Origin of the sequence: Microbacterium sp. NPDC064584, from assembly GCF_040687315.1 — a bacterium.
In the GTDB taxonomy this organism is placed as follows: domain Bacteria; phylum Actinomycetota; class Actinomycetes; order Actinomycetales; family Microbacteriaceae; genus Microbacterium; species Microbacterium lacus.
Genome location: NZ_JBFBMZ010000009.1, coordinates 113,640 through 170,247 on the forward strand (window position 1 = coordinate 113,640; position 56,608 = coordinate 170,247).

Genomic DNA, 56,608 nt, shown 5'->3' on the forward strand with positions numbered 1-56,608 from the left:
AGCCCGGGACGACACCGACACCGAGCGGGCCCGAACGGCCCGCCGCCGGCCAGAGCTCACCCGTCCAGACGGAGGTCGTCGCATGAGTGCGCGCAGTCTTGCGGAATCCGTTCCGCCCATCGCCGATCTCCCCGAGAGCAGGGATCCCGGCCAGGTGAACCGCTTCGCCGGCGTCTGGCAGCGCAGTCAGCCCCTCGTGCCGACACTGGCCGCCCTCGTCCTGCTGTTCGGGATGCTTATCTACGCCGAGGCCGCCTACGGTCGGGTGTTCCACGCCGGAACGATGTCGAGCCTGCTCGTGAGCTTCGCGCCCACGATCATCCTCGCCGTCGGAATGACGATCGTGATCGTTTCGGGCGGTATCGACCTGTCGGTCGGTGCTGTGGTCGCCTTCACCTCCGTCGCCGGGGTCATGCTCATGAACATCGGGGTCAACGGGTGGCTCTCGATGCTTCTCATGATCCTCTTCGGGGCGCTCTTCGGTCTGATCGCCGGGGTCATGATCCAGTACTTCAACGTGCAGCCGTTCATCGCCACCCTCGCGATGATGTTCCTGGCCCGTGGACTCGCGTCGATCCTGTCGACGACGCCCGTCATCGCCGCCGACGACTCGCCGATCCTCCTGCTCGCGACGGACTGGAAGATCATCGACGGTCCCAAGGTCAACGACTTCACGATCACCCCGGGTCTGCTGATCGCGGTGCTCGTGGTTCTCGGCGGAATGTTCTTCATGCACCGCACCCGGATGGGCCGGACCGTCTACGCGATCGGCGGCAACCAGTCCTCCGCGCAGCTGATGGGCTTGCCGGTCAGCCGGACGCGGGTCTGGATCTACATCGTCTCCGGCGCCCTGTCGGGCCTGGCCGCGATCGTGTACACCGCCGAGGTCGGCGGCAAGGCGCAGAACGTGACCGGCATCGGGTGGGAGCTGGACGCGATCGCCGCCGTGGTGATCGGCGGGACGCTCCTCACCGGCGGCTACGGATACATCCTCGGCTCCGTCGTCGGCGTCTTCGTGATCGCGGCGCTGCGCCTGATCATCACGAAGGACGGCACGATCAATCCCGAGTACCTGACGATCATCACCGGCGCCGTGCTGCTGGCCTTCGTCCTGCTGCAGCGTGTGCTCGCGCGAAGGGGGGCGAGCTGATGGTGACGGAGCAGATCGATGCGGCGGTCGCTGCAGTTCGCGCTGATGTGGCGGCGCTGCACGCCGAGCTCGTCCGGTACGGGCTGGTCGTGTGGACCGGCGGGAATGTGTCCGGCCGCGTCCCGGGGGCGGACCTGTTCGTGATCAAGCCGTCGGGGGTGTCCTACGACGACCTGACATCCGAGAACATGATCCTCTGCGACCTCGACGGCAACGTGGTCGAGGGGACTCCGGGCAGCGAGCGGGCGCCGTCCAGCGACACCGCCGCGCACGCGTATGTGTATCGCCACATGCCCGAGGTCGGCGGCGTCGTGCACACGCATTCGACGTTCGCCGTGGCGTGGGCGGCACGCGGCGAGGAGATCCCGTGCGTGATCACGGCGATGGCGGACGAGTTCGGCGGGCCGATCCCGATCGGGCCGTTCGCGATCATCGGCGACGACTCGATCGGCCGGGGCATCGTGCAGACGCTGCGTGGGCATCGCTCGCGCGCCGTGCTGATGCAGAACCACGGCCCGTTCACGATCGGCACGTCGGCGAAGGACGCCGTGAAGGCCGCGGTCATGGTCGAAGACGTCGCCCGCACCGTGCACTACGCGCGGGAGGCGGGTCCGCTGATCCCGATCCCGCAGGAGGCGATCGACCGGCTGTACGACCGCTACCAGAACGTGTACGGCCAGTCCGCGGACGAACGCCGATGAGCGCGGTGGATGCCGCAGCCGCCGTGCGCGCCGGCGAGGTCGTCCTGGGCATCGAGCTCGGGTCGACCCGCATCAAGGCGTGTCTCGTGCGGGCGGACGATCCGAGCGCCGTGATCGCCACGGGGTCGCACGCGTGGGAGAACCGCCTGGCCGGGCGGATCTGGACGTACGCGCTCGAGGACGTGTGGGCCGGCATCCGCGCGGCGTATGCGGATCTGACCGCTGACGTCGCCCGCCGACACGGCGTCCCGGTGCAGAGCCTCGCCGCGCTGGGGGTGTCCGCCATGATGCACGGGTACCTCGCGCTCGATGCCGAAGGCGAGCTGCTGTCGGCGTTCCGGACGTGGCGCAACACGAACACCGATCGTGCGGCGGGAGTCCTGTCCGCATTGTTCGATGTGAACATCCCGCTGCGCTGGTCGGTTGCCCACTTGTATCAGGCCGTGCTCGACGAGGAGCCGCACGTGCCGCACGTGCGCTTCATCACGACGCTCGCCGGCTACGTGCATTGGAAGCTCACCGGTCGCAAAGTCCTCGGCGTGGGTGATGCGTCCGGAATGTTCCCCATCGACCCGGCGACGCGCGATTACGATCGGCGCCTGATGGCGAAGTTCGACCGCCTGGTCGACGAGCGCGCGTACGGACTGTCCCTCGCCGATGTGCTGCCCGAGGTCCTCGTCGCCGGGCGGGAGGCCGGACGGCTCTCGGCCGAGGGGGCTGCTCTGCTGGATCCGTCCGGTGTGCTCGCGCCCGGCATCCCGCTGTGTCCGCCCGAGGGTGACGCCGGTACCGGCATGGTGGCGACGTGCGCCGTCGCCCCGCGGACCGGCAACGTGAGTGCCGGCACGAGCATCTTCGCGATGGCGGTCCTCGAGAAGCCGCTCGCCCGGGCGCACGACGAGATCGACATCGTCACGACGCCTGCCGGTGACCTCGTCGCGATGGTGCACTGCAACAACGGGGCGAGCGAGCTCGCGTCGTGGGTCGGCCTGTTCGAACGGTTCGCGGCCGTGGCGGGAGGCACGCTGAGCGCGGACGACGTCTTCGGCGCGCTGCTGCGGGAATCGTTGGATGCCGACCCCGACGCCGGCGGACTCCTCGCCTACAACCACCTCGCCGGCGAGCCGATCGCCGGACTCGCCGAAGGGCGCCCCCTGGTCGTGCGCACGCCTGACAGCCGCTTCACGCTCGCGAACTTCATGCGGGCGCAGGTGTACGGCGTGTTCGGCACGCTCGCGCTCGGGATGCAGGTGCTCGAGCGGGAGGGCGTCGAGCTGGACACCCTCTTCGCGCACGGCGGGATCTTCCGCACGGCCGGCGTCGCGCAGCGCTTCCTCGCCGGCGCGCTCAACACGCCCGTCGTCGTCGGCGCGACCGCGTCCGAGGGCGGCGCGTGGGGCATCGCGGTGCTCGCCGCCTATCTGTCGGCGGCCGACGACCTCGAGCTCGATCCCTATCTCCGCACCCGCGTCTTCGCCGACGCCGAACTTCACACCACGACCCCCGACCCGGAAGACGTCGCCGGATTCACCGCCTACCTCCATCGCTACCGCGGCGGACTGGCGATCGAATCTGCGGCGGTCGCCGCGCTCTGATCCCCGGCCGACTCGCCACGCGCCGACCACCCCATCACCGAGGAAGTACCCATGTCCCGTTCCCCTCTTTCCACCACGCTCGAGAACTACGAGGTGTGGTTCGTCACCGGCAGTCAGAATCTGTACGGCGAGGAGACGCTGCGCCAGGTCGCGGAGCAGTCGCAGGCTGTGGCGGCGGGTCTGGAGGGTCTGCCGGTGCGGGTGGTGTGGAAGCCGGTTCTGAAGGATTCGGAGGCGATTCGCCGTCTTGCGCTGGAGGTGAACGCGCGCGACGACGTGATCGGCGTGGTCGCGTGGATGCACACGTTCAGTCCGGCGAAGATGTGGATCGCGGGCCTGGACGCGCTGCAGAAGCCGTTGCTGCACCTGCACACGCAGGCGAATGTCGAGCTGCCGTGGGCGGAGATCGACTTCGACTTCATGAACCTGAACCAGGCCGCGCACGGCGATCGGGAGTTCGGGTACATCCAGACCCGGCTGGGGGTTGCGCGCAAGACCGTGGTCGGGCACGTGTCGAACCCTGCCGTGAAGCGGCAGGTCGAGGACTGGCAGCGGGCGGCGGCGGGGTGGGCGGCGTCCCGCACGCTCAAGCTCGCGCGGTTCGGTGACAACATGCGCTATGTCGCGGTCACCGAGGGTGACAAGACCGAGGCGGAGCTGCGCTTCGGGGTGCAGGTGAACACGTGGGGCGTGAACGAGCTCGCGGATGCCGTCGCCGCGGCATCCGCGGCGGACATCGACGCGCTCGTGCAGGTCTACCTCGACGAATACGACGTGGCGTCCGAGCTGGTTCCCGGCGGGGAGCGGCACCAGTCTCTCCGTGACGGGGCCGCGATCGAGATCGGGCTGCGGTCCTTCCTCGAGGAGGGCGGGTTCGGCGCGTTCACGACGAGCTTCGAAGACCTCGGCGCCCTCACGCAGCTGCCGGGGCTCGCCGTGCAGCGCCTCATGGCCGACGGGTACGGGTTCGGCGCGGAGGGGGATTGGAAGACCGCGATCCTCGTCCGGATCGCCAATGTGATGGGTGCGGGGCTCCCGGGCGGCGCGAGCCTGATGGAGGACTACACGTACGACCTCGTGCCCGGACAGGAGCGCATCCTCGGCGCGCACATGCTCGAGGTCTCCCCGTCGCTGACGACCGCCCGGCCGCGCCTGGAGGTCCACCCGCTGGGCATCGGCGGGAAGGATGACCCGGTCCGTCTCGTGTTCACCGCCGATCCGGGCCCGGCGCTGGTGGTCGCGATGAGCGACATGCGCGACCGGTTCCGGCTCGTCGCGAACGTCGTGGAGAACGTCGAGGCCCCGGATCTGCCGCAGCTCCCGGTCGGGCGGGCGATCTGGAAGCCCCAGCCCGACTTCGCCACGTCCGCCGCGTGCTGGCTCACCGCGGGCGCTGCGCACCACACGGTCATGACCACCGCGGCCGGCATCGAGGTCTTCCGCGACTTCGCCGACATCGCCCGCACTGAACTCGTCGTGATCGACGAGAACACCACGGTCCGCGGCTTCCAGAACGAACTGCGCTGGAACCAGGCGTACTACCGCCTCGCCCAGGGCTTCTGACCCCGCACGAAACACCCGATGAGAGGAAGGTCTCGCCGATGAGACAACCCGCCCCCCGCCGATCCGCACTGCGTCGCGGACTCGCCGGCGCCGTAGCCGGAGTGATGGCACTGACCGCGGTCGGGCTCGCCCCGTCCGTCGCGGTCGCCGCCGAACTCCCGGCGCCCACGGCGCATTACGACATGTCCCACGCGGGCACGCAGCTGCTGGACGTCTCCGGCAACGCGCGCCACGCCACCCTCACCGGCCTGACGGACGGCTCGTTCGCGAACGCGGGTGGAGACGACGTCCTCAGGTTCAAGGCCGACGGATACGCCGCGCTCCCGAAGGGGCTGGTCACCGGGACCGACAACAACTTCACCGTCGAGTACACCGTCTCCACCCAGACCGCCGCCGCGACGTTCGGCTGGGTGATCGGCGACGGCGTCGGCGCCTGGAACACCACGCAGCTCGGCAACCACATCTTCCTCGCCCCGCGCTCGTCGCAGAGCGGATACACGAACCAGGTCCTCGCGGCCATCCGCGTGAAGGACTCGGGCAACGGAGAGACCCGGCTGCCGGCCGGAGGCGGCCTGAACCCCGGCTTCACGACGCTCACGATGGTGGGATCGGGCAACACTCTCACGGTTTTCCGTGACGGAACGCAGATCTCCACCGTCACTCACACCCGCTCGCTCAGCTCCATCATCCCGAGCGGCAACGTGCTCGGATACCTCGGCCGCCCGCTCTACCAGGGAGACACGCTGCTGCGCGCCGACGTAGCGGATGTGAAGTTCTGGGATGTCGCGCTGACGCCGCAGGAAGTCGCCGCCAGCATGCCCACCGCTGAGCAGAAGACCGCCGCGACCGCCGCACTGCTGCGCGGCGACGTGCTCGCCACGATGCTGGGTGCCAACCCGTCGCTGGAGAGCGTGACGACGAACCTGAACCTGCTGTCGTCGGTGAACGGCGTCGCGCTCACGTGGTCTTCGTCCGACGCCTCGGTCATCTCGACAACCGGCGTCGTCTCGCGGGCCATCACCGCGAATACGCCCGTGACGCTGACGGCGACGAGCTCACTGGGCTCGACGCTGACATTCGAGGTCACGGTCGTCGCGCCGACGGTCGGCGCCGATCTCGACGCGATCGTGCTCTCCGAGCGCACCACCGAGAACTTGCCGCTCGCGACGAAGGGTGCCGTCAACGGTGCCGACATCGTGTGGCAGTCCTCAGATGCCGCTCTCGTGACTCCGACCGACCCGGCCTACGTCGCGCCGGCCGTCGGCTCCGCCGATCCGTTCCGTGGAGGTGGGCTGGTCGACCGCCCCGCGTATGGTGCAGGCGACCGCGAGGTGACGTTGACGGCCACCGCGACGCTGAACGGCCAGACTGCGCAGCGCACGTTCACCCTGACCGTCGCAGAACTCGGTCGCAGCGCGCCCGACGCCGGCTATGCCGCTGCGTACTTCAAGTCCGACTCGGACGAGAAGATCTACCAGGCGGCGACGAGCGGGAACGACTTCTTCACGTTCTCGCCGGTCAACGGAGGTCAGCCGACCGTGTCCTCCACGGCGGACACCACGGGCCTGCGCGATCCGTACATCCTCCGCTCGGCGAACGGCGACAAGTACTACATGATCGCGACCGACCTGTGCATCGGGTGCGGCACGGGTTGGGGTCCGGCACAGTCGAACGGCAGCCTGAAGATCGAGGTGTGGGAATCACCCGACCTCGTGAACTGGGAGCGTACGAACGGCGAGAACACCGGCATCACGATCAACCAGCCGGCGGCCGGCATGACGTGGGCGCCGGAGGCGTACTGGGACGACGAACTGCAGTCCTACGTCGTCTTCTTCGCGTCGCGCCTGTACTCCGACGCATCGCACTCGAACTCCGACAAGCTCTACGCGCGGATGTTCGCCGTGCTCACCCGCGACTTCCGCACGTTCACGTACCCGCCGGTCACCTGGCAGGACACCGGCTACGCGCGGATCGACTCCACCGTCACGAAGATCGGCGACTACTACTACCGGTTCACCAAGAACGAAGAAGGTGGTGCGGCGGACGGTCTCGAGGCCGGCAAGGACATCTTCCTCGAGCGCTCGACGGTGCTGACCGCGCCGACGACGCGCTCGAGCTGGACGGCCGACCCGACACAGACCTGGCAGCTCACCGACACGCGGATGACGACGCTGGAGACGGGCCAGGCCGGCGAGGGCCCTGAGATCGTCAAGCTCAATGAGGGCGACCCGAGCAACGCCGGCGACGGATACGTCTTCCTCGTCGACAACTACGGTGCCGGCGGCTATCGCGCGTTCGTCACGACCGGCGCGCAGATCGCGTCCAGCTCGCAGGCCGACCGGCTCTCGCAGCGCAGCACGTGGAACGTCCGGCCCGCGGGCGGTCTGCCGGCGAGTCCGCGTCATGGTTCCTTCGTGAGCGTTTCGAAGGCGGTTCTGGACGCCTTGCACGGCTGGACCGATGTCGCGGCGGTCGCTTCGACGACGACCGGCACGGCGGACGGATCACAGGTGACGGCGAAGGTCCAGGCCGCCGACGGCGGCGACGTCGTGGGCACCGTGACCTTCAGCGGCGGCGACTGGAGCCAGACCGTCCCGCTTGCCGACGGGGAGGCTCAGGCAGATGTGCCGGCGGGTGTCACATCGGTGACGGCCCACTACGACGGCTACGCCGACGGACTCGTCAGCCCGTCGACGTCGGCCGCGATCACCGTCGTCGGCGCACTCGACCTCTCCGCGACGGCATCCACGCGTTGCGTGAGCGGCAAGGTCGTCGAGGTCATCACCGTGCGCAACGCCGATGACGTGACGGCCAGCGTGACGGTCGCCGGCGCATACGGCTCGAAGACGGTCTCCATCGCGGCCGGCAAGAGCAGTGCGGTGAGCTTCACGACCCGCGCGGCGACGATCGAGCGTGACGTGATCTCGGCGACGGGCCAGTCGACGGACGGTCAGGCCCACACCTCGACGGTGACTGCGGTCGCCACGCGGTGCGGCTGAGCACGGACGGACTAAGGGGAGCCCACGAGCATCGTGCTCGTGGGCTCCCTCCGCGTGTCCGTACCTGCCGGGGCCGATCGCGATGACGTGCCGAAGTACTGCTGTCTGTGACGGCTGTCGGCGTGTCGCCGCACCTGGCGGCCCACACGCCCCAGGTGGCAGTGTTCTGGCACGCCCGGAGAGGGAACGGAGGTGAACGATCACGCGACGTCGGGCGGTGGTGGCCCGGACGGGTGGCGGAGACTCGGACTCCCGCAGCCCCGCGTCAGCGCGGAGCCGGACCGCTGCTGTCGCGCACGACGAGTTCCGTCGGGATCAGCACGGTGTCCTGCTGCACGGACGGGTCCTCGATCTGGGCGAGGATGCGCTCCATCGCCAGGCGGCCCACTTCGCGGAAGTTCTGGTGGACCGAGGTCAGCGGAGGCCAGAACGAGCGCGCTTCGTCCATGTCGTCGAAGCCGACGACGCTCACCTCGCCCGGGATGTCGCGTCCGAGCTCGTGCAGCGCGCGCATCGCGCCGAGGGCCATCTGATCGTTCGCCGCGAAGATCGCCGTCACTTCGGGACGCGCGCCGAGTTCGAGACCGAGGCGATACCCCGAGTCCGTCGTCCAGTCGCCGTAGCGCGGCTCGGGCGGCTCGATGCCGGCGGCCTCCAGCGTGTTCCGCCACGAATCCGCGCGGTGGGTCGCCGAGAAGGAGGAGCGGGGTCCCGCGATGTGCCAGACGTTGCGGTGGCCGAGGCTCAGCAGGTGCTCGGTCGCCTGGCGCGCCCCGAGCGCCTGATCGACGTCGACGACGGTGTAGTTCGCGCCCGCGTTCGAATCGATCACGACGACGGGCAGACCCGGAGGGAGGGAGATCTCGACCTGGTCGAGGAGCGCCGCCTCGAACACGATGATCACGCCGTCCACCGCCTGCTGGCTGAGCCTGCGGTACGCGCCCGACACCGCACCGAGGGTGGGGTCGGGGACGGGCATGAGGGTGACCGAATAGTCGGCGTTCGCCGCCTCGACGGCGATCGCGTCGAGCGTGCGGACGTTGCCGAGGGTCTCGAGCGTGAACATGATGACACCGACGGTCTGGAACCGTCCGGACTTCAGCGCCCGCGCGGCGCCGTTCGGGCGGTAGCCGAGGGCGCGCATCGAGGCGAGCACCTTCTCCCGCGTCGAGTCGTCGACGTTCTGCAGCCCGTTCGAGACGCGCGAGACCGTCTGTGCCGACACGCCTGCGTGGCGTGCGACGTCGGCCATCGAGGGCGCGCGACGCGCGGCATCCGTTCTGTCGTCGATCGTGCTCACGATCCTCCTGTCCTCGTCGATCATCCCACCCTTGCATGGTTACGCAAACATGTTATGCTCGGCTCGGACATGGTTACGCAAACATGATCCCTCGGTCGAAGAACGGACTGGACACATGACGACGGCGTCGGCACCCCCCGCACTGGCCGCTCGGCCGCGAGCGCCGCGGCGACGCGCGCGCCGCGACTGGCGGGGCTGGGCGTTCGTCGCCCCGTTCATGATCGTCTTCATCGCGGTGCTCGTCGCGCCCGTGGTGTACGCGCTCATCCTCACCCTCTTCCGGCAGCAGCTCGTCGGCGGCAACGCGTTCGTCGGACTGGCCAACTACGCCGAGCTCTTCCAGGACGAGAAGTTCTGGGAGTCGCTCGGCCGGGTCGTGCTGTTCCTGGTCGTGCAGGTGCCGATCATGCTGTCGCTGTCGCTGTGCGCGGCCCTCGCGATCGACAGCGCGCGACTGCACGGCGCGAGCTTCTTCCGCATCGGCCTCTTCCTGCCGTACGCGGTTCCGGGCGTCGTCGCGGCGCTCATCTGGGGCTTCATCTACGGCGACAAGTTCGGCCTCACCGCCTCGTTCAACGACCTCTTCGGCACCCAGTTCGCCCCGTTCAGTTCGGAGTGGATCCTCGCTTCGATCGGCAACATCGTCACGTGGGAGTTCATGGGCTACAACATGCTCATCTTCTTCGCCGCGCTGGAGGTCATTCCCGGTGAGCTCTACGAGGCCGCCGAGATCGACGGTGCGAGCCAGTTCCGCGTTGTCACGGACATCAAGATCCCGGCTCTGCGCGGCGCGCTCGTGATCGCCACCGTGTTCTCGATCATCGGAAGCTTCCAGCTGTTCAACGAGCCGAACCTGCTCAAGAGCCTCGCCCCGAACGTGATCAGCACGTACTTCACCCCGAACATGTACGCGTACAACCTGTCCTTCGCAGGACAGCAGTTCAACTACTCCGCCACCGTGGCGATCGTGATGGGGATCATCACCGCGACGATCGCCTACATCGTCCAGGTGCGCGGCTCACGACAGGACGCGAGCTGACATGGCCACCGACACCGCGACACTGCCCGCCGCCCGCAGGGCGAACCGCCACCGGCCCGCTCTCGTGCGCCGCGCGCCGAACCGCAAGCGGAAATCGATCGTCCTCACGATCGTCATGGCCGTCTTCCTCATCTACTCGATCGTCCCGCTCGCGTGGCTGCTCATCAACGCGACGAAGGATCAGGGCGATCTGTTCTCGAGCTTCGGGCTGTGGTTCGGCTCGGACTTCAACCTCTGGCAGAACATCGTCGACACGCTGACCTATCGCGACGGCATCTTCGTCCAGTGGTTCGGCAACACCCTGCTCTACGTCGTCGTCGGTGCGGGTGGCGCGACGCTGCTGGCGACGGTCGCCGGCTACGGCATGGCGAAATTCAACTTCCCCGGACGCCGCGCGGTGTTCGCCGTCGTGCTGGGCGCCATCGCGATCCCCGGCACGGCGCTCGCGGTCCCCACGTTCCTGATGTTCAGTCAGCTGGGTCTCACGAACACGCCGTGGGCCGTGATCCTGCCCTCGCTCATCAGCCCGTTCGGGCTGTACCTGATCTGGACGTACGCGGTGGACGCTGTTCCCACCGAGCTCCTCGAGGCGGCGCGCATGGACGGTTCGGGCGAGTTCCGCACGTTCTTCACGATCTCGCTGCGTCTGCTCGCCCCCGGGATCGTCACCGTCCTGCTGTTCGCGATCGTCGCCACCTGGAACAACTACTTCCTGCCGCTCATCATGTTGAGCGAGCCGACGTGGTACCCGCTGACCGTCGGTCTCGGCCAGTGGAGCGCGCAGGCGGTCGGGGTCGGCGCGCAGCCGATCTACAACCTGGTCATCACCGGATCGCTCCTGACGATCATCCCGATCGTCGTCGCATTCCTCTTCCTGCAGCGCTTCTGGCAGTCCGGCCTGAGCGCAGGAAGCGTCAAGGGCTAGTCCCTGTCCTACCCGGGCGTCCTGCCCACCGTTTCAACGAAGAAGTGAAAGGAAACGCATGTCCACCATCACACGCGCTCGCAGCGGCCGACTGGCCGCTGTGGCCACAGCATCCGCGCTCTCGCTCGGCCTGATCCTCTCCGGGTGCGCATCATCCGGCTCCGACGCCGGCGGCGAGGCCAGCGCAGACGCCCTCGATGCCGCACTCGAGGCCGGTGGGGAGATCACGTACTGGACCTGGACCCCGTCCGCTGAAGCGCAGGTCGCCGCGTTCGAGAAGGCGTACCCCAAGGTGAAGGTCAACCTCGTGAACGCCGGCACGAACACCGAGGAGTACACGAAGCTCCAGAACGCGATCACGGCCGGTTCCGGTGCACCCGACGTCGCGCAGGTCGAGTACTACGCCATCCCGCAGTTCGCGCTCGCGGACTCGCTCGTCGACCTCGCACCCTACGGCTTCGGCGACCTCGAAGACCTCTACACCCCCGGCCCGTGGGGCGCGGTGACCTCCGGTGAGAAGGTCTACGGCCTTCCGCAGGACTCCGGCCCGATGGCGATGTTCTACAACAAGACCGTGTTCGACCAGTACGGCATCGCGGTGCCGACGACGTACGACGAGTACGTCGCGGCCGCGGAGCAGCTGCACGCGGCGAACCCGAATGCCTACATCACGGCCGACACGGGCGACTCCGGCTTCGCCACCAGCATGATCTGGCAGGCCGGCGGGAAGCCTTTCCAGGCCGACGGCACCGACATCACGATCGACCTCCAGGACGAGGGCTCGAAGAAGTGGGCCGACAACTGGAACCGCCTCGTCGAGGGTGGACTGCTCTCCACGACCCCCGGCTGGAGCGACGAGTGGTTCAAGGGTCTCGGCGACGGCTCGATCGCGACCCTCCTGATCGGCGCCTGGATGCCCGGCGTCCTGGAGTCCTCCGTGGCGGACGCCGCGGGTGACTGGCGCGTCGCGCCGATGCCCACGTACGACGGCACTCCGGTGACCGCCGAGAACGGCGGCGGTGGACAGGTCGTGCTCAAGCAGAGCAAGAACCCGGCCCTCGCGGCGGCGTTCCTGAAGTGGCTCAACTCGGACCCCGAGTCGATCAAGGTCTTCCTGGAGTCCGGCGGATTCCCCGCCACGACCGCCGAGCTGGAGTCGCCCGAGTTCCTCGGCTACGAGTCGGAGTACTTCGGTGGGCAGAAGATCAACGAAGTGCTCGTGGATGCCGCGAAGAACGTGCCGTCCGGCTGGCAGTACCTGCCCTACCAGGTGTACGCCAACAGCATCTTCGGCGACACCGTCGGCCAGGCCTACAAGAACAACTCGGACCTGAACGAGGGCCTCACCGCGTGGCAGGAGCAGCTGGTCGACTACGGCAACCAGCAGGGCTTCACCGTCAAGTAGACCGATCGGGGCGGTGACGCACCCTGATCTCCGAGGGGCGGCGGCCGGCGGCCGTCGCCCCTCCCCAACCCACCCGAAGGACTCCCCGTGCTCGACGCCCGCATCACCATCGACCCCGCGGACACGATCGCTCCCGTGAACCGCCGCCTGTTCGGCACGTTCGTCGAGCACATGGGCCGGAGCGTCTACCAGGGCATCTACGAGCCCACGCACGCCACCGCTGACGAACGCGGCTTCCGCCGCGACGTGCTGGAGCTCGTCCGCGAGCTCGGCGCGAGCACCGTCCGCTATCCCGGGGGCAACTTCGTCTCGGGTTACCGCTGGGAGGACGGCGTCGGCCCGCAGGACGAACGCCCGGTCCGGCTGGATGCCGCGTGGCACGCCACCGAGACGAACCGGGTCGGACTGCACGAGTTCGCAGCCTGGGCGGCGGATGCGGATCTCGAGCTCATGTACGCCGTCAACCTCGGCACGCGTGGCGTGCAGGATGCCGCCGACGTCCTCGAATACGCCAACCACCCCGGCGGCACCGCGCTGTCGGAGCGGCGCCGAGCCCACGGCGCCGACGAGCCGTTCGGCATCCGTCTGTGGTGCCTCGGCAACGAGATGGACGGTCCGTGGCAGATCGGCCACAAGACCGCGGACGAGTACGGGCGCCTCGCCGCTGAGACCGCGCGACTCATGACCTTCATCGACCCGACGATCGAGCTGGTCGCAGCCGGCAGCTCCAACGCGGAGATGCCCACGTTCGGCGAGTGGGAGCGCACGGTGCTGCGCCACACCGCCGGCCTCGTGCACCACATCTCGCTGCACGCCTATTACGAGGAGCACGACGGCGATGCCGAGAGCTTCCTCGCGTCCGGCAGTGCACTCGATCGCTACATCGACACGGTCGCGACGATCATCGACGAAGCGGGCGCCGGGCCGCACAGTGCGCACCCGGTCGGCATCAGCGTCGACGAGTGGAACGTCTGGTACCAGAGCCGCTGGAATGACGTGGACAAGGACGCCGTGCTGACCGGCGGCTGGCCGGAGCACGCCCGGCTCATCGAGGACACCTACTCGGTGACGGATGCCGTCGTGGTCGGTTCGCTGCTGAACTCGCTCCTGCGCCACAGCGACCGGGTGAGCATGGCCAACCTCGCGCAGCTCGTGAACGTCATCGCGCCGATCCGCTGCGAGCCGGACGGGGCCGCCTGGCGGCAGAGCACCTTCTTCCCCTTCCAGCGCGCCGCAGCTCTCGCCGCGGGACGCGTCGTCGCGTGCGCCGTGGACGCCCCCGACGTCGTGACGTCGCGGTACGGCTCCACGCTGTCGGTGGATGCCGCCGCCACGGTGACCGACGACGGCCGCATCCGCGTCTTCATCACGAACCGCTCGACCTCGGACGCCGCCGACCTCGAGCTCCGCGTCGCCGGGGGAGCGGCATCCGTCGCCCTCACGCGCGCCGAGACCCTTTCGATTCCGGACGGTGGCGACCGCTTGACCGTGAACACCGCACAAGCCGCCCCGATCGGCATGGTGCCGTTGCCGGGCGGGGTCGTGCATCACGGCGGCGACGCGGTGACCCTGACCGTGAATCTGCCGGCCCTGTCGTGGTCGGTCATCGAGCTCTCCCCGGTCGAGGAGGCCGCACATGTCTGACTTCCGCATCGGGTCCGAGCATTTCGAGCTCGACGGCGCACCGTTCCAGATCCTCTCCGGGGCGCTGCACTATTTCCGCGTCCACCCCGACCAGTGGCGGGATCGGATCCGCAAAGCCCGTCAGATGGGCCTGAACACGATCGAGACCTACATCGCGTGGAACGCGCACGCTCCGAGCGAAGACGTCTTCGACCTGAGCGGTGGCCTCGACCTCGGGCGCTTCCTCGACGACGTGGCCGCCGAGGGGATGCACGCGATCGTGCGCCCGGGTCCGTACATCTGCGCGGAGTGGACGAACGGCGGCCTCCCCGGATGGCTCTTCACCTCGGGCACCGTCGGCGTGCGTCGGGACGAGCCGCAGTACCTCGCGGCGATCGAGCGCTACATGCGCCAGCTCGCGCCGGTGCTCGAGCCCCGCCAGATCGACCGCGGTGGCCCGATCATCCTCGTCCAGATCGAGAACGAGTACGGGGCGTACGGCTCCGATCCCGTGTACCTCGAGAAGCTCGTCGCGATCAATCGCGCGATCGGACTCACCGTGCCCTTCACGACGGTCGACCAGCCGCACCCGGACATGCTCGAGAACGGCAGCATCCCGGGACTGCACAAGACGGCGTCGTTCGGCTCACGCTCGACGGAGCGTCTCGCGACCCTCCGCGCGCATCAGCCCACCGGTCCGCTCATGTGCTCGGAGTTCTGGGACGGCTGGTTCGACCACTGGGGCGCGCACCACCACACCACGACCGTCGAGCAGTCCACGCGCGACCTCGAAGACCTGCTCGCGGCCGGCGCGTCCGTCAATCTCTACATGTTCCACGGCGGCACGAACTTCGGCTTCACGAACGGCGCGAACGACAAGGGTGTCTACCAGCCGCTCATCACGAGCTACGACTACGACGCTCCGCTCGACGAGGCGGGCGACCCGACCGCGAAGTACTGGGCGTTCCGTGACGTGCTGAAGCGGTACACGACGGTGACGGATGCCGGCATCCCGGCGCCGGCTGCGGAAGCGCCCACGCCTGTCGGCGCGTTCGACCGCGTCGCCGCTCTCGCGGACATCCTCGACGTGCTCGGATCCTGGCAGGCTCATCGGACCCCGCCGACGATGGACCACCTCGGGATCTTCGAGGGCTTCGTGCTGTACCGCGCCGAGATCGAGGTCTCTGGGCCCGCGGTGCTCGAGATCGGCGAGGTCAGGGACCGCGTCCTGGTGAGCCTGAACGGCGCGCCCGTCGGAGTCCTCGCCCGGGATCACCACGACCGCCGGCTGGCTCTCCCCGCCGACGCGCGGGGGACGCTGGACCTGCTCGTCGAGGACCAGGGGCGCGTGAACTACGGCGAGCGCATCGGCGAGCACAAGGGGCTCATCGGGACCGTCCGGGTGCAGGGCGAGCCGGTGCTCGGGTGGCAGGTGCTGCCGTTGCACCTCGGCGACGTCGCACCGATCCAGCGCGCCCTGGCCGGATCGGCCGCCGTCGCGCCGGATGCCCTGAGCGGTCCCGTCTTCGCGCGGGCGTCCTTCACGCTCGACGAGGCCGCCGATCTGTTCCTCGACACCCGGGAGTGGGGCAAGGGGGCGGCGTGGATCAACGGGCACCCGCTCGGCCGGTACTGGTCCCGCGGTCCGCAGCACACGCTCTACGTGCCCGCGCCCATCCTGCGCGCCGGAGACAACGAACTCGTCGTGTTCGAGCTGCACGCCGCGGCGGCCGAAGTGCGGTTCGCCCCGAGACCGGATCTCGGGCACACCGACTTCTGAGTCGTCAGAGCGATCGGACGCGCAGCCACGCGTAGCCGTGCGGCTGGAGGGCGAGGCCGTGCGTCAGGTCGACCTCGTCTCCCGTGACGACATCGATCGCGTCGGCGAGGAAACCGCTCAGGGTGCGCGGATCGATGAGCGCCAGGTCGTCCCCGACGTTCGCGAGCACGAGGATCAGCGCATCGCGGCCGGGCCGCTGGAATCCGAGCACGGCCGGGTGCTTCGCATCGAAGCCGATGAGCTCGCCGCCGGCGAATTCGGGCGTGCCCTGCCGCGCGCGGATCAGGTCGGTCAGACCCCGGAACACGCGGCCCGCGTCGGTGGCGGCATCCGACCGCTCCGCATAGCGCTGCTGCGGGCGCTTCGGCCGGTGCACCCACCGGCTGTCGCCCGCCGTCGCCTCGTCGTCGACGTAGGAGTAGTCGTTGAGCTGCGCGACCTCGTCGCCGAGGTAGAGCAGCGGAACCCCGCCGGTGGACAGTGCGATCGCGTGCGCGAGGACCACGCGGTCCACACCTCCGGCATCCCGCGCCTCGATCCCCGCGAGCGAGGCCGTCGTCCCCGTGATGCGGGCGTCTCCGGTCTTGGGGTTCTCCTGGAAGGGCACGCCGCGGGCGAAGCTGCCGGGAAAGCGCCCCACGTAGAAGTCGTTGAGGAACCGGCGATGCGAGAACCCGTCGATGCCGAACTCGGCGGCATCCTCGTCAGCGAACGTCCAGCCGATGTCGTCGTGGCTGCGCACGTAGTTGACCCACGCGGTGCCGGCGGGCAGAGCGTGGCGACGCTCGAGCGCCTGCTGCAGCAGGCGCGGGTCGCGGGTCGCGAGCGCCTCCCACGTGAGCGCCATCTGCAGCGGGTTGTACGACAGCTGGCACTCCTGGAGCGACACGTACTCGACGACCTCGTCGGGGTGCACGATCGCCTCGGACTTGAACAGCAGGCTCGGCGCGGCCATCCGCAGCACCGCGTTGAAGGCCCGCAGCAGCAGGTGCGCCTCGGGCAGTGATTCGCACGCCGTGCCGAGCTGCTTCCAGATGAAGGCCACGGCGTCCATCCGGAGGATCTCCACGCCCTGGTTCGCGAGGAACAGCATCTCCCCGGCCATCGCGCGGAAGACCGCGGGGTTGGCGTAGTTGAGGTCCCACTGGAAGTGGTAGAACGTCGCCCAGATCCATCGCCCGTCGGGTAGCTGCACGAAGCTGCCCGGATGATCGTCCGGGAAGATCTCCCGCACCGTCTTCTCGTACTCGTCCGGCATCGTGCGGTCGGGGAAGATCAGGTAGAAGTCCTCGTAGCCGGGTTCTCCCGCGACGGCCTTCTTCGCCCACTCGTGCTCGTTGCTCGTGTGGTTGAAGATGAAGTCGACCACGAGCGAGATGCCGGCCAGGCGCAGGTCCGCCGCGAGCGAGGCCAGGTCGTCCATCGAGCCGAGCGCGGGGTTCACGTGCCGATAGCTGGAGACCGCATAGCCGCCGTCGGAGTTGCCCTCGGGACTCTCGAAGAGCGGCATGAGGTGCAGGTAGGTCAGACCGAGCTCCTGGAAGTACGGGATCTGCTCGCGCACCCCCTGCAGATCGCCGGCGTAGCGATCGACGTAGCAGACGCCGCCGAGCATCTGGTTCGACAGGTACCACTCCGGATTCTGCTCGCGCAGGTCGTCACGCGCCTTGAGCTCGAGCGGGCGGGCGTTCCACGAGGCGGCCGCCTCGGCGACGACCGCCGCGAGCTGCTCCAGTCCGTCCTCGCGGGTGCCGTAGAGCTGGACGAACAGCGGATGCAGCGTCGGGAAGTGCTCGGCGAAGCGACGCGCGAACGCGGCATCGGGTTCTCCGGCGGCTCCCGCGGCCAGGCGGCGGACTTCGTCGATGTCGCTCGTCCACTCGGCGGTGAGTCTCGGCATGGGGCTCCCTTTTCGCGACGCTGTTGCCTGCACTCACTTTAGGGCTGACAGACTGTCGATGACGGATGCCGAGGGGGCGCTCATGCGGTTGGTTCAGGTGGCGCAGCGCGTGGAGGATCTCGACCGCGCAGCGGACTTCTACACGGTGCTGCTGGAGACTGCTCCCACCGCGCGGTTCGATGACGCCGGACTGGTCTTCTTCGATCTCGACGGGGTGCGGCTCCTGCTCGATCGCAATGCGCCGGCCGGTCTGCTGTACCTGCAGGTCGACAACGTGCACGAGTCCCTCGAGCGTCTCGAGGGACTGGCCGAGGTGATCTCACGCCCGCACGTGATCTTCACTCACGACAGCGATCTGCTCGGCCCCGTCGGGCATGAGGAGTGGCAGGCGTTCGTCCGAGACTCCGAGGGCAACGCCGTCGGCCTGGTCGCGTTCCAGCGCGGCTGAGCCGCCGTTCGCCGCCCTGTCGTCCGGCCCTCTTCGCCGTGAGCGAACGGCTGGCACTCTCCTGCCTCGAGTGCTAATCTCAGCGTAGTTGAGTCATACCGACTCAACTCTCAGAACCCTCCGGAGCAGCATCCGGACGACGACAAAGGAGTGAATCATGGCCACCTACGACCCGTTCCGTGAACTGGACCGCTTCGCGTCGACGCTGTTCGACCCGCGCCGCGGTCCGCGACGGATGCCGATGGACCTGTACCGGGACGGCGACCACTACGTCCTGACCGCCGATCTTCCGGGCATCGATCCGGGCTCGGTCGACATCGACGTGGACGGCCAGCTGCTCACGATCCGTGCCGAGCGCACCCTGACCGCGGGCGACGGCGTGAAGTGGATCACCCGCGAGCGCGAGGCCGCGAGCTTCCTGCGGCAGCTGAACCTCGGCCAGGGCATCGACACCGAGCGCATCTCCGCGACGTACAGCAACGGCGTGCTGAGCGTGACGATTCCGGTGAGCGAGAAGGCGAAGCCGCGCAAGATCGAGGTGTCCACGGATGCCGAATCCCCGGTGATCCGCGCCCACGAGAGCGCCGACGCGCCTCAGCCGGTCGAGCAGTAAGCCCGGACCGCATGACGATGCCCCCGGACCTCGCGGTCCGGGGGCATCGTCGTCCACGGCTGACTTGTCGCCGTTGAACGCGTCCTTCACGTTCTCGCCCGCCTGCTTGACGCCTGCCTTGGCCTGCTCGGCCTTGCCCTCCGCGACGAGCTTGTCGTTGTCGGTCGCCTTGCCGATGGCCTCCTTGGCCTTGCCGGTCAGCTCTTCGGCCTTGTTCTTGATGTCGTCTCCGATGCCCATGGCATCTCCTTCGTTGTGGTGATGAGGGCCCGACCGACCCCGCGCGATTCCGCCCGTGACGTGGCGGGCCGCGTCGCCGACCGGTTGCTCGAGAGCACCCGGAAGATGACACCGTCATCCGCATCCAGGTCGCGCGCATCCAGTAGTCGACGAGCCGGCGGCGTAGCCTGGAGCGTGTGAGCGCATACGTCTCGGCGTTCGAGCTGTTCTCCATCGGAGTAGGACCCTCGAGCTCCCACACGGTCGGCCCCATGCGGGCGGCCCACGATTTCGCGACCCGTCTGCGCGAGGCGCGACTGCTCGATCGCGTCACACGGGTGACCTGCACCCTGTACGGGTCGCTCGGCGCGACCGGCATCGGACACGGCACCCCCGACGCGGTCGTCGCAGGCCTGCGCGGGCTCTCGCCCGAGACCGTCGAGCCCGCAGAGGTCCGCGCGGCGTGGACCGACTGGACGGCGGGCGAATCGCTCCTGTTGGCCGGCACGCACGCGGTGCCGTTCGAGAAGGCCGACATCACGTTCGCGCCGCGCACCCGCCTGCCCGGGCATCCCAACGCGATGACGCTCGAGGCCTGGGGGGCGGATGCCGCACCCCTGGCGGCGGACACCTACTACTCCGTCGGGGGCGGGTTCATCCGGCGCGAGGGCGAGCCGCCGCGCGTCGCCGCACACGCGTATCCGCTCGCGTTCGACAGTGCGGAAGCGCTCATCGCGCTGTGCGACGAGCGCGGCATCACGATCGCCGAAGCCGCACGCATGAACGAGGAGGCGCTGCGGTCGGACGAGGAGATCGCCGAGGGGCTGGACCGCATCTGGGACACCATGGCCGCGTGCGTGGAGGCGGGCCTGCACTCGGACGGCGTGCTTCCCGGGATGCTGCGCGTCAAACGCCGCGCGGGCGCGATCCGTGCGCAGCTCGAGGACGCGGAGGCCGGCGGCCACCGCGAGCTCCCGGGCGAGTGGCTGGGCGCGTTCGCGCTCGCCGTGAACGAGGAGAACGCCGCCGGCGGACGGGTCGTCACCGCTCCCACGAACGGAGCGGCCGGCATCCTCCCCGCCGTCGCGATGTACTGGTGGCGTTTCCTCGCCGACTCCGGGCTGGGTGTCGGCAACGCGGTGACGCCGCACGGCGAGCTCGTCGGAAGCGCCCTGCTCGGCTTCGCCGCCCGACAGCAGCTCGGGCCGGTGGTTCCCGACGTCGTGGACGAAGAGCTCGTCGCCGAGGCGAACCGCCGGCGCGGCATCCGTCGGTTCCTCCTCACGGCGACCGCGCTGGGGTCGCTGTTCAAGGCGAACGCGTCGATCTCGGGCGCCGAGGGCGGGTGTCAGGCCGAGGTCGGGTCGGCGTGCGCGATGGCGGCGGGCGGGCTCACCGCGGTGATGGGCGGCACGAACCGGCAGATCGAGAACGCCGCCGAGATCGCGATGGAGCATCACCTGGGGCTCACGTGCGATCCGGTCGGCGGACTCGTGCAGATCCCGTGCATCGAGCGCAACGCGATCGCCGCGTCGACGGCCGTGACCGCCGCCCGCCTCGCGCTGCGCGGCGACGGCAGTCACTACGTCTCGCTCGACGCCGTCGTCGAGACGATGCGTCAGACCGGGATCGACATGTCCACGAAGTACAAGGAGACCAGCGAGGGCGGCCTCGCGGTGAACGTCATCGAGTGCTGAGCGCCGGGCGTTCGGTGGGCCGGATGCGTCGCATCCATCGGGCGGTCGCCTCGGATGGTGTCCACCGAGTTCGCGGTGCAGGGCGCAAGTGGACGCATTGTGCGTTGACGTCGGCGCCGTGTCGACGGATGCCGTCCACCGAGTCAACGCGCGGTGCGCGGCTCCGGTCCGGAGCGCCATCCCGCGCGCACGAGCGCGGCACGGATCCTCGCGACGGCCGGCTCCGGGGTCGGGTAGACATGCCGGCCGGTGAATCGCAGAACGTTCCAGCCGAGCTCGACGCAGCGGGCGTGCTTCTCGATGTCGCGGTCCCACTGGGCACGACTCACACGGTGGTGGTCTCCTTCGAACTCGATCAGGATCATCCATCGGGGATACGCGAGCTCTGTGAAGCCGATCATCGCACCGCTCGGATCGAGGACGTCGAAGTCGAGCGCCGGTTCGGGTAACCCCGCTCGGGTCGCAGCGAGACGGAGCTGCGTCTCCGGCGGTGACATGCTCCCGGCCCGGATGTGGGGAAGCGCCTGGCGGAGCTTCTCCACCCCGGTTCTCCTGCCCGCGGTCGCCGCCGCGGCGAGCTGATCGAGTGTCGCCAGACCCGAACCGGGCGCGCCCTTGATCGCGTTCCTGCCGCGGGGCTGGTGCACGATCGCATCGCCGACGATGATCAGCTCGTCCACGGTCAGCTCCTCCGCGAGCTGGGCCCAGGTGGTGGCCGGACTCGTGACGCGCCGTCCGCCGACCTCGCGCACCGAGAGCAACTCCCCGGCGAGCCGGTGTGTCCGGACGCCGGAGACGCGTGGGCCGCGCCGTGGAAGGCGGACGCCCACATCGATCGGCCGCTCACCCCGCGTGCCGGTCGGACTCGATCGGGATTCCATGCGGAGCACGCGCAACGGCAGCGGCAGGCCCCAGATCGCGGCGGCGGTGACGTGGCAGAAGAACGCCTCTTCGGACATCACCGTGCCGTACGCGTGCGCTGTCGATACCAGCCGGGCAGTCGCGATCCGTGCGTACGCTGCCGTCGGAGAGTCGTCGTGGTCCTGCGGAACCTCGTCCGGCGGTCGCAGACGCCGCACTCCGCTGAAGGGCGACTCCAGGTCTCGCGCGCGGAGGCGCGCGCCGGTCACGCCGGCCTCGCGCGCTGCGCGCACCGAGAATGTGTCGCCGAGCGGTGGGGGAAGCGGTGACGGGCGGCGCGGCATCCCCTCACCCTTCCCCTGGGCCGGCCCCGTCGGGGCGAGCCGGACGAAGCGGTGCAGAAACCGCAGCGGCACGGGAGTTGGGGAGGAACGGCCCGGAGTTCGGTGGACGCCATGCGCTGCGCACTCGCGACCGAAGGGGCGAATTCCGCCCACCGAAGCCCGGGGTGCGGCCGCTCGGTGGACCTGATCTGCGGTCCGTGAAGCGCGGATGCCGCGCATCGTGTCCAGCGAAGGGCCAGCCCCCGGACCTCAGCCCCCGGCGCGCCGCCCCCGTCGTACGCGGGCGACGGTCTCGGCCGCTGCGGTGAGCGCGAGCACCGCGGCGACCGCGAGGGACTCGCCGAGGGCGTCGAGGACGAGGGCGGCCGGGATGAGCAGCAGGATGCCGACCAGGCCCGCGATCTGCGCACGGACCCATCGATGCTCGAGCACCCGGCGGAACAGAAGTGTCCCCACGAGGAACAGGAGAGGTCCGCCGAGGGTGACCACGGTCGCTGGCACATCGTGCTCGTGCGGGTGGCCGAGGGCCTCCTTGTCGCCGACGCTCAGCAGGACGATCCCCGCCACGATCGCGAGGTGGATCCACGTGTAGGCCGTCCGCACGAGACGACCGGGCGCGGGCGACGCGTCGATCGCCTCCGCGCCGATGCGCTCGCCGTGATCGAAATAGATCCACCACGCGGATGCCGCCGCGACGAATGCCGCGATCATCGCGGCGATGCTCTCGGGCGAGGACTCCGTGGCGACGAACGCGAAGCCGGTGACCAGGAGCCCCTCGCCGAGCGCGATCAGCACGAACAGGGCGGTGCGCTCCGCGATGTGCGGACCCGAGACGTCCCACGCGGCCAGATCCACGCGCCCTCGGCCGGGCACCGGGTACCCCAGCATCGTCCCGACCAGCTCGACGCCGAGCGCTGCGGCCCAGAGCGGCAGCTGCAGCGACAGGGGAGCCAGCGCGCCGCCGATCCACAGCACGGCACCCGCCGAGAGCCAGACGAGGATGCGCGTGAAGTCCTGCGAAACCGCCGCGCCGTGTCGCCGCGTCGCCCAGACCATGAACGCGGTCCGGCCGAGCTGGAGCACGACGTAGGCGACCGCGAACGTCCACGCCCGATCGCCGAAGGCCTCCGCGATCGCGACGCTCATCACGAACGAGACGAACGCGAGGGCGACCACCGCGCCGCGCACCGGGAGCTTGACCGGATCGAGCCAGTTCGTCACCCACGTCGTCGAGACCCATGTCCACCACAGCGCGCACACCATGATCACGCCCTCGAGGGCGCCGAGCGGGGTCTGGTTCTCGTAGAGGTAGGCGGAGAGCTGCGTCAGCGCGAAGACGAAGACGAGGTCGAAGAACAGCTCGACGTACGTCACGCGGTCGGCCCGCGACGAGTCGGCCGGCCGCAGCACATCGCGCCGCATCCCGAAGGTCATGCCTCATCCTGGCACCGTCCCGGGCCGTGGACGCGGATGCCGCCGCCGGTCGCTGCGGCACCCGGTCTAGGCTGACCGCATGCCCGAGTTCGTGGTGCCGACCCCCCGGCGTCGCGGTCGCCCGAAGGGCGGCGAGTCGGACGCACAGGACCGCATCGTCTCAGCCGCGGTCGATGAGTTCGGAGAGCTGGGCTACGACGGTGCGACCATGCGCGGCATCGCGGCGCGAGCCGGCGTGGACGCCGCGCTCGTCCATCACTACTTCGGCACGAAGGCGGATCTCTTCACGCAGGTGGTCGGTGCGCCGATGCGTCCCGACCTGGACATCCCGCAGCTTCTGGAGGGACCCGACGACGAACTCGGCGAGCGGATCGTCCGCTACGTCCTCGAGGCGTGGGAGCACCCCGATGTGCGCACGCGCGGCATCACGCTGCTGCGCGCCGGGATCGGCAACCGCCTCACGACCCCGTTGCTCGCCGGGTTTCTGCGACGCGAACTGATCGGGCGCATCGCGCGCCGGCTCCAGGTCCCCGATGCCGCCCTCCGCGCCTCCCTCGTGGCCAGTCAGATCGCCGGACTGCTCATCGCCCGCCACGTGCTGCAGCTGCCGGCCCTCGCCTCCGCCGACGTCGACGAGATCGTCCGGCGTGTCGGCCCCGCAGTCCAGGCTTATCTCACCAGCTGACGCCCCTCACGGCGTGCCGCGCAACCGAACGGAGGAAGTATGTCCTTTCAGGCATACCTCGACAACATCGAAGGCAAGACCGGGCTCACGCCGCGGGAGTTCGTCGCCCTCGCGGACGCCCGAGGCTTCGGACCCGGAACGAAGGCCGGCGAGATCATCGCGTGGCTCGCGGAGGACTACGGTCTCGGTCGCGGCCATGCCATGGCACTCGTGCGCGTGATCACCAAGGGCGATCGGATCGACGCGAAGCACGTGGGCTCCGGCGGCACGCACAGCGACGCGACGGACACACTCTGGCTCGACGGCAAGGCGAGCAACCCCGCCGGCTGACGCGCGCGGGTCTTGACGCGCCGCGCACGCGGCGCGATATTCATCGCATGATGAATATCGAGGATGCCGCGCTGTCGGCGTCGGCTGATGTGGCGGTGAGCGTGCGCGGGCTGCGCGTGACGCGGGGCCGTACGGTCGTGTTCGACGGCCTGGACCTCGCGATTCCCCGAGGCCGCATCACCGGCATCCTCGGTCCGTCGGGATGCGGCAAGACCACGCTGATCCGATCGATCGTCGGGGTGCAGAGGATCGCCGGGGGAGACGTCGAGGTTCTCGCAGAGCCGGCCGGCTCCGCGCTGCAGCGGCACCGTGTGGCTTACGACACCCAGGCGGCGTCGGTGTACGACGACCTCACGGTCCGTCAGAACCTGACATATTTCGCCCGCCTCATCGGAGCGCCCCGCAGCGACATCGCGCGCGTCATCGCCGAGGTGGGCCTCGCGGATCAGGCGGACCAGACGGTCGCCTCCCTCAGCGGTGGGCAGAAGAGCCGGGTGTCCCTCGCGGTGGCGATGCTCGGCTCGCCCGCGCTGATCGTGCTCGATGAGCCGACGGTGGGGCTGGATCCGGTCCTGCGCGCCGAGCTGTGGGCGATCTTCCGCTCGCTCGCCGACCGTGGCGCGACGCTCATCGTGAGCAGTCACGTCATGGACGAAGCCGTCCGCTGCGATCGCCTGATCCTGTTGCGGGCCGGTCGCGTCATCGCCGACACCACGCCGGAGTCCCTGCTGGCCGACACGGGCACCTCCGACCCGAACGCGGCCTTCCTCGCGCTCATCGCCGGCGCGGACGACGGCGATCGGCATCCACCCAGCCGGCGTTCGCGCCGGAGCGGAGGGCGGTTGTGAACGCCGCACGCACGCTCTCCACGGCGGGCCGCGTGCTCCGTCAGCTCAGCCACGACCCGCGGTCGATCGCGCTCATGCTCGTGGCGCCGAGCTTGCTGGTGGGACTCTTCGCGTGGCTCTTCAGCGAGCAGGCCGGAGTGTTCGATCAGTTCGGCGGGGCGATCCTCGCGCTCTTCCCCTTCATCGTGATGTTCCTCATCACCTCGATCACGACCCTGCGCGAACGCCGGTCGGGAACGCTCGAGCGGCTCATGACGACACCGCTCGGAAAGGCCGACTTCATCGTCGGGTATGCGCTGGCGTTCGGTCTGGCAGCGACCGTCCAGGCGGTGATCACCGTCGCCTTCGCCGTCCTCGCGTGCGGTTTGGACGTGCAAGGGCCGGTCTGGCAGCTCGGACTGGTCGCGGTCGTCGACGCGGTGCTCGGGTCCGCCCTCGGCCTTCTCGCGAGCGCTTTCGCGCACACGGAGTTCCAGGCCGTGCAGTTCATGCCTCTGCTCGTGTTCCCGCAGATCCTGCTCGGCGGGCTGTTCATGCCGCGGGACGAGATGCCCGCCGCGCTGTACGCGATCTCGGACTGGCTGCCGCTGAGCTACGCCATCGACGCGGTCAATGCCGTCACGGCGGGCGACGAAGGTGCGGATCTGATCCGACCCATCCTGATCGTGGCGGCGTTCGCGGTCGGGTCGCTCGTCGTGGCGGCGCTCACTCTGCGGCGGCGAACCGACTGACCTCAGCAGCCCGCGGGTCGGGACCGCAGCTTCGCGGTGAGATCGCGCAGCTGCGCGAGCTCTTCGTCGCTCAGCAGCGACATCCGGTCGGCGATCGAGCGACCGTGGGCGGAGGCGACACGGCGGAAGGCGCCTGCGCCTTCCGCGGTGGCGCGGACGAGTGCGCCGCGGCCGTCCTCCGGGTCCGCGCACTTCGTCACGAGTCCGCGCGCGGCCATCCGGTCCACGAGGCGGGAGACGCTCGGCTGGCTGATCAGCATGTTGGCCGTCACGTCGCGCAGGCGCGCGGTCATCCCGTCGCCGCGCGTCACGGTGAGCAGCACGTCGTACTCGGCCTGCGACAGACCCGTGTCGTCGAAGTCGCACGCGATCTCGGTGAACACCTCGTGCTGCGCGCGGAACAGGCTCTCCCAGGCATCGATCGCCAGTCGCCGGTCGCTCATGGCACCACTGTAAGACAAGCGGCCCGTTCTAGGCTGGCCCTCATGGGGCAGAAGATGTGGCGCGCACTGGTCGCGCTGGTCGCGTTGGCGGTCCTCCCGATCGCCGTGCTCACCGCGTGCACGGTCAGTTTCGGCGATGAAGAGAGCACCGCTGTCTCGACGAACGTGAACGACTTCTCCTTCGACAGCCTGGACGTGCAGTACACGCTCGGTCGGACGGACGACGGCACGAGCACACTGCTCGTCGAGGAGACCTTCGTCGCCCGCTTCCCGGACTACGACCAGAACAGGGGCATGCGGCGCAGCATCCCCGATTCGTATCTCGATGCTCCGCTGAACCCGCGCCTCATCTCGATCACCGACGGGGAGGGCAACCCGCGCGCGTCCGAGACCGCGTCGGAGGACGGGATGTTCTCGATGACCTCGCGCGCCGACGACTACGTCCGCGGCGTGCAGACGTACGTCTTCACCTACGAGCTCGAGAACGTCGCGCGGTACTTCTCCGACACCGGTGTGGACGAGTTCTACTGGGACGTCAACGGCACCGAGTGGCAGCAGGACTTCGGGCGGGTGACGGTGCGGCTGATCGTCCCGCCGGATCTGGCGGACTCCCTCGCAGGAGGGCAGGCCTGCTACCTCGGCTACCAGGGGTCGGGGGACACGTGCGGACTGTCCTCGGATGCCGCCCCCGACGGCGCGGTGACGTTCGAGGCGACCGCCGCGCCGGTGCCGGCGTATCAGACCATGACGATCTCCGTCGCTTTCGCGCAGGGCACGTTCGCGCCGTTCGACGACTCCTACCTCGCCTCGCCGTGGGGCTGGGTGAACGGCTTCGCGGCGCTCGCGGCGCTCGCCGCGCTCGTCTTCGCGATCGCGACGCGCGTCCGACGCCTGAGCGACGAGCCCGGACGGCCGACGATCATCGCGGAGTACACGCCGCCTCCCGGCATGGACGCGCTGGAGAGCGCGGTGCTGCTCGGCAAGACGTCGAAGGCGATCCCGGCCGAGGTCCTCGAGCAGGCGGTGGTGGGCAGCATCCGGATCGTCGAGGGGGAGCGGAAGCTGTTCGGCGGCGTCAAGCTCAAGGCGCAGCTCGTCGACCCGTCGCGTGCGGACGGCGACGGCCGGGCGCTGCTGGCGGGGCTCTTCCCCTTCATGGAGCCCGGCGCCGAATACGAGTTCGGCAGCACCGACACGCGGCTGTCGGCGGCGGCGCAGCGGATCCTGAAGGCAGCGACCGGCGAGCTCACCCGCCGAGGCCTGCGCAAGAAGATCCCCGGTGGTGTGCGGGCGTGGCCCGTCCTCGCGATGGTCGCGACGGGTGCGGCGGTCGTGTTCAGTGCGTTCCTCGCCCTCGACGCCTCGGTGTTCCCGCTCATCCCGATCCTGACCATGATCGGCGCTTTCCTCGCGTTCTTCGTCGTGATCGTCCTCATCTCCCGCAACCCCCTCTCCGCGAAGGGTGCGGAGGTGCGCGATCACCTGCGCGGGCTCGAGGAGTTCATCGAATGGGCGGAGGCGGATCGCATCCGCATGCTGCAATCGCCTCAGGGTGCCGAGCGCGTGCGCATCGATCCGTCGGATCCGGCTGAGATGCTGAAGCTGTACGAGGCCCTGTTGCCGTACGCCGTCGTGTTCGGGCAGGAGAAACAGTGGGCCGAGCGCCTCGCGGTGCTCTACGGGCCGGAGAGCTCGCCGACCTGGTACGCCGGGAGCCACGGCTTCAGCGCCGCGTCCTTCTCGTCGGGAATCGGCTCGCTCTCGGCCAGTTCGGCCTCATCGTCGTCCACGTCGGGCGGTTCGAGCGGGGGCGGCTCGGCCGGCGGCGGCGGGGGCGGCGGGGGCGGCGGCGGCGTCTGAGCGCGCACACCGGGCAAGAGTAAGGGCCGGTCGGAGAGGCTCCCGACCGGCCCTTGTCCCTTGCACCAAGAGTGTCCTGCAATCACATGCGGTCGTTGCCACAGCAAACAACTTCCGTGCTTGCACTCTATAACGGCGAGGTAACGAAAGGGAAGAGTCCGCCCGTTATCTTTTCGTGATGTTTCTGCTGAGTGGCTGTCCGATGACAGTGATTCTGTAGTTCCTGCCATTGATCTTGTGGTCGTGTCAGTGAATCGGTCGTCCGTGCCATTGATTCTGTGACACGCCGTCTCCGTCGGCGCTGCCGATGCGACTCGCGGTCGTACCCTGGCCGCGTCAGGTTCACCTCTCCAACTGAACAGGTCGCGAGATCGGAGAGCGGATGAAGTTGACCCAGTGGCAGGCCAGGTCCACGACTGAGGTGCCTCGCGCACAGATCGAGTTCGTGCGCGGCGGGCGTGCTGCCCGGCTCGACGCGTTGGATGTGGTGAACGTCCCGTTCGAGACCGTGGATCGCGTGCGGGTTCCCGCGTCGTGGAAGCATAAGCAGAGCTACGAGGGTTTCTACTGGGCTGCGACGATCGGTGCGCATGTCTGGTTCGAGTCTTTGTACGAGCGAGCTGCGTTGATGCGGATCGATCGCGATGGCGACGTGGTCGGGATCGCTGCGCAGCCGATGTGGATCCACTGGTCGCACCTTGGCAGCAAGCATGCTCCCGACTTCTTCGTCCGATACCGGGATGAGCGCGGGATGCTCATCGATGTGAAGCCCGAGCCCAACATCGGTGAGGAGGACGCGGCGACCTTCTCGCTGACGAGCGCGTTGTGTGCGCAGCTGGGCTGGGGGTACGCGGTAATCAGCGACATCTCTGCCCAGGAGCACCGCAATCTGCGCTTCCTGTCCGGCTATCGCTACCCACGGTGGCGCACCGATCGCGTGGACGTGAGGCTCCACGAACGTGTGGGCGACCGCCACTCCCTAACGGACTGGGCAGAGCTCCTCGACAGAGTGTGCGAGCAGCCGCTGGGAGCGGTGTACTCGGCGCTGTGGTGGGGAAGACTGGACTTCGACGTCCGGACGTCACTGTCGCTAGCGGCCGGTGCGACGGCGGTGTAGTAGTCGTGCGCGCCGGGATCGGGACGAGGCTGACCTGGGGGGATCAGGACTTCGTGGTGGTCGCCGTCGACTATCGGAATGTCGTGTTGCGGTCGCTGTCAGAGGAGTTTGTCCGTGAGGTGGTGATCGAGGAACTGCTTCGCATGCCAGACGTCGTCTGGCACGATGTGCGGCCACCCTCGATCGGACCGGCGGACGTGCAGCTTCTTGACGGGCTGACGGAAAAGGAGCGCTTGGTCGTCGAGGCCTGGGCGGAGCAGCTGGCGATCGTGAATGCGGCGGTGGCTGCCGGGCAGGATGCCGCACTCCTGCTGGAGGATGTCCGGACGGCGATGTCGCGGCTGATCGAGGTGAACTCGGTGGAGACCGTGCGCCGTAAGTTCCAGCGGTATCGCACAGAGGGCGTGGTCGGTCTGATCGACAAGCGCCGGTACAACGGTCGCAAGCCGACGCTGGATCCCCGCGTCGCATCCGCGCTGAGCGAGCTCGGCGCCGCCGGCGTCAAGCGCTCGTCCGGCACTCACAGTCGCACGGTCGACCGGGTGAAGTGGATGCTCGAGGAGGATTTCGGTGATGACGTCGCGCTTCCCAGCGATAGGACCTTGTACCGGAGGATCGCGGAGCACCCGACGGCGGGGAAGCTGAACTCCTCCGCAAGGGCGAGGGAGGTGGCGGCGAACAAGCCCGGCCGCGCCTTCGGGATGCACGGTTCCCTACGGCCGGGTGAGCACGTGCAGATCGACAGCACTGTGGTAGATGTCCCTTCCCGGTTGCTGGACGGGCGACTGAACCGGGCGGAGCTGACGATCATCCACGATGTCGCGACCCGGTCGATCCTTGCCGCCGTCGTGCGGGCGATCGCGACGAACAGCGCCGATCTCGCAGGCGTACTCGCCCGGGCACTCACCCCTTATGCGCTGCGTCCGCCCGGCGCGCGGGAGCAGCGGGAGCGGGTGGCCGCGACCTGGGCGGGCCAGTTCATGATCGACCAGGAGCGCCTTGACAGGCATCGTCTGGCGCAGCCGTACGTGTTCCCCGAGACCATCACTACCGACAACGGGAAGATCTTCCGCTCTCAGGCTTTCCGCGAAGGGTGCGCCCGGCTGGGAATCTCGCTGATCTTCGCGGGCAGAGAGACGCCGACCGACAAGCCGCACGTCGAGCGCACCTTCGAGTCGATGGTGACCCGGTTCGTGCAATACCTTGAAGGGTTCACGGGTGGCAGCGTCGACCGCCGCGGCAGGGAGGAACCCGTCGATGGAGTGCTGGCGCTCGCTCAGCTCCAAGAGCTGCTGGAAGACTGGGTCGCGATCGAATGGCAGAACCGCGCGCACGAGGGACTCACAGACCCGCTGCTGCCAGGACGGCGCCTGACTCCGAACGAGATGTTCCGGGCGTACCGTCGCGTCGCGCCGGAGATTCACGTGCCCTTCGGCGTGGACGACTTCATCGGTCTGCTGCCATCGAAGAAGTGCACGCTGCAGGACTACGGCATCAACTTCGCCCGCCGTGTCTACAAGTCGAACCGCCTCACGGAGCTGCGCGCAGCCGGTACGGGGGGAGAGGGTGCCACCCGCCCGTGCCGGATCCGCTACGACCCGCACAATGCTCTGCTCATCTGGGTGGAGCATGTCGGCGAGTTCATACCCTTTCGCGTCGCACCCGACATGCTCGACGAGCCCATGGGCGGCGACGTCTGGCGCGAATCCCGCTCCAATGACACCGAAGTCGACCGGGAAGCGCGCGCGGATGCGGCGTATCTGGCCGATCGCATGAAGCGGGCGCAGTGGGTGCGACCTGGCAAGACGCGCAACCGCGAAGTGCGGGCGGCCGAGGTCGACCGTGATCCAATGCATCTGACGAGCGTCACGAAATCTGCCGCGCGCGATGACGATCCGAGGGAGCCGGAAGGCGACGAGGTGATCTGGGAGCGTGGCGGCGGGTTCTCGCTGCTGACGGACGACGACGGGGTGTGGGAGCGGTTGACATGACGCCGGCGATGAACACCAGGGAAGGGTGGGGTGCGTTCGTGGGCGAGACTCTAGACCGGCCAATGCCGATGTCCCGCACCGAGTTCGAGGGGCTCTCACCGGGTGACCGGGCGATGAACCGAGAGGCGCGCAAGCAGTTCATGGTCCGCGGTCCGGTGGTGCACACGGGACAGTTCGCCGCGATCGAGACCGAGATCCTGCGCCGGCTAATGCTGAACCAGTACAAGTCGCACGGCAAGCTCGGCGTGATCGTGTCGGGCGAGCCCAACATCGGCAAGACGACCACCGTCACCCACATCGCGCGCCGGTTCGAGCGTCGCCGCCGGGACATCGGCCGGGATGAGAACTCGATTCCGGTGATCTACGTGTCGGTGCCGCCGTCGTGCACGCCGAAGCTGATGCTCGGCGAGTTCGCCCATTTCCTGGGCCTGCCACTGCGCCCGCACTACAACACCGGCGAGCTGATGAACACGGTCGCGACCGTGATCGCGGCGTGCGGCACGGAACTGATCGTCGTGGACGAGATCCACAACCTGAACCAGAAGTACAAGCAGATGGGGGAGGCCTCCGACACTCTCAAGCAGCTGTCGGAGAAATGCCCCGGCACCTTCGTCTACGCGGGCGTCGACGTGGAGGCCAGCGGTCTGCTCGACGGAACCCGCGGTCGGCAGATCAGCAGCCGCTTCCAGATCATGCGGCTGCAGAAGTTCGAGCACACCGGCAAAGCCAAGGCAGCGTGGGCGGACCTACTGATCGCTGTCGAAGGATCCCTGGGGCTGCTCGATCAGAAGCCCGGCGCGATCCTCCGACACGCCGGCCAGCTGCATCAGGCGACAGGGGGTGTGATCGGAGACCTGACCGGGATGCTGCACATGCTGGCCATCGACGCGATCGACACCGGGACGGAACGACTCGATCTGGACGCGGTGTTCGGCACGACACCGGCGCCAGCAGCGGAGCCCGCGGCGGCGCCATGAAGGTAGCGATCCGTCCCGACCAGGTGCGGTCGCTGCCGATCAGGGTGCCGCCCGTGGCTGGGGAGACGGTGACCGGATTCCTCGGGAGATTGGCGCATGCGAATGCGCTCACGCCTCGTGACGTGCGATTGCACCTCACGGACATCGCGGGATTGTCGCCGTACCACCCGGATCTGGAGCAGGCGGGACAATGGGCGGAGCGTCTCGGCGGTCTGCCGCCGGGTCACTTCGAGCGGGATGCGCGCCGCAACGGGATGTATGTCCGCTGCCCCCACTACCAGTGGCAGCCCACCGCATGCCGCCACTGCGGGTACACACAGCAGCCGCGCTCCGCATGCCGACGCTGCGCGAGAGGCGCGGAGACGACGGTGCGCAGCCGCGGCGGCGCCGTCTGCAACCATCACCGCCGCTGGCATGTGGACGGTGCTGATCTCGATGTGGCTGCGTTCCCGGAGTACGCCCACGCGGAGCGGTGCTTCTCCGGCACGCTTTGGAAACGCGGCATCGGGCTCTCGACTGGGGAATTGCAACTCGCGGCATCCCTCATCTGCGCGTGGGCCGCCGACAGCGACCTGCCTGAACGGATCCACCGACGTGCGGCCACCCTAGACACGGAAGTGCGGGATCAGGGCGGCGTGTTCCTCGTCGCCTACCCCGAGGTCGTGAATCTCACGACCGTGCTCACCGACCTCTCCTTCGCCAGCTACCTCCTCAGCCCGAGGTTCAGCCTCGCCGAACAGGTTTGGGCGCTGGAAGCTGCCGTGGTCACGATCATGCGCGGCTCGACGACGCAACGACTCCACGAGCTCGCCGAGCGCATCGTCTCCCGCGGCAAAGCGGCCGTCGAGGCCGCGTTCGGGATGCGGCAGAACGCGCACAACAAACGACCGGCCACGCTCGAGAAGTCGCTCATCGCGTCATCGCAACGACACCGCAGCTGCCTCCTCCGCCACCTCAGCACCGTCCGGATTCAGGTCCTGCCGTTCCAGCCCGGGGTCGCGGTGCCGAGGAACAGGGTTCTTGTGGCTCGGCGGCCTTTGCCGGATCTCGTCGAGCCAACGCCGTGACTCGGTTGCCCGCCAGTTTTCTCCTGGCGTATAGGCGTTGCCGGCGTTCGGTCAACTGCCAACTGAGTGCGCGGCGTCCTATGACGCCCATTGGGCGAGCACCAGGATGCCTCCGGCTGCCGCGGCCGCGGCCGTGACCAGAACTACCGTGAGAGCGGTGCGTTGTCTCGTATGGAACCACGAAGCGAGAGGGATTGCGAAGGCGACGCACCATGCCGCCGCTGCCACCGTGACCAGTAGCGAGTTCAGGATTTGCATGGTGAGCATACCGTTGATGAGACCCAGCACTACTCCGGTGGCGAGCGAGGCACCCAGGACGAGGAGTGCAACTTCGCCACGCCCCCGCTGGCGCGCGCGGATCGCGTGCGCCAGCGGGAGACCAACGACGAGAGCTATAGGAAGTAGGACGAGGAAGCCCCCTAGTAGATATCTCAGAGCGGTTGCGACGATCTCGCCAGGCCGACCAGCACCAAATGTCACACCGAGCGCGATCGAACCGAAGACAAGGCCAACGCACAGCCCTGCGAGCCAGGGTGTGAAGGTGGACCAGATGCTGGCCCTTGCGGATGGTAGCCCGCTCACATTTCGGTTGCCGTCCCGCTCCATCCTCAATAGGTCTTCGTGATATTGACTGTGCGGGTCCCACAGCTCCCGGTCAAGCAACCGAAGCCTTCATTTGTGAAACGGCCGAACTGGTGCCAGTTCATGAGACCGGATCCGTTGTCCCATCCGCCATAGATTTCGTGATGCGGAACGGGATACCGCCAGCCGACCACCTCGAACGTTCCGTTTCGGTAGAAGCGGAACACGACGTTGTACTGGATCGAACCCGCAACACAGAACGGATTGCCGACGTCGTGGGCTACCCGCGCCTGGGCGTACGAGCTTGTCGAGTATGCATCCGAGATCACGATGCCTGCGTCGGAAGCAGTGCGGCTCTCGATCAGGGTGCTGCCTTCGTAAAGGTGGGTTGTTCCGATCGACTTCACCCAGAGCACATCGTAAGGATACGGGTTGTCCCAGTTGATATTGAGCGCGAACGAAGTGCGAGATGTCAACGGCAGTTGAGAACTGACCCCTTATCGGCGGGTGAAATCTGACCCCCTGGGATGGCTAGTTGTCCTCGGTGGTGGCCGCGGGGACGCGGCCGAGGTCTCTGTCTTTGAGTCGGTAGGAGTCGCCTTTGAGGGCGATGACTTCGGCGTGGTGGACGAGCCGGTCGATCATTGCTGCGGCGACGACGTCGTCTCCGAACACTTCCCCCCAGCGACCGAAGGTCTTGTTCGATGTGACGATGAGCGAGGCCCGTTCATAGCGGGAGGAGACCAGCTGGAAGAAGAGGTTGGCCGCTTCGGGTTCGAAGGGGATGTAGCCGACCTCGTCGATCACGAGCACCGGGTAGCGAACCAGGCGTCGGAGCTCGTCTTGGAGCCGGTCGGTGTGGTGGGCGGCGGCGAGCCGGTCGACCCATTCGCTGGCGGTCGCGAACAGCACCCGGTGTCCGCCTTGGCAGGCGCGGATCGCGAGTCCGGTCGCCAGGTGGGTCTTCCCGGTGCCGGGCGGGCCGAGGAAGATCACGTTCTCCTTCGCGGTGACGAAGTCCAGGGTGCCCAGGTGCGCGATGGTGTCACGCTGCAAGCCGCGGGCGTGGTCGAAGTCGAAGTCCTCGAGGCTCTTGCGGGCGGGGAACCGGGCGGCGCGGATACGGCCCTCACCGCCGTGTGCTTCCCGGGCGGCGACCTCGCGGTGCAGGCAGGCTGCGAGGAACTCCTCGTGGGTCCAGGACTCGTCCCGGGCGCGTTCGGCCAGTCTCGGGATCGAGTCGCGCAGCGTGGGTGCTTTGAGCGCGCGGGTGAGGAACTCCAGTTCGCTGCTGGTATCGCGGCTGCGGGCCGTGGTCTTCACCGCCATCAGCGTGCTCCCGCCTCGATACCGAGCGCGTGGTCGTAGCTGCCCAAGTCACGGGTCTCGACCTCGAGCTCGATCACCGGCGGACGGACCAGATCGAGCCGGCCGCGGCGCAGCAGCTTGGCCGCGGCGACATGCTCGACGTCGCTGATGGTCTGATGCTTGGCCCAGACCCGGGCGTGGTCGGCGACCGTGACGCCGTCGCAGGTGACGGTGACCCGGTGCAGGTCGGCGCGGACCTCGACCCGCCGTCCGATCACCGACGGGTGCAGAGCCTGTCAAGTCCTTTGTGTAAGCGGGCACTGCTCGGTTTCTAGAGGTAGGGCTGGATGCGGTCGGGGTAGGCGAGGGCGAGCTGGGCGAGAGCTTGCTTCCAGTTCGTGGTGATCTGCCCCTCGACGAGGCGTCCCTCGGCGTTGCGTTTCGCCCCCCGAGGCCGGCCGCGTTCCTTGAGGCGGTCGCGGGCGCGCTTGTCCTCGATGTTGCAGATCGCGAGCCAGAGCAACTTCACGACGGCGTCATCGGAGGGGAAATGGCCTCTGTTCTTGATGATCTTGCGGAGCTGGTAGTTCAGCGACTCAATGCTGTTCGTGGTGTAGATCACCCGCCGCAGCATCGGCGGGAACGCGAGGAACGGGGTGAACCGGTCCCACGCATCCTCGAAGACGCGCACGGTGTTCGGGTTCGCGACGCCCAGGTCGGACGCGGCGAACTCGGCGAGGGCGGCGAGGGCGGCGTCCTCGTCAGCGGCCTGGTAGATCGGCTTGAGCGCGGCGGCGACGGCCTTGCGGTTCTTGTAGTTCACGAACCGCATCGCGGAGCGGATCAGATGCACCACGCACGTCTGGACCGTGGATTGTGGCCAGGTCGCCTCGATCGCTTCGGGGAACCCGGTGAGCCCGTCGCAGCACACGATGAGGACGTCCTCGACACCCCGGTTCGCGAGCTGCGCGCAGACCCCGGCCCAGAACTTCGCACCCTCGGTGGCCTGGATCCAGATCCCGAGGACGTGCTTGATGCCGTCCATGTCGACACCGACCGCGATGTGCGCCGCCTTGTTCCTGACGTGCGCGCCGTCGCGGACTTTCACGATGATCGCGTCCAGGTAGATCACCGGGTAGAACGACGCCAGCGGCCGCTGCTGCCAGGCCATCACCTCGTCGAGGACCTCGTCGGTGATCTTCGAGATCGTCTCCCGGCTGACCTCCGTGCCGATCGTGCTCACCAGGTGATGCTCGATATCGCGGACCGTCATCCCGCCCGCGTAGAGCGAGACGATCATGTCGTCCAAGCCCCCGACGCGGCGGGAGCCCTTGGGCACCAGCGCGGGCGTGAACGACCCGTCGCGATCCCTGGGGATCGCGAGCTCGACGTCGCCGACGCTGGTCGCGACGGTCTTCGCGGAGGTGCCGTTGCGCGAGTTCGGGTGAAGCCCAGCCTCGGGGTGGCCCTTCTCGTAGCCGAGGTGCTCGGTCAGCTCGGTCTGCAAGCCTCGCTCGAGGCCGGCCTTGATGAGCTGCTGGATCAGCCCGTCCTTGCCGTCGAGGCGGATCTCGCCGGCGTCGATCATCGCGTAGAGGTCGTCGAGCGCGCCCGACGCCTCGAGCGCTTCCACGCCCTCGCGCTGCTCACGACGACGCTCCTCACGCGCCTGCTTATCGATCATGGTCATCAGTGTCTCCGATCAGTCAGGAGCACCACCCCTTACACAAACGATCTGACACCCTCTGCGGTGTTTCACGGTGCCCGCGAACCGGGCATGCAGGTGAGCGAGGTAGCGCTCCAACACCTCCCGGTTTAGGTCTGCCATCCCCTGGACAGAAGGCGCCACGTCCTCGAGGAACTGCCCGAAGTGCATGATCGCCCGTGTGCCGGAGGAGACGCTGATCACACCGAGGCCCGTGGCCAGGCGCCACCGCGCCCAGCGTTTGGCCAAGACCTTAAGCCAGGACTGCCCGATGTCCTCGAAGATGATCCGGGCCAGCCGCCTGTCCTTGACGCCGAGCTCACGCAGCCGCCAGACGTCCTTGCCGTACTCGGCGTCCCATCTGCTGGTCTGGCGGGGTGTCCGGCGCCGCTCGCTCGCCGTCGCTGATGGCTGTTCAGGCACCAGCGGACTCGGTGTGCTCACAGTCGGACCTCTCGGCCGGTGAACCAGCCCGCTTCCTCCAGCGCCTGGCGGGCGTCCTCGGCACTCAGATGCCCGTAGACGGCGGCAGTAGTGGTGATGTCGGCGTGGCCAAGGAGCTTGGAGACCACCTCGATCGGCACACCGTCCCGCAGCATCCGGGTCGCGGCGGTATGGCGGTACCAGTGCGGATCGAAGTCGATCCCGGTACGGCGGCGCAGCCGCTTGACCAGGTCGTAGACGGCCGTGTAGGTCAGCGGGTGGCCGTGGGGTCGGCCCCACAGGGTCACGAAGACGTAGTCGGAGTCCAGGTCGCCGTACTCCAGGTGCAGGTAGTCGGCATAGAGCCGGACCAACTCTGCGCTGACCGGTACCGTCCGCGGGTTGCGTGACTTGGAGCGTGCCCCGTTGTCGTTGACCCGGCGCTGGACCGTGATCTGGGACTCGGCCGCGGCGATGTCCTCATGTCGCAGGCCCAGCGCCTCCCCGATCCGCATCCCGGTGTCAAAGAGCACGGCGAACAGGAACCGGTCCCGCAGATGGGCACAGGCATCGAGGATCGTCTGCACCTCGACGGCGGTGAGCACGCGCGGGAGCTTGCGCTGCGCGTTCAGCACGATGGCCCGCCGCGGCTGCGGTTTGCCCTTGCTGATGTGGTGCAAGAACGGCTTCCATCCCGAACTGCGGCCTCCGGCCGGCTGCCACGTCCTGAGCAGCTCCCCGAGGTCGATGCCGTGGCGGGCGGCGTGCTGGTAGAACGCGCTGAGAGCGGAGAGCTTGCGGTTGACCGTCACCTCGGTGCAGTGGTGCTGCACCGACGACAGGATCAGGACCGTCCCGTCGCGCAATTCTGGCGGACGGCGCAGCCAGGCGACGAACTCGGCGACGTTCTCCAATCGCACCTCACGCCAGTCCAAAGCCTGGCCGCTGAGGAACTCGAACCAGTCCTTCAAATCGTGGGCGTAGGCCTTGACCGTGTTCGGCGACCGCTCGATCTGCGTCAAGTGCGCGACGCGGCCCGTATGGTCGGCATCCATCACAGCACGATGACCGCGCGGCTGGAGACCATCACGGCCGAGTTCGGCTTCTCGCCGCTTGACGGCTGGGAGCGCACCCGCGTGGCGGTCGCGCTCTTGCGGTGGAGGGTGCGCACATCGCGGGTGCTGGAACTGCCGGTGCCGACAACTCCGCGCGCCACTGCGTCGGTCTGAGCGCTCGCGGGGCGCCCGGACAATCGGATACCGACAATTGGCGGGTCTTTTCGTGTGAATCGGGTTGCGCTGTCGGTGCCGCGCTCCCCGCGCCCGCGGGACGCTGAAGCGATACCGCACCCGACCCACGATGGAGTGGAACCATGATCGAGAACCCGTACTACACCGATGCCGTGCACCAGGACTACCAGCTGATCTCGATCGGTCGGCTCGAGCTGGAAGAAGGTGGGGTGATCCCCGACCTGAAGCTCGCCGTCCGCACGTGGGGCACGCTCAACGAGGCGAAGGACAACACCATCCTCATCCCGACCTGGTACTCGGGCACGCACCAGATCTGGGCGGACGCGTATGTCGGTGAGGGGCACGCGCTCGACCCGTCTAAGTACTTCATCGTGAGCGTCAACCAGATCGGCAACGGACTGTCGACCTCACCCCACAACACAGACGACGCCTCGATCTTGATGTCGAAGTTCCCGAACGTGCGCATCGGCGACGACGTCGTCGCGCAGGAGCGGCTGCTGCGCGAGCACTTCGGTATCGACGGTCTCGCCCTCGTGGTCGGCGGATCGATGGGCGCGCAGCAGACCTACGAGTGGGCGGTGCGGTTCCCCGGCAAGGTGCTGCGCGCCGCCCCGATCGCAGGGACGGCGAAGAACACGCCGCACGACTTCCTCTTCACCGAGACTCTCAACGAGCAGATCTGGTCCGACCCGGGCTGGAACGGCGGCGAGTACGCGTCGAACACGGACGTCGCCGACGGGCTGAAGCGTCACGCGCACCTGTGGGGCACGATGGGATTCTCCACGGAGTTCTGGAAACAGGAGAAGTGGGCCGCGCTCGGGTTCGACTCGAAGGAGGCGTTCCTCACCGGCTTCCTCGAGCCGTACTTCACCGCGATGGACCCGAACGACCTGCTGACGATGGCGTGGAAGTGGCAGCGCGGAGACGTCTCGCGGCACACCGGCGGCGACCTCGCGGCCGCGCTCGGGCGCATCACCGCGAAGACGTTCGTCATGCCGATCAGCGAGGACATGTTCTTCCCGGTGCGCGATTGCGCGGCTGAGCAGGCGCTCATCCCCGGCAGTGAACTGCGGGTGATCGACGACGTTCACGGGCACCTCGGGCTGTTCGCCGTCGACCCCGGCTACATGCCGCAGATCGACGCGGCACTGGCAGACCTGCTCGCGATCCCGATCCCCGTCGAGGCGGTGGCGTAACCGCGATGAACCCGAAGTGACCAGCGTGTGCGCAGCGACCGATCGGGGCGCTGCGCACACTCCTATCGCGAACGATCACCCACCGACTCAGGTTCGGCGAGCACGAACACGAACGCTGGGAGCGGACTCCAGCCTGGCGGTCAGCGATGACCCCCGTATTCTGGTGTCGTCGTTGAGGTCGACGATGTCCTCGCAGCAGAACGCACCCGGTGAGACCCTGATCGCGTCGGTTCAGCGTGCCCTGCGGCTGGTGGACGTGGTGGCGAACTCCTCTCGGCCGGTCACGGCGAAGACGCTCGCCCAGGCGTCGGGGCTGACGCTGGGAACGACGTACAACCTGGTGCGCACGCTGATCCGCGAGGGCTATCTGGCGGCCGAGCCCGACGGGCTCGTGCTGGGATCGAGGTTTCTCGGGCTGCGCGAGCGCGACGACTCGGGCGTGTTCCTCGCGCGGGTGCGCGAGTCGCTCCGCGAAGTCGCGGACGACCTCGGCGCGACGGCGTATCTCTCGCGCTACGCCGACGGCGAGGTGCACCTCATCGATATCGTCGACGCGAAGTCGAGCCCGCGCGTCGAGCTGTGGGTCGGACTGCACTCGAGCGCTCACGCGACCGCGCTGGGAAAGCAGATCCTCGCCGAGCTCTCGCCCGACGAGCGGAGGGACTATCTCTCACGCCACCCGCTCGACGAGCTGACGCCCTACACGATCAGCGACCGCCGGCTGCTGCTGCAGCAGCTCGAGCAGCCGGGGCCGGTCGTGCTCGACCGGCAGGAGTACGCGATCGGGTACACCTGCCTCGCGGTACCGGTGCGGACCCCGGAGATGACCGCATCCCTGGCGGTGTCGATTCCGGCGGACGCCGAGGGTATCGACTCGGACGCACTCGCGATCCGTCTGCGCAGGATCGCGAACCGGCTGTCGCTGCGTCTGGGGGCGGACCGGTTCGGTCAGTCCGCCCGGTGACGGGTCGCCTGCGGATGACGGATGCCGCGGGCCGCGGCATCCGCTTCATCATCTGAAATCCGACACCTGTCGCAGGGGCGGGCACCCTGCCTATCGTGGCGGCGACGGCGGGCGCACGTCTGCCGTACCCGACAGTGCTGTCACAACCAAGGAGGGATGCGATGACGCCATCCGCACGGCTCGACGACGCGACGCGTCGCGAGCTGCTGAGCACGATGCTCTTCATCCGCGCGTACGAGGAAGCCATCCTGCGTGAGTACCATGCCGGCAAGTCGCCGGTCTTCGACATCGGCGCCGGCCTCGTGCCGGGAGAGATGCATCTGTCGGCAGGGCAGGAGCCGGTCGCCGCGGGTGTGTGCGCGCACCTCACGCGAGACGACGCGCTCACCGGCACGCATCGTCCGCACCATATCGCGATCGCGCACGGCGTGGACCTCCGGGCTATGACGGCCGAGATCTTCGGTCGCGAGACCGGACTCGGGCGCGGCCGAGGCGGCCACATGCACCTGTTCGATCCGGCGACGCACTTCTCGTGCTCGGGCATCATCGCCGAGGGGTTACCGCCGGCCCTCGGTCAGGCGTTCGCCTTCCAGCGGCAGGGCACCGACCGTATCGCCGTCGCGGTGACGGGCGAGGGTGCCGCGAACCAGGGCGCCTTCCACGAGTCGCTCAACCTCGCCGCGATCTGGAACCTGCCGGTCGTCTTCGTCGTCGAAGACAACGACTGGGGCATCTCGGTGCCGCGCGCCGCGGCGACGTCCGTCGCCTCGAACGCCGATCGCGCAGCCGCCTATGGCATCCCCGGCGTCCGGGTGGAGGACAACGACGTCGAGGGCGTCTACCGCGCCGCGGGCGAGGCGATCGCGCGAGCACGGGCCGGCGAGGGGCCGTCGCTCATCGAGGTGCATACGTTGCGGCTGTGGGGGCACTTCGAGGGCGATGCGCAGGGGTATCGAGCTGACATCGAGGGCGTGCCCGGGCGCGACCCGATCCCCACCTATCAGGCGAAGCTCGTCGCCGACGGCGTCATCGACGACGCGGATGTCGCGGTCATGCGCGCCAGCGCGTCGGAACGCGTCGAAGATGCCGTCGCCTACGCGAAGTCCTCGCCCGTTCCCGACCCCACCCACGCATTGGACTACGTGTTCGCGGAAGGAGCACGCTCATGAGCACGACAGCGGATGCCGCGACGAAGGCGATCGCGGTGGAACCCGACCCCGGCACGCGCAAGCTCTCGACGGCGAAGGCGCTGCAGGAGGCGATCGCGCAACAGATGCGCATCGACCCCTCGGTGTTCGTGATCGGCGAAGACGTCGGTCCGTACGGCGGCATCTTCTCGTCCACGACGGGACTCATCGACGAGTTCGGTCCCGAGCGGGTGCTCGACACGCCGATCTCCGAGACCGCGTTCATCGGTCTCGGCATCGGCGCCGCCGTCGAGGGCATGCGACCGATCGTCGAGCTGATGTTCGCCGACTTCTTCGGCGTGTGCATGGATCAGATCTACAACCACATGGCGAAGATCCACTACGAGTCCGGCGGCAACGTGAGGGTGCCGATGGTGCTGATGACGGCGACCGGCGGCGGCTACTCCGACGGCGCGCAGCATTCCCAGAACCTCTGGGGCACGTTCGCGCATCTGCCCGGGATGAAGGTCGTCGTCCCCGCGACGCCGTACGACGCGAAGGGACTCATGACCGCGGCCATCCGCAGCGACGATCCGGTCGTGTTCATGTTCCATAAGGGGATCATGGGGCTCGGGTGGATGAAGAAGAATCCGCGCTCGATCGGCGCCGTGCCCGAAGAGGAGTACGAGATCCCGATCGGCAAGGCGCGTGTCGCGCGCGAGGGAACGGATGTCACCGTCGTGACCGTGTCGCTCTCGGTCCACCACACGCTCGACGTCGCCGAGAAGCTGGAGGGGGAGGGCATCAGCGTCGAGGTGATCGACCTGCGCTCGCTGGTGCCGCTGGACCGCGAGGCGATCGTGGCCTCCGTGTCGAAGACGCGACGACTCGTGGTCGTCGACGAGGACTACGAGTCGTTCGGCATGACCGGTGAGGTGATTGCCTCGGTCGCCGAACGCGACCCGGCGCTGCTGCGCCATGTGTCGCGCGTGGCGGTGCCCGACGTTCCCATCCCGTACGCGCGGCAGCTCGAGTACGCCGTGCTACCGACGCCCGACCGCATCGAGGCCGCGATCCGTGAGGCGGTGACGGGATGACGGAGGTCCGGTTCCCCTCGATGTCCGATGACGCGGACGCCACCGGCGTCGTCGTGACGTGGTTCGTCGATGACGGCCAGGAGGTCGTCGAGGGCGCCCTCATCGCGGAGGTTGCGATGGACAAGGTCGACCAGGAGCTGCCGGCCCCGGCATCCGGTGTCATCTCGCTGCTGGTCGCCGAAGAACAGGCCGTGCCGCAGGGCAGCGTGATCGCGACGATCGGAGGCTGAGCGCCGCACGGTTCGCCGATCCGGGGGTCCATCGTCTCCCGGACCGGCGAACCGTGCGCTCTTGTCCGCCGATCACGTGAGATTGTGGGCCCCATGCCCGTTCCTGACCCGCCGTCGCTCGCGAGCACCCTGGTGATCCGCGAGACACCGCCGGCGAGCGGCTCGATCCGCGACGCCCCGGTCTCGGTCGCCCAGGCTGCCGAGGCCGACCTGGCGCGATCCGTTGCGCTGCTGCGCGCTGTCGCGGCGGGAACGACCGCGCAGCGGCGCGTGGTGCGCCTGTCGGTGCCGCCGCCGACGGTCGCGATGAGCCGGCGCGAGAGCCGCATGCCCGGCTTCGGCGAAGCGTCCGAGGCTGCCGTCGGCCATGGGTTCGTCCCCGTGGTGCGTCCCACCGGCGGCCGGGCCGTCGCCTACGACGAGACCTGCGTGGTCTTCGACGTGATCGTCCGAGAAGACGAGGGCGCCGGCGACCAGGCGCGCTTCTTCCGCGAGATCGGCGCGCGGCTCGTCGGGGCGATGCGCGCGCTCGGGGTCGACGCGCGGCTCGGCGAGGTGCCGGGCGAGTACTGCCCCGGCGAGTACAGCGTCAACGCGAGAGGCGTCGCGAAGCTGATCGGCACCTCGCAGCGTGCCGTGCGCGGTGCCCGGCTGCTGAGCGGCATGGTGCCGCTCGGCCCGGTCGACCGGTTCGCAGCGGTGCTCACCGAGGTCAATGCGGCGCTGGGGCTGGACTGGGACCCGGCCACATTCGGTTCGCTGGCGCACGAGAACCCGGGGCTCTCTCGCCGAACCGTGGCGGACGCGCTCGTCGTCGCCCTCGCCGAGTGAGCGGGAGCGACGCCTGCTCGATGCGGCAAGGGCCGTCGACGGGTCGCCGGCCGGATCGAGCCGTCGCGCTACCTACTCACCGGCGCCCACGCGCCGATGCCGACCTCGCCGACCTCACCCGCGTCGTCGAACCGGCTCAGCCGGAACGCGTCCAGCACCGGAGACGGTCGCCCGGTGAGGACCTCCTCTGCGAGGAGCTCGCCGAGGATCAGGCCGAGGGTGGCGCCGGAGTGGGTGAACAGCAGGTACAGGCCGTCGATCGCTGGCACGGCGCCGACGACGGGTTCGCCGTCGCCGGGGATCGGCTTCAGCCCGGCGCCGACGCGGTGGGCGCGCAGCGTCGGGTTGCCCGCGAGCACCCGCGACCCTTCGTCGAGCAGACCCTGCACCGAGGAGTCCGGCACGGTCAGCGATCCGTCGTCTGCGGCCACGATCGACTTCTCCGCCCAGTCGGCGTCGAGCACGAGCCGCCCGTCGGGCATGGGACGCACGGCCACCCTCGGGGTGTTCAGCACGGTGCGCACGCGGGGGTCCACGGGCTCGGTGATGACGACGAAGGCGGCGGGCGTGGCATCCGGAACCGTCACGCCCAGCGCGGCGAGCTGGGCCGGAACGTGCCCGCCAGTGGCGAGCACGACGCGATCGGCGGCGATGCGGGTGCCGTCGCCCAGGATCACGCCGACCGCGGCGCCCTCCTGCACGTCCACGCGCACGTCGCCGGCGTCTTCGATGAGCTCCGCGCCGTCGGCCACGGCCTCGGCCAGCAGCGCCGTCACGAGGTCCGGCAGGTTCACCCACCCCTCGCCCGCGTTGAAGATCGCCCCCTCGGACGCGACGGTCGAGGCATCCACATCCGGCGTCAGGGCCGCCACCTCGGCGCTGTCGACCCACACCGAGTCGTATCCGGCAGCCCGCTCGTAGGCGAAGGTGGGCGCGAAGCTCTCGCCCTCGTCGGCCCACTTCAGCGCGCCGTCGAAACGCAGATAGGCGCTGCTCTCGGGGTGGCGCACGCTCCAGGTGCGGTAGCGGTCGATGCCGATCAGTCGCAGGTACCGGTACTCCGGGGACCGCGCGCCCGACGAGTTCAGCCACGCGATCGACCGGCCCGACGCGCCGTCGGCCGGCTTGCCCGCCGTGACGAGCGTCACCCGGGCGCCGCCGCGAGCCAGCTGAGCGGCCGTCGAGGTGCCGAGGATGCCGGCGCCGATCACGACGACATGGAGGGAGTTGCGGACGATCATCGTTCTCTTTCCTTCGTGGCGGTGCGCCGGTCGGCGCGGTGAAGCCGGGTCTCGGCGTGCAGGGTCTCGATGAGCTCGAGCACGGCGACCGAGTCGGCGGGATCGACCGGCAGCGGTGCGCTGCCGTGGATGCTGTCGGCGAGGCGGCGGTAGAAGGCGCCGTAGTCTCCGCGGAGGGTGGGGAGCGGGGTCAGCGAGCCTTCGACGCCGATCACGCCCCACCGGTCGGCGGGTGTCACCCCGTAATCCTCGCTGAGCGGAGAGGCGCCGCCGCCGAGCGCGGCCTCCTGGCCGTCGAGTCCGTGGCTCGTGTACCCGCTCTGTGAGCCGAGCACACGGAAGCGCGGGCCGAACTGGGGCGCCAGCGAGTTCATCCACAGGTGCGAGACGGTGCCGGAGCCGTGACGCAGCGCGACGAACGCGTCGTCGTCGGCCGCGCCTCCGCGCCGATTGACCGCGAGTTCCGCCCGCGCTTCGACGACCGGGCCGAACAGCTGCAGCGCCTGGTCGATGAGGTGCGTGCCGAGATCGAACAGGATGCCTCCGCCTTCGGCGACGGATGCCTCCGCCTTCCATGAGGCGCGCACCTCGGGCTTGTACCACTCGAACCGCGACTCGAAGCGACGCACCGTGCCCAGGCGTCCCGAGACCACCAGCTCGCGCACGGTGAGGAAGTCGCCGTCCCACCGTCGGTTCTGGAACACGGTGAGCCGCCGTCCGGCCCGCTCCGCATGCGCCATCAGTGCGCGCCCTTCCGCCGCGGTCACGGCGAACGGCTTGTCGACGACGACATCGAGTCCGGCATCCATGGCGGCTGTCGCGATGCTGGCATGCGTCGCCGGCGGCGTGCCGATCACCACGAGGTCCAGTTCAGCCGAGCGCGCGAGCATGCCGTCGACGGAATCGAGGACGTAGGCCCCGGGGTGGCGGGCGGCGGCGTCCGCGGCCCGCCCGGGATCGGCGGTGACGATCACGTCGAGCGAGTACGCCGGGTCGGCAGCGACGAACGGGGCGTGGAAGACCCGACCCGACACCCCGAACCCGACGACGGCCGTGCGGATGGGCCGGGTCTCGGCATCCGTCATCACAGCACCTCCGAGAGGGAGCGCCCCGGACGGCTGTCTTCGGGGCGTGGAACTGCCGAGCGTATCCGCCGGCTTCGACGACCGTGCCCTCGTCGAAGAGACGCAAGCTGGTCGGCGAAGCGGTAGACTGATACCGGTCTCAGCATGATCATCTGGGACGATACACACCAGACATGAGCTGCGTCAACAGGTCGCGTGACTTCCGGAGCTTCGCGGGTTCGTGACCGGAAGCGGATGTCGGCGGAGCCCGAGCGGTGTAGGTCTGGGTGCGGCTCGCGGATCGGCGGCCGGCGTGTGGGAAGCGGCGGCTTGCCTGAGTCTTGTCAGACAATGTGACACGCTCTTGACCGGAAAATACGTATGTGTCACGATAGTTAGGGTGATACCGGTATCACCTCGATTCCAGACAACCAAGGAGTGTTCAAGCCGTGCTCAAGTTCAACGAAGAAGAGTTCACCGCCCAGCTGTCCAGTGCGGTGGCGCTGCGGCCCGCGATCGACTCACTGGTCGCTCACGTGGGAGAGGGCGTGAAGAACGTCTACTTCCTCGGCGCCGGCGGTTCCTACGCCGAGATGATGCCCTATGCCCTCCTGCTTCAGACCAAGTCGACACTGCCTGGCACAGCCGCGATCGCGCAGGAGTTCATGCTCGCTCCAGACACCGCGTTCGGTGAGGGCTCGCTCGCGGTCTTCGTCTCGGCGACCGGATCGACGCCGGATGTCAACAAGGCCATCGAGTGGGCCAAGTCGAAGGGCGCGGTCACGGTGGGATTCACGGGGGAGGCCGAGAGTCCGTTCGCGCGGGCCCTGGACCATGTGTTCCTCTCCAGTGCTCACTCCTACGACATCCAGCTTCTGCTGTTGGTGACCGGCTTGCTCCGGGCGCGAGGTGAATTCGCCGACCATGACCGGTTCGCCGATCAGCTGGCGCTCCTGCCCGCGCTGATGGTCGACGTCGCGAAGAGGGCCGACTCGAAGGCATCCGTCTTCGCGAACAAGCACAAGGATGTCGAGTACATCTTCGTCGTCGGTTCGGGCAACGTGTGGGGATACGCCTACCTGTACTCGATGTGCGTGCTCGAAGAATGCCAGTGGCTTCACACCACGCGTGTGCACGCAGCCGAGTTCTTCCACGGTTCGCTCGAGCTGATCGAGAAGGACACCACGACGCTGCTCTTCTTCGGCGAAGATGAGACTCGACCGCTGATGGACCGCGTGCGCAACTTCGTGGAGCTCTACTCAGACGACGTCACCGTGTTCGACACGGCAGACTACCCACTCGAAGGCTTCGACGCGGAGTTCCGTCCGCTGGTCTCGCCCCTCGTGATCGGCACCGCGGCGAGCCGTCTGAGCGCCCACCTGGAACTCGTCCGCAATCACCGCCTGGACGTGCGTCGCTACTATCGCGTCGTCGAATACTGATTCGGAGGTGCCGTGAAGGTCCTTGGGTACGGAGACAACGTCATCGATCGGTTCCTGGACCGAGGAATGGACTATCCCGGAGGCAACTGCGTGAACGTCGCGGTCTTCGCCCGGGCGAGAGGAGCGGACGCCGCATACCTGGGCGCATTCGGATCGGATGAGCCGGGGGTGTTCCTGCGCTCCGAACTCACCTCGCTGGGATTGGACATCTCGCACTCCGTCGTCCGCGACGGCGAGACGGGGATCGCCGAGGTCGAGGTCGTCGACGGAGACCGGATCTTCCGCGGAGGCAATGAGGGCGGAGTGACCGTCCGAGAGCCGATCATCCTCCAAGAGTCAGACCTCGCGTACGTCGAGGGGTTCGACCTCGTGCACTCGAGCGTCTACTCGGCCTCCGAGACCCAGGTTCCCGTGCTCGCCGGCCTCGATGTCCTGGTGTCGTACGATCTGTCGAGCGAGGATGAGTTCCGGTCCGCTTCGTATCTCGACCCGCTCGCGCCGCATCTCGACCTCGCTCTGCTGTCCTGTTCACACAGCACCGAGGCCGAGACCGCGGAACTGCTGCGATCGGTGGTGGCGAAGGGCGCCGGCATGGCGCTCGGGACTCGGGGCGAAGCCGGTTCGATGCTCTTCGACGGCGAGCGGCTCTACCGCGTCGCGGCCCGGCCGCTCGATGTGACGCGTCCGGTTGCCGACACGATGGGATGCGGGGACGCGCTTCTGGCAGCGGTCATCTGCTCGCTGCTGGGGTCGGGCTGGGCGAAGGGACGTGCCCCGACCGCGGCGCACATCGAGGCGGCACTTGCCACGGGGTCCGCTTTCGCGGCGGAACAGTGCTTCGTCGACGGCGCGTTCGGCCACGGTCGTCGCACGCCGCGGGCGATCCGGCAGGATCCGGCGATTCTCGGCTCCGGAGGCGGCCCGTCGCCGGCGCGCTAGAGTGACGAGATCCATGTTGTGAGAGGGAGGACGATGCCGCTGCAACGGGCACGATCCGGCTCGTCGCCGACGATAGCGGAGGTAGCCGCAGAGGCCGGCGTGGGCAAGGCCACAGCCGCGCGTACCCTCGGCAACTACGGTGCCGTGAGCGCGGAGGCGCGTGCCCGGGTGCTGGCGGCCGCAGAGAAGCTGCGCTACCGCCCGAACAGCATCGCGCGCAGCATGACCACGGGGGTCACCCACACGATCGGCGTGATCGTGGCCGATGTGGGCAATCCGTTCTTCGCCGGGGTGATGCGCGGGATAGCGGACGCGTGCGATGCCGTTGGATTCTCCGTCATCGTCCTGAGCACCGACGAGACTCTGACCAAGGAGCAGTCGGCGGTCGGGCTCCTCATCGACAAGCAGGTCGACGCGATCATCCTGGCGTCCGCTGCCGTGCGTCCGGACGAGACCGCGCACATCCTGGAGGCCTCAAGTCGAGAGATCCCCGTGGTGCTCATCGACCGCAAGGTGCGCGGGCTCGACCTCGACGCGGTCGTCATCGACAATCGGAACGCCGCATGCCACGCCGTCGAGCGGCTGATCGATGCGGGCCACCGTCGAATCGCATTCGCCTGGGGGCCGTCGTTTCGTGGCGGAACGATGGAGCGAGGGCTGCTGGCGACAACCGTCGATGAGAGTCTCTGGAGCCAGTCCGAGCGGCTGATGGGCTATGCCGACGCACTGGCTGCCGCGGGCATCGCCTTCGACCCGCTCTTGGTCACCAACTGCACGCACAATGAAGAAGCCACCGTCGGTGCGGTCGAGGCGATGCTGCGATCGACGGATCCGCCGACGGCCGTTCTCACCACCGAGACGGATGCCACGGTAGGTGCCCTGCGGGCCATCCGCGCAGCCGGGCTGACCTTGGCGGAGGATGTGTCGGTCATCGGGTTCGACGACACCTCGTGGGCGAGCGTGATGCACCCGCCGCTGACGATGATCGCGCAGCCGATGCTCGAACTCGGTCGCGCGGCCGCCCGCCATGCGTTCGCTCGGATCGGCGGCGACCGGGGAGACAGTGTCGTCGAGACGATTCCGACCACGATGATCGAGCGCGAGTCAGTCGCGCCGCCGGTCCGAGTCAGCGCTGCCGACGTACGTTGAATCCGATCACGGCGCCTCGGTGATAATCCTCAGCCAGTAGCACGCGCCTCCCTGTCCGGGTGAGGCAGATCTCAGTGACGAGCAGCCACGGGTCCAATCCCGACAGGCGGTGCCTGCGTGCGATGTCGATGGGCAGGTCGACGGCGCTGATCCGAGCGATGGACGACGTGATCCCCTGGCCGTTGGCATCGAGAGCCTCAGTGAGCGGGGCGGACCAATCGCGGTGCGCGAGCGGTCCGGGCAGTGCGTCGTGCACGATGTGGTCGATGCTGAAGACGAGCGGCTCGTCATCGCCGTACCGAAGACGCGCCAAGCGTATGAGTGGCGTGCCCGGGTCAACAGCCAGGTCGTGGGCCTGCTGCTCGGTCGCGGCCGTCTCCGTCACGGAGAAGACCGATGTGGTCACGGTGTAGCCGAGTCGCGTCAGCATCTGGGTGACGCCTTCATAGCGCGTGATCGGTCGCTCCACGATGGCGGCGGCGACCGAGGAGAGGAAGCGGCCCTTGCCCTGAACCGCGTCGACCAGGCCCTCTTCTTCCAGCCGCTTCAGGGCCTCACGCACCGTCGATCGCGCCACACCGTAGCGCTCGGCCAACCGGGTCTCGGTGGGCAGCCGATCGCCCGGCTGCAGGCCTTCGTCGATGATCAGCTGGCTGATTGCCTCACGCAACGAACCCGCAGGGGCGCGGCCAAGGGGCGAAGCGCTGTCGGGCGTCGCCATCACGCAGTCTCGGTGGTTCGCGAGGGAAGCATGGTCACGCCGTCATCCTCGCATGATGCGGCTCCCTTCATTGTGCGAATCCGCCCTGGTGCGTGCACGTTTCCGCGGCCAGTCGTGCGCCAGCACGGAGAGCGTCCGCCACCTCCGCGCCGGCCGCACGCGCAGCGATGAAGGCGGCGATGAAGCTGTCGCCTGCCCCCGTGGTGTCCACGACTTCGGTCGGAACGGCATTGCAGTGCCATCGCTGGTCGCGGGTCCATGCCGTCGCCCCGGCTGCTCCCTGTGTGACCACCACCAGCGCCGCTCCTTCGGTCAGCGCCACCGCCGCCGCGCGTCGGGCCGCGGCGGGGTCCTCGCCTGTCGAGCAGAAGGCGACGTCGAGCCGCGCGAAGCCGCTCGACACCGCGCAGTCCTGACTGATCAAGACCCGCGGGTTCAGCGCACGCAGCTGACCCACGAGATCTGATGCGCGCGGGACCATCCCGATGTGAACCCAATCGTGCGCGGCCATCTGTGCCACGTCCGCGCGTGAGGGGTCATACGTCGCCGTGACTCCGAAGTCCTCACGGTCGAAGACCCGATCCCCACCAGTCGTGATGCTGATCTCGGTGACGGCGGTCGGTCCGTCTACGACCACGAGTCCGCTGATGGAGACACCGCGTTCACGGAGCACCGCCGCGATGCGCGAACCGTCGTCGTCCCGTCCGATCGCGCCGAAGTAGGTGGTGGAGACGCCGAGCCGCCGAAGCTGCACAGCGACGTTCAGGGCATTGCCGCCAACGAAGACGCGCCCGTCGCGGTAGAGGTCGATCGTGTTGTCACCCACTGCGGCGACCGTCGCCGTGTGCATCCCACTCGCCGTCGCGATCAGTAGTCCAGGCGGCGGTAGTAGCGTCGCGTCGTGAGCGGATGGTCGCGGAGCACCTCGAGATGCGCACTGACTCGCTCGAGTACGGTCGCGATGAGCACATGCGGGATCAGATTCCGCACGTCCTGAGAGATCCCGGGAAGACTGAACCCGGCGGTGTCGATGACCGTCATCCGATCCGTCACGGAGGGGAGCCAGCGTTCCACGCGGTCGACGAGCGGGCGGGAGGCATCCTCGCCCTTGAACACGAAGACGCTGACACCAGCTTCCACCAGCTCGAGCGTCCCGTGGAAGAAGTCGGAAGCGTGGACGGGGCGGGTGCGAATCCACTGCATCTCTTCGAGGATGCACGTGCCGTAATACCACGCCTCGGTCCAGGCCGGGCCTGCCCCTGTGACGATGTGGTAACTGTCGTGCTGGATCGTTCGGGCGATCTCGGCCGCCGTCGGCTCAAACGACCTCTTGAGGTCCGCCAGGAGTGGCGGAAGGGACGCCAGTTCCGTCAGGGTCGACTCGAACTGTTCGTACCGGCCGAGTCGATTCAGCAACGCGAGGGCGATCACGAGCGACTGCAGGTAGAACGACTCCGAAGATGTGTCGTCTTCGGCGAACGCGACGAACGTGTCGTCGGCCCGTTGCGCCATGGGCGAGTCCTCATGTGCGGTCAACGCGATGACATGGGCGCCGCGGCTTTGAGCGAACTCGGTCACCGCAATAGCCTCGGCCGTCGTGCCCGAGAGTGAAGGGACCACGACGATAGACCCCGGCCCCAGGTTGGACGAGCCGACGGCGACGAGTTCCGCGGCGTTCTCGAGGTACACGGGAAAGGCGCTGAGTCGGGCGATCAGCTGCGCGGCCGGTTCCATGAGCTTGCCGGCTCCGCCGGCGCCGAGGAAGAAGATGTTCTTCGCGCCGGCTGTGACCAGAGCGGCCATCAGCCGCTCAAGCGGTCGGCTGAGCGCAAGCGCTCCGTTCTGGATTCGCAGAAACCGTGCGGCGTCGAAGTTGAGCATGAGGTGTCTCCCTAGTTCGGCAAGTTGTCTGACAAGAGTATGGATCACCCGACAACTAAGCGTCAAGCAGTTCACTCGCAGGCCGGCCCGGATGTCGCTGTGAGCACCCGATATTTCGCGGCAATCCGGCACGGCCGCAGACCTTGACCGAGTATTTCGCCGCACAATGGCCAGATTGAGACCGACTTGAATCTTGACACCGGTATCAGTTCGTGCAAAGCTCACTGAAACCGCAGTCAGCGGCGCATTGACAGAGAGGTTATTGCGATCATGAGGTCAACACGGCAGAGGGTGGCCCTGGTAGCGGCCATGGGGGCGGCGCTGGTCCTGAGTGGCTGCTCTGGACAGTCCACGGGCGGGCAGGCGTCGTCGGTGGACCTCGAGGACGTTGAGTACAGCGGCACGATCACGATGGTGAACAAGTTCTCCGACCCCAGCGTGTCCGAGTACTTCCCCGCGATGGCGAAGGAGTTCGAAGAGGCGCATCCTGGGGTGACAGTCGAAGTCCAGCAGGAGTCCGACCAGGGCTACAAAGACAAGATCAAGGTGCTTGCTTCCTCGAGCAGCATCCCCGACATCTACTTTGCGTGGCCGGGCTCGTACGCCAAGCAGTTCGTCGATGCCGGGCTCGCGCTCGATCTGACGTCCGTCATCGGCGAGGGCACGGACTGGAACGAGACGCTCGTGCCAGGTGCCGTCGGCGCGGGTGTGTACGACGGCAAGAACTTCGGCGTGCCGATCGATCTGGACGCGAAGTTCATGTTCTACAACCAGAGGATCTTCGACGAGAACGGGCTGTCGGTGCCGACGACCTTCGAGGAGCTTCTGAGCACGTGCCAGACGCTCAAGTCGAAGGGCGTCAACCCCGTGAACTTCGGCAACAAGAACGGCTGGCCGGCTCTGCACTACGTCACGCAGCTGAACTCGTACAACGTACCCGGCGCGACGCTGGAGCAGGACTACTCGAGTGATGCGCCCGAGTTCACCGATCCGGGCTATGCCACCGCTCTCGGGCAGCTCCGGCAGATCATCGATGAGTGCACCGAGACGGGCGACACCGCCAACGGCATCGATCACACCGACGCGCAGGTCGGCTTCGCCTCGGGCGAGTCGGCGATGATGTACCTCGAATCTCTCGAGATCGGGCTGCTGGAGGGAACGCAACTCGACGCCGACGGCTATGGGCTCTTCCAGCTGCCGCCTGCAGACGGAGGGAACGGGGATCCCGACTCGCTCGTGGGTGCACCCGACCTCTTGCTGGTGAACCCCAAGTCGGAGAACCCGGCTCTGGCAGTCGCGTTCCTGCAGTTCATCGTGTCGAAGGACGGTGCAGCGAGGATGCCCGAGCTGATGAGCGGGTATCCGAGCCCCGTGAAGGACTCACTGGATCCTGCGACGACGCCTCCGCAGACCATCGAGGCCATGGAGAAGCTTGCCGAGGCATCGAGCCTCGCGATCTGGCTCGACACCGTCGCGCCGCCGCAGGTCGCCCAGGCGTATCTCGCGGGTGGTGAGGCTCTCGTCGGCGGCACTGCGACGCCGGAGAGCGTCATGACGTCAGTGCAGCAGTCCGCCGGCGAATAGCGGCCGCGAGGTTCATCGTGAGTAACGTCACCGTCACCGAGACTCTGGTCACTTCCAAGAGTGCTCGCGCAGGGCGGCGACAGCGCCCCACCAGCCGCCGCTCGCCCCTTCGGGCGCGCGGCGGCTGGAGGTCGTTCGTCTGGATTCTTCCCGGGCTTCTGCTGATCGCCGTGTTCGTCTACTACCCGCTCGCAGAGAACATCTACCTGAGCTTCTTCCAGTGGTCGGTCTTCCAACCCACTCCGGAGTTCGTGGGAGGCGCCAACTACGCGCAGGCCGCAGGCGACCCGATCTTCTGGCGATCGCTGTTCAACAACACGGCGTATGCGGTGGTCTCTCTGGTCTTCCAGGTGGCGGGCGCGCTCGTGCTGGCGGCACTGGTGGAGACTTATGTCCGCAAGCACGGCGGCATCCTGCGAGCCATCTACTTCATCCCCTCGGCGATCTCACTCACTGTCGCCGGCCTGCTGTTCTACTTCATCTATCAGCCGCAGACAGGTCTTCTGAATGAGTTCCTCCGGGTGATCGGGCTCGAGCAGTTCGCGCAGGCTTGGCTGGGTCAGGAATCCACCGCGATCTGGGCGATCATCGCGATGAGTCAGTGGCAGAGCTTCGGCTACACCACGCTGCTCTTCTCGGTGGCGATCCAGCGGATCCCGCGTGAGCTCTACGACGCCGCAGACCTCGATGGGGTCGGGTCACTCGGCCGAATCTGGCACATCACGACACCCCTGGTGCGAGAGATGACGACGCTCCTCATCATCGTCACCGTCACGGGCGCGTTCCAGGTATTCAACGAGGTCATGGTGATGACCGCTGGCGGGCCCAACAACAGCAGTCAGGTGCTCGGAACCTGGCTGTACCGCGCGGGGTTCATCAACAACGAGTTCGGATACGCCGCCGCGATCGCCACAGTCGTCTTCGTCATCACGATATTGCTGGCCATCGTTCAGCTGTCGATCTCGCGTCGAAGGAGAGTGGAATGGTGACCTCGACCGAGACCTTGACCACACGGGCACCCTCGCCAGCGCGCTCGCGGCGCACGGTCACGAGGATCGGGTTCGCCGGGATCCTCCTGCGACTGCTGGTCTGGGGCGTGCTGTTGACCACAGCGCTGCTGGTGATCGTGCCCCTGGGGTGGATGCTGATGAGCAGCCTCAAGGTCAATCAGGAGTTCCTCGCCGACCCATTCGGGCTGCCGACCACGCTGTTCTGGCAGAACTACGCCGATGCGTGGAACCTCGGTGTGGGGCAGTACATGTGGAACAGCGTGACCGTGACAGTGGCATCGATCATCGCCACGACGCTGATCAGCGCCTGGGCGGCGTTCGGGCTGACCAAGCTCACCATCCCGTTCTCGCGCCCGGTCCTGTTCCTGATCGTCGGCGGAATGATGCTCGCGCCGACGGTCGCCCTGATCCCGTTGCTGAGGCTGCTGCAGAGTCTGGGGATCTACGACTCGCTCCTCGGCATCACGATCCTGTACACCGCCTTCCGCATCCCCTTCATCACCTTCCTGATCCGTTCCTACATGGTGGATCTGCCGCACGAGGTCGATGAGGCGGCACTGCTCGACGGATGCTCGCGGTCGCAGCAGTTCTGGCGACTCACCCTTCCGATGTCGGTGCCGATCATCGTCTCGGCCGTGATTCTGCAGTGCCTCTTCGCCTGGAACGAGTACCTGTTCGCATTCATCTTCATCAGCAGCACCGAGAACATGACGCTTCCGGTCGGTCTGGCGAACCTCGCTTCGAAGCTGTCGACGAACTATCCGATGATCTTCGCCGGAATGACCCTGGCCTCGATCCCGATGATCGTCGCCTTCTTCGCGGCGCAGCGGTTCTTCGTGCGCGGTCTGGCAGAGGGGATCGGCAAGTAGTGGGGTCGTCGACATGACGAGGCACCCCGAGCTCGTCATCTTCGATTGCGACGGCGTGCTGGTCGACAGCGAGACGCTGTCGGCGGAGGTGAGCAGGCGGGTTCTGGCGGACCTCGGTTGCGACCTGTCGTTCAGCGAGGTGCTGGAGGAGTTCGCCGGCTCATCGGCGGAGGTGTTTCGGGCCCGGGTCGCCGAACTCGTGGGGCGGCCGCTCGGGACCGGCTGGGAGGACGCCTACAGCGACTGGTATGTAGAAGCATTCCGGTCGCAGCTGCGCGCGGTTCCCGGCATCCATGAGTGTCTCGAGCACATCTCGCTGCCGACCTGTGTGGCTTCGAACAGTGGCCACG

The 56,608-nt window shown here is 68.1% G+C and carries 53 protein-coding genes and 2 pseudogenes (2 of these 55 only partly in view); 37 read left to right on the forward strand and 18 right to left on the reverse strand.

All coding sequences use genetic code 11. The features are described from left to right. The 6 genes from AB0P18_RS13335 to AB0P18_RS13360 all read left to right on the forward strand — a co-directional run. Positions 1-86 carry the final stretch of an ABC transporter permease gene (locus tag AB0P18_RS13335; RefSeq protein ID WP_363360426.1) on the forward strand. Its footprint begins 1,006 nt before the window's first position, so the window shows 86 of its 1,092 coding nt (coding positions 1,007-1,092); its start codon lies off the left edge, out of view; the stop codon is at positions 84-86. After that, positions 83-1,150 carry a sugar ABC transporter permease gene (locus AB0P18_RS13340; RefSeq protein WP_363360427.1) on the forward strand — a complete coding sequence of 356 codons (1,068 nt, stop codon included), beginning with the start codon at positions 83-85 and terminating at the stop codon, positions 1,148-1,150. Before AB0P18_RS13335 ends, AB0P18_RS13340 begins: the two co-directional genes overlap by 4 nt. Next, complete coding sequence (locus AB0P18_RS13345; protein ID WP_363360428.1) at positions 1,150-1,851, forward strand: L-ribulose-5-phosphate 4-epimerase; 702 nt, start codon at positions 1,150-1,152, stop codon at positions 1,849-1,851. Before AB0P18_RS13340 ends, AB0P18_RS13345 begins: the two co-directional genes overlap by 1 nt. Continuing rightward, a complete protein-coding gene (locus AB0P18_RS13350; protein WP_363360429.1) occupies positions 1,848-3,446 on the forward strand; it encodes an FGGY-family carbohydrate kinase in 1,599 nt (532 codons plus the stop codon). Before AB0P18_RS13345 ends, AB0P18_RS13350 begins: the two co-directional genes overlap by 4 nt. Before the next feature lie 51 nt (positions 3,447-3,497). Next, positions 3,498-5,009: an L-arabinose isomerase gene (gene araA, locus AB0P18_RS13355; protein ID WP_363360430.1), complete on the forward strand. Its 1,512-nt coding sequence runs from the start codon at positions 3,498-3,500 to the stop codon at positions 5,007-5,009. Positions 5,010-5,113: 104 nt separating this feature from the next. Continuing rightward, positions 5,114-8,008 (forward strand): immunoglobulin-like domain-containing protein, encoded by a 2,895-nt coding sequence (locus AB0P18_RS13360; RefSeq protein ID WP_363360431.1) that lies wholly within the window; start codon positions 5,114-5,116, stop codon positions 8,006-8,008. Positions 8,009-8,273: 265 nt separating this feature from the next. Here the strand turns inward: AB0P18_RS13360 and AB0P18_RS13365 are convergent, their stop codons facing one another. Then, entirely contained in the window at positions 8,274-9,308 is a 1,035-nt protein-coding gene (locus AB0P18_RS13365) for a LacI family DNA-binding transcriptional regulator (RefSeq protein ID WP_363360432.1), read from the reverse strand. A 115-nt stretch (positions 9,309-9,423) separates the two neighbouring features. On the opposite strand from AB0P18_RS13365, the gene AB0P18_RS13370 reads away from it, so the two are divergent. From AB0P18_RS13370 to AB0P18_RS13390, 5 genes are all read left to right on the forward strand, one after another. Continuing rightward, positions 9,424-10,347 (forward strand): sugar ABC transporter permease, encoded by a 924-nt coding sequence (locus AB0P18_RS13370; RefSeq protein ID WP_363360433.1) that lies wholly within the window; start codon positions 9,424-9,426, stop codon positions 10,345-10,347. A gap of 115 nt (positions 10,348-10,462) precedes the next feature. Beyond that, positions 10,463-11,272: a carbohydrate ABC transporter permease gene (locus AB0P18_RS13375; protein WP_363360487.1), complete on the forward strand. Its 810-nt coding sequence runs from the start codon at positions 10,463-10,465 to the stop codon at positions 11,270-11,272. Positions 11,273-11,330: 58 nt separating this feature from the next. After that, entirely contained in the window at positions 11,331-12,677 is a 1,347-nt protein-coding gene (locus AB0P18_RS13380) for a sugar ABC transporter substrate-binding protein (RefSeq protein ID WP_363360434.1), read from the forward strand. 87 nt (positions 12,678-12,764) lie between these two features. Then, positions 12,765-14,321, forward strand: coding sequence for an alpha-L-arabinofuranosidase C-terminal domain-containing protein (locus tag AB0P18_RS13385; protein WP_363360435.1), 1,557 nt, complete (start codon positions 12,765-12,767; stop codon positions 14,319-14,321). Then, positions 14,314-16,080, forward strand: coding sequence for a beta-galactosidase (locus AB0P18_RS13390; RefSeq protein ID WP_363360436.1), 1,767 nt, complete (start codon positions 14,314-14,316; stop codon positions 16,078-16,080). Before AB0P18_RS13385 ends, AB0P18_RS13390 begins: the two co-directional genes overlap by 8 nt. Before the next feature lie 4 nt (positions 16,081-16,084). On the opposite strand, the gene AB0P18_RS13395 is transcribed toward AB0P18_RS13390, so the two are convergent. Further along, on the reverse strand, positions 16,085-17,980 hold the full coding sequence (locus AB0P18_RS13395; RefSeq protein ID WP_363360437.1) for an alpha-amylase family protein: 1,896 nt from the start codon (positions 17,978-17,980) through the stop codon (positions 16,085-16,087). A gap of 82 nt (positions 17,981-18,062) precedes the next feature. On the opposite strand from AB0P18_RS13395, the gene AB0P18_RS13400 reads away from it, so the two are divergent. Both AB0P18_RS13400 and AB0P18_RS13405 read left to right on the forward strand, forming a co-directional pair. Next, entirely contained in the window at positions 18,063-18,428 is a 366-nt protein-coding gene (locus tag AB0P18_RS13400) for a methylmalonyl-CoA epimerase (protein WP_363360488.1), read from the forward strand. 157 nt (positions 18,429-18,585) lie between these two features. Beyond that, a complete protein-coding gene (locus tag AB0P18_RS13405) occupies positions 18,586-19,041 on the forward strand; it encodes an Hsp20/alpha crystallin family protein (RefSeq protein WP_344055644.1) in 456 nt (151 codons plus the stop codon). Between the two features lie 75 nt (positions 19,042-19,116). Here the strand turns inward: AB0P18_RS13405 and AB0P18_RS13410 are convergent. Continuing rightward, positions 19,117-19,281 (reverse strand): annotated as a pseudogene (locus AB0P18_RS13410) (CsbD family protein); the annotation flags it as partial. Positions 19,282-19,457: 176 nt separating this feature from the next. Here AB0P18_RS13410 and AB0P18_RS13415 point away from each other — a divergent pair. Then, the gene (locus tag AB0P18_RS13415; RefSeq protein ID WP_363360438.1) at positions 19,458-20,957 is read left to right on the forward strand and encodes an L-serine ammonia-lyase, iron-sulfur-dependent, subunit alpha; all 1,500 of its coding nucleotides are present in this window, start codon (positions 19,458-19,460) and stop codon (positions 20,955-20,957) included. 143 nt (positions 20,958-21,100) lie between these two features. Here AB0P18_RS13415 and AB0P18_RS13420 read toward each other — a convergent pair whose 3' ends face one another. Next, positions 21,101-22,162: a hypothetical protein gene (locus AB0P18_RS13420; protein ID WP_363360439.1), complete on the reverse strand. Its 1,062-nt coding sequence runs from the start codon at positions 22,160-22,162 to the stop codon at positions 21,101-21,103. Between the two features lie 249 nt (positions 22,163-22,411). Next, on the reverse strand, positions 22,412-23,596 hold the full coding sequence (locus AB0P18_RS13425) for a low temperature requirement protein A (protein ID WP_344055632.1): 1,185 nt from the start codon (positions 23,594-23,596) through the stop codon (positions 22,412-22,414). A 79-nt stretch (positions 23,597-23,675) separates the two neighbouring features. Between AB0P18_RS13425 and AB0P18_RS13430 the strand changes: the two genes are divergently transcribed. Genes AB0P18_RS13430 through AB0P18_RS13445 form a run of 4 tightly spaced genes read left to right on the forward strand, consistent with a single transcriptional unit; the run spans position 23,676 to position 26,190 of the window. Continuing rightward, positions 23,676-24,281: a TetR family transcriptional regulator gene (locus tag AB0P18_RS13430; protein WP_363360440.1), complete on the forward strand. Its 606-nt coding sequence runs from the start codon at positions 23,676-23,678 to the stop codon at positions 24,279-24,281. A 39-nt stretch (positions 24,282-24,320) separates the two neighbouring features. Beyond that, positions 24,321-24,611: a DUF4287 domain-containing protein gene (locus AB0P18_RS13435; protein WP_363360441.1), complete on the forward strand. Its 291-nt coding sequence runs from the start codon at positions 24,321-24,323 to the stop codon at positions 24,609-24,611. A gap of 47 nt (positions 24,612-24,658) precedes the next feature. Next, positions 24,659-25,459, forward strand: a complete 801-nt coding sequence (locus AB0P18_RS13440) for an ABC transporter ATP-binding protein (protein ID WP_363360442.1) — start codon at positions 24,659-24,661, stop codon at positions 25,457-25,459. Continuing rightward, positions 25,456-26,190, forward strand: a complete 735-nt coding sequence (locus AB0P18_RS13445) for an ABC transporter permease (protein ID WP_344055628.1) — start codon at positions 25,456-25,458, stop codon at positions 26,188-26,190. Before AB0P18_RS13440 ends, AB0P18_RS13445 begins: the two co-directional genes overlap by 4 nt. A gap of 2 nt (positions 26,191-26,192) precedes the next feature. On the opposite strand, the gene AB0P18_RS13450 is transcribed toward AB0P18_RS13445, so the two are convergent. Continuing rightward, positions 26,193-26,633, reverse strand: coding sequence for a MarR family transcriptional regulator (locus AB0P18_RS13450; RefSeq protein WP_344055627.1), 441 nt, complete (start codon positions 26,631-26,633; stop codon positions 26,193-26,195). Positions 26,634-26,675: 42 nt separating this feature from the next. Here AB0P18_RS13450 and AB0P18_RS13455 point away from each other — a divergent pair, with 42 nt between their 5' ends. From AB0P18_RS13455 to AB0P18_RS13475, 5 genes are all read left to right on the forward strand, one after another. Further along, positions 26,676-28,493 (forward strand): DUF2207 domain-containing protein, encoded by a 1,818-nt coding sequence (locus AB0P18_RS13455; protein ID WP_363360443.1) that lies wholly within the window; start codon positions 26,676-26,678, stop codon positions 28,491-28,493. Between the two features lie 382 nt (positions 28,494-28,875). Then, positions 28,876-29,610, forward strand: a complete 735-nt coding sequence (locus tag AB0P18_RS13460) for a TnsA-like heteromeric transposase endonuclease subunit (RefSeq protein WP_363360444.1) — start codon at positions 28,876-28,878, stop codon at positions 29,608-29,610. A gap of 143 nt (positions 29,611-29,753) precedes the next feature. Next, a complete protein-coding gene (locus AB0P18_RS13465; RefSeq protein ID WP_363360445.1) occupies positions 29,754-31,601 on the forward strand; it encodes a Mu transposase C-terminal domain-containing protein in 1,848 nt (615 codons plus the stop codon). Between the two features lie 68 nt (positions 31,602-31,669). Further along, entirely contained in the window at positions 31,670-32,578 is a 909-nt protein-coding gene (locus AB0P18_RS13470; protein WP_363360446.1) for a TniB family NTP-binding protein, read from the forward strand. A 53-nt stretch (positions 32,579-32,631) separates the two neighbouring features. Further along, entirely contained in the window at positions 32,632-33,645 is a 1,014-nt protein-coding gene (locus tag AB0P18_RS13475) for a hypothetical protein (RefSeq protein WP_363360447.1), read from the forward strand. 78 nt (positions 33,646-33,723) lie between these two features. Here AB0P18_RS13475 and AB0P18_RS13480 read toward each other — a convergent pair whose 3' ends face one another. From AB0P18_RS13480 to AB0P18_RS13510, 7 genes and pseudogenes are all read right to left on the reverse strand, one after another. Beyond that, positions 33,724-33,912 carry a hypothetical protein gene (locus AB0P18_RS13480; protein ID WP_363360448.1) on the reverse strand — a complete coding sequence of 63 codons (189 nt, stop codon included), beginning with the start codon at positions 33,910-33,912 and terminating at the stop codon, positions 33,724-33,726. 341 nt (positions 33,913-34,253) lie between these two features. Beyond that, positions 34,254-34,643, reverse strand: coding sequence for a hypothetical protein (locus AB0P18_RS13485; protein ID WP_363360449.1), 390 nt, complete (start codon positions 34,641-34,643; stop codon positions 34,254-34,256). A 115-nt stretch (positions 34,644-34,758) separates the two neighbouring features. Next, the gene (istB, locus tag AB0P18_RS13490; protein WP_363360489.1) at positions 34,759-35,559 is read right to left on the reverse strand and encodes an IS21-like element helper ATPase IstB; all 801 of its coding nucleotides are present in this window, start codon (positions 35,557-35,559) and stop codon (positions 34,759-34,761) included. Further along, a pseudogene (locus tag AB0P18_RS13495) lies at positions 35,556-35,828 on the reverse strand (IS21 family transposase); the annotation flags it as partial. The gene istB and the pseudogene AB0P18_RS13495, both read right to left, overlap by 4 nt. 38 nt (positions 35,829-35,866) lie before the next feature. After that, complete coding sequence (locus AB0P18_RS13500) at positions 35,867-37,225, reverse strand: IS256 family transposase (protein WP_363360450.1); 1,359 nt, start codon at positions 37,223-37,225, stop codon at positions 35,867-35,869. A gap of 12 nt (positions 37,226-37,237) precedes the next feature. Continuing rightward, a complete protein-coding gene (locus tag AB0P18_RS13505; RefSeq protein ID WP_363360451.1) occupies positions 37,238-37,663 on the reverse strand; it encodes a hypothetical protein in 426 nt (141 codons plus the stop codon). A 17-nt stretch (positions 37,664-37,680) separates the two neighbouring features. Further along, positions 37,681-38,718: a tyrosine-type recombinase/integrase gene (locus tag AB0P18_RS13510; RefSeq protein WP_363360452.1), complete on the reverse strand. Its 1,038-nt coding sequence runs from the start codon at positions 38,716-38,718 to the stop codon at positions 37,681-37,683. On the opposite strand from AB0P18_RS13510, the gene AB0P18_RS13515 reads away from it, so the two are divergent. The 7 genes from AB0P18_RS13515 (at position 38,704) to AB0P18_RS13545 (ending at position 44,358) form a co-directional block, all read left to right on the forward strand. After that, positions 38,704-38,892, forward strand: coding sequence for a hypothetical protein (locus tag AB0P18_RS13515; RefSeq protein ID WP_363360453.1), 189 nt, complete (start codon positions 38,704-38,706; stop codon positions 38,890-38,892). The two genes, AB0P18_RS13510 and AB0P18_RS13515, sit on opposite strands and share 15 nt — an antisense overlap. A gap of 143 nt (positions 38,893-39,035) precedes the next feature. Then, a complete protein-coding gene (locus AB0P18_RS13520) occupies positions 39,036-40,109 on the forward strand; it encodes an alpha/beta fold hydrolase (RefSeq protein WP_363360454.1) in 1,074 nt (357 codons plus the stop codon). Between the two features lie 184 nt (positions 40,110-40,293). Further along, the gene (locus AB0P18_RS13525; protein ID WP_363360455.1) at positions 40,294-41,073 is read left to right on the forward strand and encodes an IclR family transcriptional regulator C-terminal domain-containing protein; all 780 of its coding nucleotides are present in this window, start codon (positions 40,294-40,296) and stop codon (positions 41,071-41,073) included. Positions 41,074-41,234: 161 nt separating this feature from the next. Further along, the gene (locus tag AB0P18_RS13530) at positions 41,235-42,242 is read left to right on the forward strand and encodes a thiamine pyrophosphate-dependent dehydrogenase E1 component subunit alpha (protein ID WP_363360456.1); all 1,008 of its coding nucleotides are present in this window, start codon (positions 41,235-41,237) and stop codon (positions 42,240-42,242) included. Then, a complete protein-coding gene (locus AB0P18_RS13535) occupies positions 42,239-43,297 on the forward strand; it encodes an alpha-ketoacid dehydrogenase subunit beta (RefSeq protein WP_363360457.1) in 1,059 nt (352 codons plus the stop codon). Before AB0P18_RS13530 ends, AB0P18_RS13535 begins: the two co-directional genes overlap by 4 nt. Beyond that, on the forward strand, positions 43,294-43,527 hold the full coding sequence (locus tag AB0P18_RS13540) for a lipoyl domain-containing protein (RefSeq protein WP_363360458.1): 234 nt from the start codon (positions 43,294-43,296) through the stop codon (positions 43,525-43,527). Before AB0P18_RS13535 ends, AB0P18_RS13540 begins: the two co-directional genes overlap by 4 nt. 93 nt (positions 43,528-43,620) lie before the next feature. After that, a complete protein-coding gene (locus tag AB0P18_RS13545) occupies positions 43,621-44,358 on the forward strand; it encodes a lipoate--protein ligase family protein (protein WP_363360459.1) in 738 nt (245 codons plus the stop codon). A 68-nt stretch (positions 44,359-44,426) separates the two neighbouring features. On the opposite strand, the gene AB0P18_RS13550 is transcribed toward AB0P18_RS13545, so the two are convergent. Further along, the gene (locus tag AB0P18_RS13550) at positions 44,427-45,599 is read right to left on the reverse strand and encodes an FAD-binding oxidoreductase (protein ID WP_363360460.1); all 1,173 of its coding nucleotides are present in this window, start codon (positions 45,597-45,599) and stop codon (positions 44,427-44,429) included. Continuing rightward, complete coding sequence (locus AB0P18_RS13555; protein ID WP_363360461.1) at positions 45,596-46,684, reverse strand: Gfo/Idh/MocA family oxidoreductase; 1,089 nt, start codon at positions 46,682-46,684, stop codon at positions 45,596-45,598. Before AB0P18_RS13555 ends, AB0P18_RS13550 begins: the two co-directional genes overlap by 4 nt. Positions 46,685-47,112: 428 nt before the next feature. Between AB0P18_RS13555 and AB0P18_RS13560 the strand changes: the two genes are divergently transcribed. The 3 genes from AB0P18_RS13560 to AB0P18_RS13570 are packed head-to-tail and all read left to right on the forward strand — an operon-like array spanning position 47,113 to position 50,193. Then, positions 47,113-48,105: an SIS domain-containing protein gene (locus AB0P18_RS13560; protein ID WP_363360462.1), complete on the forward strand. Its 993-nt coding sequence runs from the start codon at positions 47,113-47,115 to the stop codon at positions 48,103-48,105. 12 nt (positions 48,106-48,117) lie between these two features. Continuing rightward, the gene (locus AB0P18_RS13565; RefSeq protein WP_363360463.1) at positions 48,118-49,044 is read left to right on the forward strand and encodes a PfkB family carbohydrate kinase; all 927 of its coding nucleotides are present in this window, start codon (positions 48,118-48,120) and stop codon (positions 49,042-49,044) included. Between the two features lie 33 nt (positions 49,045-49,077). Continuing rightward, entirely contained in the window at positions 49,078-50,193 is a 1,116-nt protein-coding gene (locus AB0P18_RS13570; RefSeq protein WP_363360464.1) for a LacI family DNA-binding transcriptional regulator, read from the forward strand. Here AB0P18_RS13570 and AB0P18_RS13575 read toward each other — a convergent pair. The 3 genes from AB0P18_RS13575 to AB0P18_RS13585 form a co-directional block, all read right to left on the reverse strand. After that, positions 50,171-50,914, reverse strand: a complete 744-nt coding sequence (locus tag AB0P18_RS13575) for a GntR family transcriptional regulator (protein WP_363360465.1) — start codon at positions 50,912-50,914, stop codon at positions 50,171-50,173. The genes AB0P18_RS13570 and AB0P18_RS13575 overlap by 23 nt on opposite strands. A 67-nt stretch (positions 50,915-50,981) precedes the next feature. Continuing rightward, a complete protein-coding gene (locus AB0P18_RS13580; RefSeq protein WP_363360466.1) occupies positions 50,982-51,764 on the reverse strand; it encodes a PfkB family carbohydrate kinase in 783 nt (260 codons plus the stop codon). 17 nt (positions 51,765-51,781) lie between these two features. After that, entirely contained in the window at positions 51,782-52,795 is a 1,014-nt protein-coding gene (locus tag AB0P18_RS13585) for an SIS domain-containing protein (RefSeq protein WP_363360467.1), read from the reverse strand. A 372-nt stretch (positions 52,796-53,167) separates the two neighbouring features. Here AB0P18_RS13585 and AB0P18_RS13590 point away from each other — a divergent pair, with 372 nt between their 5' ends. The 4 genes in view from AB0P18_RS13590 to AB0P18_RS13605 are tightly spaced (at most 17 nt apart) and all read left to right on the forward strand, a layout consistent with a single transcriptional unit that may run on beyond the window. Continuing rightward, the gene (locus AB0P18_RS13590; RefSeq protein WP_363360468.1) at positions 53,168-54,379 is read left to right on the forward strand and encodes an extracellular solute-binding protein; all 1,212 of its coding nucleotides are present in this window, start codon (positions 53,168-53,170) and stop codon (positions 54,377-54,379) included. Between the two features lie 17 nt (positions 54,380-54,396). After that, the gene (locus tag AB0P18_RS13595) at positions 54,397-55,368 is read left to right on the forward strand and encodes a sugar ABC transporter permease (protein WP_363360469.1); all 972 of its coding nucleotides are present in this window, start codon (positions 54,397-54,399) and stop codon (positions 55,366-55,368) included. Beyond that, positions 55,362-56,258, forward strand: a complete 897-nt coding sequence (locus AB0P18_RS13600; RefSeq protein ID WP_363360470.1) for a carbohydrate ABC transporter permease — start codon at positions 55,362-55,364, stop codon at positions 56,256-56,258. Before AB0P18_RS13595 ends, AB0P18_RS13600 begins: the two co-directional genes overlap by 7 nt. Before the next feature lie 13 nt (positions 56,259-56,271). Continuing rightward, positions 56,272-56,608, forward strand: the 5' portion of a protein-coding gene (locus AB0P18_RS13605) for an HAD family hydrolase (protein ID WP_363360471.1). Its footprint extends 311 nt past the window's final position; only the first 337 of its 648 coding nucleotides appear in the window; the start codon lies at positions 56,272-56,274; the stop codon falls past the right edge of the window.

Coding starts and splice junctions, on each gene's coding strand:
- AB0P18_RS13340 (WP_363360427.1), top strand. CDS start 83: ATGAGTGCGCGCAGTCTTGCGGAATCCGTTCCGCCCATCGCCGATCTC.
- AB0P18_RS13345 (WP_363360428.1), top strand. CDS start 1,150: ATGGTGACGGAGCAGATCGATGCGGCGGTCGCTGCAGTTCGCGCTGAT.
- AB0P18_RS13350 (WP_363360429.1), top strand. CDS start 1,848: ATGAGCGCGGTGGATGCCGCAGCCGCCGTGCGCGCCGGCGAGGTCGTC.
- araA (WP_363360430.1), top strand. CDS start 3,498: ATGTCCCGTTCCCCTCTTTCCACCACGCTCGAGAACTACGAGGTGTGG.
- AB0P18_RS13360 (WP_363360431.1), top strand. CDS start 5,114: ATGGCACTGACCGCGGTCGGGCTCGCCCCGTCCGTCGCGGTCGCCGCC.
- AB0P18_RS13370 (WP_363360433.1), top strand. CDS start 9,424: ATGACGACGGCGTCGGCACCCCCCGCACTGGCCGCTCGGCCGCGAGCG.
- AB0P18_RS13375 (WP_363360487.1), top strand. CDS start 10,463: ATGGCCGTCTTCCTCATCTACTCGATCGTCCCGCTCGCGTGGCTGCTC.
- AB0P18_RS13380 (WP_363360434.1), top strand. CDS start 11,331: ATGTCCACCATCACACGCGCTCGCAGCGGCCGACTGGCCGCTGTGGCC.
- AB0P18_RS13390 (WP_363360436.1), top strand. CDS start 14,314: ATGTCTGACTTCCGCATCGGGTCCGAGCATTTCGAGCTCGACGGCGCA.
- AB0P18_RS13395 (WP_363360437.1), bottom strand. CDS start 17,980: ATGCCGAGACTCACCGCCGAGTGGACGAGCGACATCGACGAAGTCCGC.
- AB0P18_RS13400 (WP_363360488.1), top strand. CDS start 18,063: ATGCGGTTGGTTCAGGTGGCGCAGCGCGTGGAGGATCTCGACCGCGCA.
- AB0P18_RS13405 (WP_344055644.1), top strand. CDS start 18,586: ATGGCCACCTACGACCCGTTCCGTGAACTGGACCGCTTCGCGTCGACG.
- AB0P18_RS13420 (WP_363360439.1), bottom strand. CDS start 22,162: ATGCCGCGCCGCCCGTCACCGCTTCCCCCACCGCTCGGCGACACATTC.
- AB0P18_RS13425 (WP_344055632.1), bottom strand. CDS start 23,596: ATGACCTTCGGGATGCGGCGCGATGTGCTGCGGCCGGCCGACTCGTCG.
- AB0P18_RS13430 (WP_363360440.1), top strand. CDS start 23,676: ATGCCCGAGTTCGTGGTGCCGACCCCCCGGCGTCGCGGTCGCCCGAAG.
- AB0P18_RS13435 (WP_363360441.1), top strand. CDS start 24,321: ATGTCCTTTCAGGCATACCTCGACAACATCGAAGGCAAGACCGGGCTC.
- AB0P18_RS13440 (WP_363360442.1), top strand. CDS start 24,659: ATGATGAATATCGAGGATGCCGCGCTGTCGGCGTCGGCTGATGTGGCG.
- AB0P18_RS13450 (WP_344055627.1), bottom strand. CDS start 26,633: ATGAGCGACCGGCGACTGGCGATCGATGCCTGGGAGAGCCTGTTCCGC.
- AB0P18_RS13455 (WP_363360443.1), top strand. CDS start 26,676: ATGGGGCAGAAGATGTGGCGCGCACTGGTCGCGCTGGTCGCGTTGGCG.
- AB0P18_RS13460 (WP_363360444.1), top strand. CDS start 28,876: ATGAAGTTGACCCAGTGGCAGGCCAGGTCCACGACTGAGGTGCCTCGC.
- AB0P18_RS13465 (WP_363360445.1), top strand. CDS start 29,754: ATGCCAGACGTCGTCTGGCACGATGTGCGGCCACCCTCGATCGGACCG.
- AB0P18_RS13470 (WP_363360446.1), top strand. CDS start 31,670: ATGTCCCGCACCGAGTTCGAGGGGCTCTCACCGGGTGACCGGGCGATG.
- AB0P18_RS13480 (WP_363360448.1), bottom strand. CDS start 33,912: ATGCTCACCATGCAAATCCTGAACTCGCTACTGGTCACGGTGGCAGCG.
- AB0P18_RS13500 (WP_363360450.1), bottom strand. CDS start 37,225: ATGACCATGATCGATAAGCAGGCGCGTGAGGAGCGTCGTCGTGAGCAG.
- AB0P18_RS13515 (WP_363360453.1), top strand. CDS start 38,704: ATGGTCGGCATCCATCACAGCACGATGACCGCGCGGCTGGAGACCATC.
- AB0P18_RS13510 (WP_363360452.1), bottom strand. CDS start 38,718: ATGGATGCCGACCATACGGGCCGCGTCGCGCACTTGACGCAGATCGAG.
- AB0P18_RS13520 (WP_363360454.1), top strand. CDS start 39,036: ATGATCGAGAACCCGTACTACACCGATGCCGTGCACCAGGACTACCAG.
- AB0P18_RS13525 (WP_363360455.1), top strand. CDS start 40,294: ATGTCCTCGCAGCAGAACGCACCCGGTGAGACCCTGATCGCGTCGGTT.
- AB0P18_RS13530 (WP_363360456.1), top strand. CDS start 41,235: ATGACGCCATCCGCACGGCTCGACGACGCGACGCGTCGCGAGCTGCTG.
- AB0P18_RS13535 (WP_363360457.1), top strand. CDS start 42,239: ATGAGCACGACAGCGGATGCCGCGACGAAGGCGATCGCGGTGGAACCC.
- AB0P18_RS13540 (WP_363360458.1), top strand. CDS start 43,294: ATGACGGAGGTCCGGTTCCCCTCGATGTCCGATGACGCGGACGCCACC.
- AB0P18_RS13545 (WP_363360459.1), top strand. CDS start 43,621: ATGCCCGTTCCTGACCCGCCGTCGCTCGCGAGCACCCTGGTGATCCGC.
- AB0P18_RS13550 (WP_363360460.1), bottom strand. CDS start 45,599: ATGATCGTCCGCAACTCCCTCCATGTCGTCGTGATCGGCGCCGGCATC.
- AB0P18_RS13555 (WP_363360461.1), bottom strand. CDS start 46,684: ATGACGGATGCCGAGACCCGGCCCATCCGCACGGCCGTCGTCGGGTTC.
- AB0P18_RS13570 (WP_363360464.1), top strand. CDS start 49,078: ATGCCGCTGCAACGGGCACGATCCGGCTCGTCGCCGACGATAGCGGAG.
- AB0P18_RS13575 (WP_363360465.1), bottom strand. CDS start 50,914: ATGGCGACGCCCGACAGCGCTTCGCCCCTTGGCCGCGCCCCTGCGGGT.
- AB0P18_RS13580 (WP_363360466.1), bottom strand. CDS start 51,764: ATGCACACGGCGACGGTCGCCGCAGTGGGTGACAACACGATCGACCTC.
- AB0P18_RS13585 (WP_363360467.1), bottom strand. CDS start 52,795: ATGCTCAACTTCGACGCCGCACGGTTTCTGCGAATCCAGAACGGAGCG.
- AB0P18_RS13600 (WP_363360470.1), top strand. CDS start 55,362: ATGGTGACCTCGACCGAGACCTTGACCACACGGGCACCCTCGCCAGCG.